The sequence below is a fragment of the Psychrobacillus sp. BL-248-WT-3 genome (assembly GCF_012843435.1).
Taxonomy (GTDB): domain Bacteria; phylum Bacillota; class Bacilli; order Bacillales_A; family Planococcaceae; genus Psychrobacillus.
In genome coordinates this window covers 1-53,849 of record NZ_JABAFC010000026.1, presented here as the reverse complement: position 1 = coordinate 53,849, position 53,849 = coordinate 1, and the positions used below count along the sequence as shown (strand labels likewise).

General features: G+C 37.9%; 47 protein-coding genes and 2 riboswitches. Of the genes, 36 read left to right on the top strand and 11 right to left on the bottom strand.

The window, feature by feature from the left end; all coding sequences use genetic code 11:
• Positions 1-193 (top strand): hypothetical protein (locus tag HF876_RS18775; protein ID WP_205964104.1); only part of this gene is annotated, 193 nt, incomplete at its 5' end.
• A 19-nt stretch (positions 194-212) separates the two neighbouring features.
• On the opposite strand, the gene nhaC is transcribed toward HF876_RS18775, so the two are convergent.
• Complete coding sequence (gene nhaC / locus HF876_RS13220; RefSeq protein WP_169360531.1) at positions 213-1,631, bottom strand: Na+/H+ antiporter NhaC; 1,419 nt, start codon at positions 1,629-1,631, stop codon at positions 213-215.
• A 232-nt stretch (positions 1,632-1,863) separates the two neighbouring features.
• Positions 1,864-2,691 carry a thermonuclease family protein gene (locus tag HF876_RS13215; RefSeq protein ID WP_169360530.1) on the bottom strand — a complete coding sequence of 276 codons (828 nt, stop codon included), beginning with the start codon at positions 2,689-2,691 and terminating at the stop codon, positions 1,864-1,866.
• 180 nt (positions 2,692-2,871) lie between these two features.
• On the opposite strand from HF876_RS13215, the gene HF876_RS13210 reads away from it, so the two are divergent.
• The 13 genes from HF876_RS13210 (at position 2,872) to HF876_RS13150 (ending at position 15,733) form a co-directional block, all read left to right on the top strand.
• Positions 2,872-3,372, top strand: coding sequence for a sigma-70 family RNA polymerase sigma factor (locus tag HF876_RS13210; RefSeq protein WP_169360529.1), 501 nt, complete (start codon positions 2,872-2,874; stop codon positions 3,370-3,372).
• Entirely contained in the window at positions 3,372-4,667 is a 1,296-nt protein-coding gene (locus HF876_RS13205; RefSeq protein ID WP_169360528.1) for a DUF4179 domain-containing protein, read from the top strand. Before HF876_RS13210 ends, HF876_RS13205 begins: the two co-directional genes overlap by 1 nt.
• Before the next feature lie 128 nt (positions 4,668-4,795).
• Entirely contained in the window at positions 4,796-5,329 is a 534-nt protein-coding gene (locus tag HF876_RS13200; RefSeq protein ID WP_169360489.1) for a hypothetical protein, read from the top strand.
• 68 nt (positions 5,330-5,397) lie between these two features.
• Positions 5,398-6,114 (top strand): 3-ketoacyl-ACP reductase, encoded by a 717-nt coding sequence (locus tag HF876_RS13195; protein ID WP_169360527.1) that lies wholly within the window; start codon positions 5,398-5,400, stop codon positions 6,112-6,114.
• Positions 6,115-6,637: 523 nt separating this feature from the next.
• A complete protein-coding gene (locus tag HF876_RS19270; RefSeq protein ID WP_169360526.1) occupies positions 6,638-8,872 on the top strand; it encodes a YcdB/YcdC domain-containing protein in 2,235 nt (744 codons plus the stop codon).
• A gap of 70 nt (positions 8,873-8,942) precedes the next feature.
• A complete protein-coding gene (locus tag HF876_RS13185; protein ID WP_169360525.1) occupies positions 8,943-9,704 on the top strand; it encodes an HAD family hydrolase in 762 nt (253 codons plus the stop codon).
• 70 nt (positions 9,705-9,774) lie between these two features.
• Positions 9,775-10,410, top strand: a complete 636-nt coding sequence (locus HF876_RS13180) for a FusB/FusC family EF-G-binding protein (protein WP_169360524.1) — start codon at positions 9,775-9,777, stop codon at positions 10,408-10,410.
• Positions 10,411-11,022: 612 nt separating this feature from the next.
• Entirely contained in the window at positions 11,023-11,505 is a 483-nt protein-coding gene (locus HF876_RS13175; protein WP_169360523.1) for a PTS sugar transporter subunit IIA, read from the top strand.
• A 100-nt stretch (positions 11,506-11,605) separates the two neighbouring features.
• Positions 11,606-13,048 carry an N-acetylglucosamine-specific PTS transporter subunit IIBC gene (gene nagE / locus HF876_RS13170; protein WP_169360522.1) on the top strand — a complete coding sequence of 481 codons (1,443 nt, stop codon included), beginning with the start codon at positions 11,606-11,608 and terminating at the stop codon, positions 13,046-13,048.
• A gap of 92 nt (positions 13,049-13,140) precedes the next feature.
• Positions 13,141-13,416 carry an HPr family phosphocarrier protein gene (locus HF876_RS13165; protein WP_169360521.1) on the top strand — a complete coding sequence of 92 codons (276 nt, stop codon included), beginning with the start codon at positions 13,141-13,143 and terminating at the stop codon, positions 13,414-13,416.
• Complete coding sequence (gene ptsP / locus HF876_RS13160; RefSeq protein ID WP_169360520.1) at positions 13,404-15,113, top strand: phosphoenolpyruvate--protein phosphotransferase; 1,710 nt, start codon at positions 13,404-13,406, stop codon at positions 15,111-15,113. Before HF876_RS13165 ends, ptsP begins: the two co-directional genes overlap by 13 nt.
• 98 nt (positions 15,114-15,211) lie before the next feature.
• Positions 15,212-15,487, top strand: a complete 276-nt coding sequence (locus HF876_RS13155) for a DUF1292 domain-containing protein (protein WP_169360519.1) — start codon at positions 15,212-15,214, stop codon at positions 15,485-15,487.
• A gap of 99 nt (positions 15,488-15,586) precedes the next feature.
• Positions 15,587-15,733 carry a hypothetical protein gene (locus HF876_RS13150; protein WP_169360518.1) on the top strand — a complete coding sequence of 49 codons (147 nt, stop codon included), beginning with the start codon at positions 15,587-15,589 and terminating at the stop codon, positions 15,731-15,733.
• Positions 15,734-16,034: 301 nt separating this feature from the next.
• Here the strand turns inward: HF876_RS13150 and HF876_RS13145 are convergent, their stop codons facing one another.
• Together HF876_RS13145 and HF876_RS13140 are read right to left on the bottom strand one after the other, a co-directional pair.
• The gene (locus HF876_RS13145) at positions 16,035-17,384 is read right to left on the bottom strand and encodes a BclA C-terminal domain-containing protein (protein WP_169360517.1); all 1,350 of its coding nucleotides are present in this window, start codon (positions 17,382-17,384) and stop codon (positions 16,035-16,037) included.
• A 147-nt stretch (positions 17,385-17,531) separates the two neighbouring features.
• The gene (locus HF876_RS13140; protein ID WP_169360516.1) at positions 17,532-18,614 is read right to left on the bottom strand and encodes a glycosyltransferase family 2 protein; all 1,083 of its coding nucleotides are present in this window, start codon (positions 18,612-18,614) and stop codon (positions 17,532-17,534) included.
• A gap of 128 nt (positions 18,615-18,742) precedes the next feature.
• On the opposite strand from HF876_RS13140, the gene kynU reads away from it, so the two are divergent.
• The 5 genes from kynU to HF876_RS13115 all read left to right on the top strand — a co-directional run bounded on the left by kynU (position 18,743) and on the right by HF876_RS13115 (position 25,219).
• Positions 18,743-20,011, top strand: coding sequence for a kynureninase (kynU, locus tag HF876_RS13135; protein WP_169360515.1), 1,269 nt, complete (start codon positions 18,743-18,745; stop codon positions 20,009-20,011).
• A 14-nt stretch (positions 20,012-20,025) separates the two neighbouring features.
• The gene (kynA, locus tag HF876_RS13130) at positions 20,026-20,880 is read left to right on the top strand and encodes a tryptophan 2,3-dioxygenase (protein ID WP_277347115.1); all 855 of its coding nucleotides are present in this window, start codon (positions 20,026-20,028) and stop codon (positions 20,878-20,880) included.
• 12 nt (positions 20,881-20,892) lie between these two features.
• Positions 20,893-21,519 (top strand): arylformamidase, encoded by a 627-nt coding sequence (gene kynB, locus HF876_RS13125; RefSeq protein WP_169360514.1) that lies wholly within the window; start codon positions 20,893-20,895, stop codon positions 21,517-21,519.
• A gap of 520 nt (positions 21,520-22,039) precedes the next feature.
• A complete protein-coding gene (locus tag HF876_RS13120; RefSeq protein WP_169360513.1) occupies positions 22,040-23,428 on the top strand; it encodes a protoporphyrinogen oxidase in 1,389 nt (462 codons plus the stop codon).
• A 180-nt stretch (positions 23,429-23,608) separates the two neighbouring features.
• Positions 23,609-25,219, top strand: coding sequence for a glycosyltransferase family 4 protein (locus HF876_RS13115; protein ID WP_169360512.1), 1,611 nt, complete (start codon positions 23,609-23,611; stop codon positions 25,217-25,219).
• A 160-nt stretch (positions 25,220-25,379) separates the two neighbouring features.
• Here the strand turns inward: HF876_RS13115 and HF876_RS13110 are convergent, their stop codons facing one another.
• Positions 25,380-26,153: a DUF817 family protein gene (locus HF876_RS13110; RefSeq protein WP_169360533.1), complete on the bottom strand. Its 774-nt coding sequence runs from the start codon at positions 26,151-26,153 to the stop codon at positions 25,380-25,382.
• 229 nt (positions 26,154-26,382) lie between these two features.
• Here HF876_RS13110 and HF876_RS13105 point away from each other — a divergent pair, with 229 nt between their 5' ends.
• Complete coding sequence (locus tag HF876_RS13105; RefSeq protein ID WP_169360511.1) at positions 26,383-26,994, top strand: TetR/AcrR family transcriptional regulator C-terminal domain-containing protein; 612 nt, start codon at positions 26,383-26,385, stop codon at positions 26,992-26,994.
• 171 nt (positions 26,995-27,165) lie between these two features.
• Here HF876_RS13105 and HF876_RS13100 read toward each other — a convergent pair whose 3' ends face one another.
• From HF876_RS13100 to HF876_RS13085, 4 genes are all read right to left on the bottom strand, one after another.
• Positions 27,166-27,366: a twin-arginine translocase TatA/TatE family subunit gene (locus HF876_RS13100; protein WP_169360510.1), complete on the bottom strand. Its 201-nt coding sequence runs from the start codon at positions 27,364-27,366 to the stop codon at positions 27,166-27,168.
• Between the two features lie 111 nt (positions 27,367-27,477).
• Positions 27,478-29,220: a GMC family oxidoreductase gene (locus tag HF876_RS13095; protein ID WP_169360509.1), complete on the bottom strand. Its 1,743-nt coding sequence runs from the start codon at positions 29,218-29,220 to the stop codon at positions 27,478-27,480.
• 29 nt (positions 29,221-29,249) lie between these two features.
• Complete coding sequence (locus HF876_RS13090; RefSeq protein ID WP_169360508.1) at positions 29,250-29,993, bottom strand: gluconate 2-dehydrogenase subunit 3 family protein; 744 nt, start codon at positions 29,991-29,993, stop codon at positions 29,250-29,252.
• Between the two features lie 27 nt (positions 29,994-30,020).
• A complete protein-coding gene (locus HF876_RS13085) occupies positions 30,021-30,278 on the bottom strand; it encodes a hypothetical protein (RefSeq protein WP_169360507.1) in 258 nt (85 codons plus the stop codon).
• 400 nt (positions 30,279-30,678) lie between these two features.
• Here HF876_RS13085 and HF876_RS13080 point away from each other — a divergent pair, with 400 nt between their 5' ends.
• From HF876_RS13080 to HF876_RS13070, 3 genes are all read left to right on the top strand, one after another.
• Positions 30,679-31,233: a hypothetical protein gene (locus HF876_RS13080; RefSeq protein ID WP_169360506.1), complete on the top strand. Its 555-nt coding sequence runs from the start codon at positions 30,679-30,681 to the stop codon at positions 31,231-31,233.
• Between the two features lie 87 nt (positions 31,234-31,320).
• Positions 31,321-32,916, top strand: coding sequence for a catalase (locus HF876_RS13075; RefSeq protein WP_169360505.1), 1,596 nt, complete (start codon positions 31,321-31,323; stop codon positions 32,914-32,916).
• A 273-nt stretch (positions 32,917-33,189) separates the two neighbouring features.
• A complete protein-coding gene (locus HF876_RS13070; protein WP_169360504.1) occupies positions 33,190-34,137 on the top strand; it encodes an ATP-grasp domain-containing protein in 948 nt (315 codons plus the stop codon).
• A 99-nt stretch (positions 34,138-34,236) separates the two neighbouring features.
• Here HF876_RS13070 and HF876_RS13065 read toward each other — a convergent pair whose 3' ends face one another.
• Positions 34,237-34,797: a GNAT family N-acetyltransferase gene (locus HF876_RS13065; protein WP_169360503.1), complete on the bottom strand. Its 561-nt coding sequence runs from the start codon at positions 34,795-34,797 to the stop codon at positions 34,237-34,239.
• A 507-nt stretch (positions 34,798-35,304) separates the two neighbouring features.
• Here HF876_RS13065 and HF876_RS13060 point away from each other — a divergent pair.
• On the top strand, positions 35,305-35,955 hold the full coding sequence (locus HF876_RS13060; protein ID WP_169360502.1) for an HAD family hydrolase: 651 nt from the start codon (positions 35,305-35,307) through the stop codon (positions 35,953-35,955).
• A 216-nt stretch (positions 35,956-36,171) separates the two neighbouring features.
• On the opposite strand, the gene HF876_RS13055 is transcribed toward HF876_RS13060, so the two are convergent.
• Positions 36,172-36,960 carry an SDR family oxidoreductase gene (locus tag HF876_RS13055; protein ID WP_169360501.1) on the bottom strand — a complete coding sequence of 263 codons (789 nt, stop codon included), beginning with the start codon at positions 36,958-36,960 and terminating at the stop codon, positions 36,172-36,174.
• A 253-nt stretch (positions 36,961-37,213) separates the two neighbouring features.
• Here HF876_RS13055 and HF876_RS13050 point away from each other — a divergent pair, with 253 nt between their 5' ends.
• The 12 genes from HF876_RS13050 (at position 37,214) to HF876_RS12995 (ending at position 53,545) form a co-directional block, all read left to right on the top strand.
• Positions 37,214-37,978 carry an exodeoxyribonuclease III gene (locus tag HF876_RS13050; protein ID WP_169360500.1) on the top strand — a complete coding sequence of 255 codons (765 nt, stop codon included), beginning with the start codon at positions 37,214-37,216 and terminating at the stop codon, positions 37,976-37,978.
• 102 nt (positions 37,979-38,080) lie between these two features.
• Positions 38,081-39,361: an aminotransferase class I/II-fold pyridoxal phosphate-dependent enzyme gene (locus HF876_RS13045; protein WP_169360499.1), complete on the top strand. Its 1,281-nt coding sequence runs from the start codon at positions 38,081-38,083 to the stop codon at positions 39,359-39,361.
• Positions 39,362-39,628: 267 nt separating this feature from the next.
• On the top strand, positions 39,629-41,812 hold the full coding sequence (locus HF876_RS13040) for an outer membrane protein assembly factor BamB family protein (protein WP_169360498.1): 2,184 nt from the start codon (positions 39,629-39,631) through the stop codon (positions 41,810-41,812).
• A 115-nt stretch (positions 41,813-41,927) separates the two neighbouring features.
• Complete coding sequence (locus HF876_RS13035) at positions 41,928-43,409, top strand: nicotinate phosphoribosyltransferase (RefSeq protein ID WP_169360497.1); 1,482 nt, start codon at positions 41,928-41,930, stop codon at positions 43,407-43,409.
• A 1-nt stretch (position 43,410) separates the two neighbouring features.
• The gene (nadE, locus tag HF876_RS13030; RefSeq protein WP_169360496.1) at positions 43,411-44,238 is read left to right on the top strand and encodes an ammonia-dependent NAD(+) synthetase; all 828 of its coding nucleotides are present in this window, start codon (positions 43,411-43,413) and stop codon (positions 44,236-44,238) included.
• A 176-nt stretch (positions 44,239-44,414) separates the two neighbouring features.
• Complete coding sequence (locus HF876_RS13025; RefSeq protein ID WP_169360495.1) at positions 44,415-45,365, top strand: AAA family ATPase; 951 nt, start codon at positions 44,415-44,417, stop codon at positions 45,363-45,365.
• Positions 45,366-45,754: 389 nt separating this feature from the next.
• On the top strand, positions 45,755-46,567 hold the full coding sequence (locus tag HF876_RS13020; protein ID WP_240949762.1) for a DUF58 domain-containing protein: 813 nt from the start codon (positions 45,755-45,757) through the stop codon (positions 46,565-46,567).
• Positions 46,564-48,762: a transglutaminase-like domain-containing protein gene (locus HF876_RS13015; protein ID WP_169360493.1), complete on the top strand. Its 2,199-nt coding sequence runs from the start codon at positions 46,564-46,566 to the stop codon at positions 48,760-48,762. The genes HF876_RS13020 and HF876_RS13015 overlap by 4 nt, the downstream gene beginning before the upstream one ends.
• Before the next feature lie 35 nt (positions 48,763-48,797).
• Positions 48,798-48,899, top strand: a riboswitch (purine riboswitch).
• Positions 48,900-49,039: 140 nt separating this feature from the next.
• On the top strand, positions 49,040-50,593 hold the full coding sequence (guaA, locus tag HF876_RS13010) for a glutamine-hydrolyzing GMP synthase (RefSeq protein ID WP_169360492.1): 1,554 nt from the start codon (positions 49,040-49,042) through the stop codon (positions 50,591-50,593).
• Between the two features lie 337 nt (positions 50,594-50,930).
• Positions 50,931-51,083, top strand: a complete 153-nt coding sequence (locus tag HF876_RS13005) for a hypothetical protein (RefSeq protein ID WP_169360491.1) — start codon at positions 50,931-50,933, stop codon at positions 51,081-51,083.
• A 299-nt stretch (positions 51,084-51,382) separates the two neighbouring features.
• Positions 51,383-51,484: riboswitch (purine riboswitch) on the top strand.
• An 86-nt stretch (positions 51,485-51,570) separates the two neighbouring features.
• A complete protein-coding gene (locus HF876_RS13000) occupies positions 51,571-52,902 on the top strand; it encodes an NCS2 family permease (protein ID WP_169360490.1) in 1,332 nt (443 codons plus the stop codon).
• Positions 52,903-53,026: 124 nt separating this feature from the next.
• Positions 53,027-53,545: a GNAT family N-acetyltransferase gene (locus HF876_RS12995; RefSeq protein ID WP_346764081.1), complete on the top strand. Its 519-nt coding sequence runs from the start codon at positions 53,027-53,029 to the stop codon at positions 53,543-53,545.
• Positions 53,546-53,849: the final 304 nt, after the last annotated feature.

Here is a 53,849-nt window from a genome sequence, read left to right as displayed (position 1 = left end):
AAAAGCGAGGAGGCAGCTCCACAGCCACCGGAGCTTTTATCCATTTGACCCCGAGGGGCAAGGCGCAGTAGCTAGACACCAAGAAAAGCGAAAGCGCCTATCCCTGCCCCGACAGGCAAATGGGAAAATGCGAGGAGGCAGCTGCTTTTACATAGAAATCGATTCTTCTAAAAATAGAAGAATCGATTTTTAAATTTTGCGTAACCCATCTATTAGGCTGTCGGTACTTCTTTTGTAGAGTGTTTAGGCTGTTTCTTTTCTTCCTTCATGGAAAATCCTGTGAGGCCATAAAGAAAAGTAAAAAGTGGGGTGAGCATAGCTAAAAAACAAAATGGTAGATACGTTAATGTCGGTACTCCTAGCGTAGTTGCAGTGAAGACACCACTTGCTGTCCAAGGCAGCAAAGCACAGCCCTGTGTTGCGGTATCTTCCATAGCCCTTGAAAGATTTTCAGGCCGTAAATTAAACTTATCAAACAGTGGTTTCATGAATGTTCCAGTCATAACTCCTGCAAACGAGAAGCTTCCCCCAAGACCGAGTGTAAAATAGGACATGATCATCGTTACAAAAACGAGTAATGCTCTACTCTTGATCATTTTAATTATAGAATCAATGATGGTTACTAGCACTCCCGAGATATTCAATAAACCCCCTAAGCCAAGGGCGAAAATAAAGATTGCTACCATTGGCAGCATGCTTACTAATCCCCCTCGCTGTAGTAAGGAATCAATCGCTTCAATACCTGATTCTACAAAAAAGCCATTATAAGCTACTCCCAAAATACTTGTCATATCTATACCTTGGTAAAAAATAGCGACAAGGGCACCTGCGACTCCTCCTAAAAAAACTGAGATAATAGCAGGTTGTTTCGTAATTAGTAGTACAAAGAGGAAAAGGGCTGGAAGCATGGAGATTATTCCTAGATTAAAATTAGCTGCTAAATATCCAGTCAAGCTATTAACTTCAGCTGAATTAACAGCTGCCACTTCGGTATTTAAACCAATAAGGGTAAATATAATTGCTGATAAAACGTAGGCGGGAACAGTTGTCCAAAGCATATGCTTTACATGGGTAAATACATCTATACCAACGACTGCTGCAGCGAGATTTGTTGTATCGGATAAGGGAGAAAGCTTATCCCCAAAGTAAGCTCCACTTACTATTGCTCCAGCTGTCATCGCCAGAGAAACATCTAAGCTTTGACCTACCCCAATCATAGCAATCCCTGCTGTTCCTAAAGTTGCCCAAGAAGAGCCTGTAGCCATTGAGACCACAGAACAAAATAAAAGAGTAGTTACCAAGAAAAATTGAGGAGAAATAGATTGAATTCCATAATAGATTAAAGTAGGAACTGTACCAGATGCTATCCATGTACCGATTAATATCCCTACTGCCATCAATATTAGGGAAGGCTTAAGGGCTTTAAGCATGGAAGCGAACATTGCTTTTTCAATTTCTTCATAAGAATAGCCAAGACGCAAAACAAAAGGAATGAGAACAACGATCGCAGTGAACAGCATAATTTGAATAGGGGCTTCCAATAGTATTAATCCAGTGGATATAACCGCAACCATTAAAATGAGGATGAATAATGAATAGGATAAAGATGGTTTTTTTATTGTTTTTTCCATTTAATCACTCCTTTTATTAGATATAAAATCAAGAATTGAAGCAAATACTATGTTGTTATATTATTCAGGAAATATATTAATGGTAACTAGATACCCTCTTTTTGTGTATTATTAACATTTTTTTGAGAATTTTTTGTACATTTTTCTAAATGGAGCAGGTTGAGTGGGGGCTTTTTAATAAGTTAGAAATAAAAGAAAGCCCCATCACCGGGTGATGGAGCTGATGATATTATTATCTTTGTGTTGCTCGGAACCCTGCTGCTTCAGCTTCTTCCTTACTGCAAAACATTTCTTCGGCAACTGTCATTTCATAATATTGCTGACCAGGGACATGATAGATTTTCTCACCCTTAGAATTGATATTACCTTTTATTGTACAATCAGTAATACTATTCGGTTTCTTTTCCTCATTAGCTTTTTTAACTGCTTTCACTTCTACAACCGCATCTTTATCGTAGCCACTGTTCGTAACATAATTCTCCACTGACCATATCCCGATTGCTTGCTGTTGAGCTTTTTTCTGAATGGCTTCAAACCAGTCTACATGCTTAGTATTAGGTGCGTAAATGTAAGCAACTCGGGCAAGACCTTGTTTTAACAGTTCTTCTTGCAGACTCTTTCCATCAGAAGTATAGATATAAGCAAGAAGCCGGTTATATTTATCCCTATAGGAAACATCGAACTCTAAAAAGACTGTATCCTGTCCTTTCAGTAATTGTTTCGTAAAATCCTTTGCATCCTGTCCAAAAGGCTGTTCCCCCAGCTTAGGATGGTTAGTTTCGGGAGTGTCTATCAATAAAAAACGCACGTTTTCATTTGCACCATTGTATTTTATTTTGATTGTATCGCCATCGATCACGCTGACCAATGGAAATTCTTCAAGCTTAGATACGTCATGAGTAGTGCTCGACGTAGCTTCAGAGAATTCTTTTTGTGGAGCTTTCTCAGCTTTCTCTTGCTCAGTGATTGGATTTTCGTCCCCCACCACTAACTGATCTATACTGCTGCATGCTCCTAGTAAGATGGTTAAGGATAAAATATACATAATCCATTTTTTCATGTTTCATACCTCTCTCTTTCAATCGGTCACTATCTTAACATACAAGTAAAAGAGAGTGAAAGAGAAATAGAAGAATTCAGTACGTAAGACGTAGTCATTTTCCATTTAAATATTTTTTATTTACATTGAACGTTTTTATATAAATTAACGTCTAACAGTTACAAAAGAGGGGGAACAAAAATGGAGCACCTAGTTAGGAAAGCAATCACAGGAGATGACGATGCTTTCTTACAGCTAATGCAAATACATCGTGATGTTTTATATAAAACTGCCTTTATATATTTAAAAAATGAACATGATGTGTTGGAGGCTCTTCAGGAAGTGACGTTTCGAGCCTATACCAAGCGTCACCAAGTAAAGGAGCCGTCCTTCTTTCAAACATGGCTAGTGAGAATCCTGTTGAATTATTGTATGGACACATTGAAGAAGCAGGGCAATTTATTTTCGTTAAATGAAGATGTAGAAAAAGAACAACAGTCCTCTAACCAGGATCTTATGCTTGCACTTAGAGAGTTGCCGAGTGCACAACGAGAGCTCATTCATTTAAAATACTTTAATGATTTAAAGGTGAGCGAAATCGCAAGAAGGCTACAAATTCCAGAGGGGACAGTTAAGTCAAGATTACATCATACGCTAAAGAAAATTCGTGTTTTTATGGGAGAGAGAGGGGGCGATGTTTAATGACCAACGTAAAACAAATTAAGCATTTAGTAAATGAACAAATGGAAGCTATCCAGGTTAGTTCAGCTACTGGAGACGCCATATTAAACGGTATTAAGATAGCACAAAGAAAAAAACAGCGCAGGTCTAAGATAGGATTTAGCCTCTCAGCTATAGCCGTGCTTTTCCTTGGCTTCGCCTTTATGACACGCATTTCTCCAGCCTTTGCCCAGATTTTTGAGGATGTACCGGGCTTGGGGGCTATTGTAGCAATCGTAGAATATGATAGAGGGGTAGAAGATAGTGTCAGAAACAACTATTTTGAGGCAATCGGTGTTTCTGCAAAAGAAAATGATGTTACTTTTACGTTGGATGGGGTGATAGCAGATGATACTGGTATGCTACTTTCCTATACCCTCGAGTCTCCTAATACCGTAAATGGTTATCATCTCGGAGACACAGTCCTGCTCCAAAATGAGGAAAAGCTTGGTCTTGCTTATGTAACTTCTGAGCATGCCCAAAAAGAAGTGGTCCAAAAAGTGGAGAGCACCATTAGGATTTCTGACCCTAGTGGCGCAATCGATTATAATAATCCAGCCTTTACATTAAAGTTTTCAATACGTGGAGAAGAGGATTTAACATTTGTCATACCATTTGAGTTAAAAAATAAAATTGCAAAGCCAAAGCATTACAAGCTAAATCGTGAGGTGGTAGTAGAAGGACAAAAATTTACTGTAGAACAGGTGAAAATATCTCCTTTGCATGCTGCGATTGATATAATAACGGATCCACAAAATGATATGGTTATTTTTGATTTTTCTTCTATTAAGTTGCAGAATGAAAGTGGAAACGTATGGGGAAGTGGATCCACATCTATTAGTGGCTTTGGAAGTGCTGACACTACGAAAAGAACAATTTATTTAGAAAGCAATTATTTTCAGGAATCAGAAGAATTATATTTAATTATCGGTGATATTTTGGCTATGCCAAGGGATGAGCGAGAGATCGTTATAGACTTTGATAAAAAAGAAGTGGCTTCTATATCTAAACAATATCCTTTGCAGCTAGAAATAATAGATGAGTCTAGTTTTAAGGTAGTTTTTGATAAGCATTTAGGTTTTAATCAAACAATTTTCACTAACGGCGAGGATAGAAATGGCCGTAAAGTTCCGCTAGCTATATCTCATCGAATTTCTGACACAACCAATTCTCAAGTGTTTACTTTAGAGCAAGGAGCCAAGAATAATCCAGTAACCTTTGTACTGCAGGGATATCCTAACTATTTGGAGAACGATACACGCATTAAGGTTAAATAGGGAGTGCTTAAAACACAGTCATTAAAAAAAGAAATTTAATACCATTTAGGGCGCATTGATTAAAATAATAAAATAAATACCATTTAGTTTCTTGTTGTGGGATAATTAGGTAAAACATGGGAGGTACTATGGCACTTTTTCTAGGAGTATTATCTATGTTGTTTGGTTCTCTTTTTATGTCATTGACAGTTGATGAGCTAGGTTCGATTGGTAACTTATTTTTATTGATCTATGGGATAGGTTTATTTTTGCTTGGTGCATTGGTGCTTGGCTCGAGAAAAACGAAACGAGTAAGAAAGCCTATGAACATCAAACGAACAGGTATTTCCTTAGCTGTTTTAGGGCTCATTTTATTATTTGGAAGTTACATTCAGAAGAATATACCTCTAGTCTACCTTGGCTCTATCCTATTAATAGCTGGTGTTATTTTTATGCTAACTAAGCTTGAAGAAGTTCAGTTAAAAGTAAAGCCAATAGTAATATGCATATATATGATTACATTTGGAATGGTGATGGTTATCACTACATTTTTGGGATTACCAAATGAAGATTTAAGAACCTTCGGATTTGTCCAGTTAATGCTGGGGATTATTTTTGCCGTGCTTGAAAGCGTGAAGGAAATAAAACCTCCAGCTAAGCAAATGTCCTTTAAAGCAAAATAATATATTTTTTCTCCAAATGAGGGTACTCTAAATGTGTGAGAAAAACTTATACATAAGGAGAGATTTGCATGCAAGCAATTACAGGGAAAACAGCATTAATCACTGGTGCAGGTCGAGGCATTGGTCGCGCAACAGCTATAGCCTTTGCTAAAGAGGGTATTAACCTAGGACTTTTAGGAAGAACAATCGAAAACTTAGAGGCAGTTGCAAGTGAGCTACAAACATATGGTGTAAAAGTTTCCATAGCTGCTGCTGATGTATCCAACATGGAATCTGTGAACAGTGCAGTTGAAAAAATTCGTGGGGAGCTTGGCCCAATCGAAATCTTGGTAAACAATGCCGGCATCTCTAAATTCGGTAAATTCCTTGAAGTAGATCCAGAGGACTGGGCTAAGATCATTCAAGTAAATGTGATGGGCGTGTACTACGTAACTAGAGCAGTACTACCAGACATGATCGAGAAAAATGCAGGGGACATTATTAATATCTCTTCTACTGCTGGACAAAAGGGAGCTCCAGTTACAAGTGCTTATAGTGCATCTAAAGCTGCGGTAATCGCACTGAGTGAATCTCTAATGCTAGAAGTAAGAAAGCAAAATATCCGTGTTGTTACATTAACACCAAGCACTATTGCTACAGACATGGCAATCGAATTAAACCTGACAGACGGAAATCCAGAAAAAGTAATGCAACCAGAAGACATCGCTGACTTTATGGTAGCTCAGCTGAAAATGAACCCAAGAATTCTGCTTAAATCTGCAGGACTATGGTCAACTAATCCATAATAATTATAAAATGGTCGCGATGAAAATCGCGGCCATTTTTTGTTTTTAATCATGTCAGCTCGGACTCCTACAATGTCTGGCTAGATTACTACAATCAACTCAAACTTTACGACAATCGAGCAATGGATTACGACAATGCCACCACGAATTACTACAATCCAAATGGACTACGATAATGACCGGAGAGATTACTACAATCAACTCAAACTTTACGACAATCGAGCAATGGATTACGACAATGCCCACATAATTTACTACAATCCCTTTTTCACTTCACGACACTCTCCCAAATAGTTCTTTGTCACCCACTCTAAATACTCTTTTACCTCTCAAGTCAAAAAAACTTATTTTAATTGGAATATTCTAATTTTATGGAGCATATATATAAATAAGTTTGTGTTTAAAAGGGAGGAGAGTTAGGAAACAGATTATGTTCAAGCAACCTATTCCATAGATAAGTTAATAGACAAGCATAGGAAGATATAGATATGAAAATATAGTAATAAATTGGGGGACTATTTAGGTGAGATTAAATAAGCTTGGGATTATTTTAACTTCATCGGCATTGACCGTTGGGTTATTTTCTACTACTGTAAGCGCTGCTCCAAATGGGACGAATCAGACTAGTAAACCGATTGTACAGGTAGCTGCTTCAAACGTTGTTTATACAAAGGACGATTTAATTAAAAAGTTTCGCTCGTATTTTCCAAAGCAGTTTGATTCATTGAAAAGCAGTGATTTTCAGATGAGTAGTGGCAATTATTATACTCCAGAGGATGAGACATCCCGGTATAGTCTTAGCTTTACCCAGACAATAGAAGGTAAACGAGTTTATGGAAGTGTTGGGTTTGTTGGAGATAATTTAGATATTGAGCATTTTTCATATTCTCCACCAATTGGATCAGATGCCTTATTCCCGGCAAAGGTATCTAAGGACGAAGCTAGAAAATTAGCCGTAGACTTTGTGAAAACCTTGTTGAAGGAGGATTCCTATCAGCTCGAAAGCGATAATAATTACTATTATCCAACAAGAATTTTAACAGAACCAATTAACTACTCTTTTTCATTCACTAAAACTAAAAATGATATATCTATATCCGATAACCGTGTAGATATAAATGTTCTTGGAAACGGTCAAATTACTAGTTTTTATAAATATCCCTCTACACAAGAAAAGAATACATTTGATGAAGTAAAAAATATTAAGTCTGAAAAAGATATATTAAACAAATTAAAAGAGAATCTAGAGGTAGAGCTTCAATACCAGGTAAATATTGACTATCAATCGGGAGAACGTACGGTTAAGCTAGTCTATCAACCGACAGGTAATTTTCTTGGATTGAGTGCTGCTACAGGTAAGTGGTTAACTCCAAATGGATATACGGATCAATTTCCATCCAAAACAAAGCTTAAAAAGATTGTAGAGAAGCCTCTGCCTGCAAAGCAGAAGGGGATCACTATGGAACAAGCGAAGAAAGCAGCTGAGAAGCTGTTAGAAAATAAATCTGACAAGCTTAAATTAAGCATTCAATCTATTGATGAGATTGAGAACTATAATGGTCAGACGGTTTACAGTATTCAGTATATGTATAACCATAGAAACGGTGGTAGCGGTGCTAGTATTGAAATTAACAAGGCTACTGGGGAAGTCATTCAATATCACAATATGTTAGGGTATTTAATGAATGAACTTGGAGAGAAACAGGAAGTTGCCAAGCCAATTTCTCAGAAGGATGCTTTAGCGAAAGCAACAAGCTATATTAAAGAATGGATTCCTTCTTACTTACACAACTTTAGTATGCCTGTCGATGAGCCTTATTATGAGGAAAATATGGGCGCATATAACTTCTCCTTCCCACGAGTTGTTAATGGCATAATAGTAAGTGGAGATTCCATAAACGTTGGAGTTTCAGCAGATGGTTCCTTGAGCAGCTTATATGTAAATGAACAAAAGGTGGAAGAGTGGCCTTCTCTTAAGGAAGTGATTTCCGCAAAAGAGGCAAAGACACTTTTAAATAATTCTTTAAAAGTTAAACTGAATTATTCAAAGCAAATGCAAAAGAAAGATAATAAACACTATGACTTACTGTATGTGCCTGTATATAACGACAGCTCTTATAGTACTCTAGATGCTACGACTGGTAAATGGAGCAGTCTGTTTGGTGGAGAGCAAAGCTCTGTGGTTGTTTCTCATCCAACTGCACAGGAAGAGCTAAACTATCTAATAAGCACAAAAATTTTAGATGTAAAAGATGCTAAGGCTTTTAATGGAGATGCAGCTATTACGAAGGGCGAGGCCTTAAAAATATTAATGAATTCCTTAACCTACTTCTATGAGGGAAGGTATTATTATGGCAATGAAACGGTGGAGCAAACATTCGATAATATAGATCCAAAACATCCATTATTTCAGTTGATTGAACGTGCTGTAAGTGCTGAAATTATAAAAGCGGGGGATAAGAAGTTTGCTGTTGATTCACCAGTAACAAGAGAAGAACTTTCTGCTTGGTATATCCGTGTGCTAGGGCTAGAGCATGCGGCTAAGCATTATGATATATACAAGGTTAACTTTGAGGATACAAATAAAATTAAATCCGACTACATTGGTTATGTAGCGTTAGCGAATAAGTATGGTTTATTTGCTACTGAAAAAAATCAATTTAATCCGCAACAGGAAGTTACTTATGCGGAAATGTCGGTTTCTACTATACGCTTAGCCCATGAAATTGCTAAAAAGGGAAGATACAATAATTATTAATCATTAAGCTAGGAGCCCTCGTTGAAGCGAGGGCTTTTCTACTTCTATCATTTGGTTAGTGGGGTGTAAAATGGTAAACAGATGGATCACTTTTGATTTAGATGGAACGATTATGCAAAATCCTTTTATTGATTATGTATTTCCTGAAATACGCAATGCCATTTGCGAGGAGAATAGGAACTTAACAAATTGTGTAGAATCATTTGTTGCTGAGCATAGAAATCGCCTGAATCAACGACAATATGTGGAGGCATATGATTGGGAAGAAATCATTACTTCCTATACCCAGTTACATGAGTTAAATTTGTTGATTAACGTGGAAGAGATAGTAAAAAAACACTGTGTTCCAGGTTCCATCTATCTTTTAGAAGAGGGGATTTTAGGGGTACTGCAGGAGCTAAAGCTAAGGGGCTATACTCTTGCGATTATAACAAATGGCTACTCTAAATTTCAGATGCCAGTAATGAATGCTTTAGGACTGACCCCGTATTTTGATAGAATAATTACACCTGACATGATTGGCTATGCAAAGCCAGATGAGGGAGTATTTATGGAGTTAGGCGAAGTTGTAGCTCATATAGGAGACCGAATTGATCACGATATTATACCTGCAAATACTTGGGGTGCTAAGGCAATCTGGATTAACAGAAGCTTACCGGAGCAACTTAAGTCTATCAAGCTAGAGTTAAGAGCCCGACATGAAATGCTAAGGGATATTATCCTAGCTAAACTGAGTAGAGAATCACAGGTTAATTTAAGAGCTATTCCAAGAGAAGCTATACCTTATTCTGTAATTTATAAATTGGAGGAGCTATTGGATATTTTTTTGTAACTTCACTTGCACTTACTTACAAAGGTTGGTAATTTAAGTAGTATCAAAGTTAAAGTAGGGAGTAAGAGCAATGGAGCAGTTCATGGTACCAATTCAATATAATATATTAAAGGAACAAGCCAAAAAGTTAGTAAAAGGTCTCGGTGTTACTAGGGATAGATCCGTTATAAAAGCATTAAAAGAACTTGTTCAGGAAAAAAGTGCTGAGGTTTTTATAGGTTTAAATGAAGAACAGCAAATGTTAATCGATAGAGTGTTGGAGCTAGAAAATAAAGAGCAACTCGAAGTGTATTTGGCAGAAGCTAAGAACTACGTTATTCCTTTCCCAGAGATTACGGGACAAACCATTAAAAAGTTTTTTCCAAAAGATAAGAAACTCAAGGCACCTAAGCTAACAGTTGAAGAAAGAAGCAGCATAGTATATTTTTGTATAACTGACATAGGTACTAACCGTAAATATATTATTTATGAAAATGCTGGTGAGCTTTTTGGAAGACGGGGAACATACGGAAACCAAGTGAAAAAAGGCATTTGCGCCATCTGTAACCACTTAGAAGAAGTAACCTTGTTTATGATGAATTCCAAAAAAGGTAGTGAGGGGACATTCACAAAGCAAGGAAATACGATCTGCATGGATAGCATAAAATGCAATGAAAATATAACAGATTCTACTAAGCTGACAGAGTTTTTTAGCAATGTAAAATAATTCATAAATGCTCATTGATAGAAGCAAGTCAATCAATGAGCATTTTTTATATAGCTTAGTTAAAGTATTTTGACTAAAAATTCTATTTTATAGTGACTGTAGACATTATAAAAGTGACTCTCAAATGACTATTATGATTATAAATAAATTATGAAATTGGGGTTGGTGACAGTTTTTTTGCTTTGTTTATGCGAGTAAATTGATTAGCGCTTTACCGATGCTAAAGCTGTTCCCATTTATTGATTGGAACGCCAGACGGCGACTCCTACGGGATGAGTGAGACAGATAAGACATCACAACCACGCGCGTAAGCGATGGGTGATGGCTTATCGCTCACCCCGAGGAAAGCGTCCGGCTGGGGCGAAAATCAATTCTACTCTCATTTTAAGATTTCTTTTTCTATGATCATAAATCAACCCTACTCTTTAACATAGCCTTTTATATACACCCCTTTGAAGATTCCTAAAATAGTTCAATCAAACAACTTATTAAAGAAGCAGGCATTAATTTTATGCCTGCTTCTTTTTCTGTTCTTTAATGTGGGACTAGACAATATATTGGTGTATAGGGATATGTAAGCGTGTTAAAAGACGGATAAAGGGGACCAAAAGTATGCTTTCTAAATTCTTCTCTAAGCAAAAGCTGAATATCTACGCACCGGTTAGCGGCAGGGTAATCCCCCTAGATCAAGTTCCAGATCCAGTATTTAGTGAAAGGATGCTAGGTGAGGGGGTAGCTATCCTGCCAGTTAGCGGAGATGTTTTCGCTCCTTGTGATGGTTCTATTATTCATCTTGCGACCACAAAGCATGCGATCGGTCTTCGAGCAGGAGATGGGACGGAGATACTCATTCATATCGGTTTAGAGACCGTGTCCTTGGGTGGACAAGGCTTTACTGCATGTGTAGAACAAGGCGACATAGTAAAAAAAGGACAATTACTAATCCAGGTAGATTGGGATTTTTTACGTGAAAAAGCCATAAATCTAGTAACTCCTATTGTAGTGACTAATAGTAACGAGAAGAAGGTCAATTTAATAGACACTCCACAAGCTGAAGAAGGAAAAACAATTCTTATGACGGTTTCTTCGAAATAAACGAATAGAGGTGAAAGTAGTATAAGAGTTTGTGGAATTAGTTAAGGCAATCATTATCTTTTATCCCATGAATCTATGAAAAGAATAGGAGATGCAAACAATGAAGAGCTATATTCAAAGGCTTGGTCGTTCATTAATGCTTCCAGTTGCAGTACTACCTGCTGCAGCAATATTGCTGGGAGTGGGGTATTGGCTCGACCCGACAGGCTGGGGAACTGACAATGTAGTTGCCGCTTTTCTTATTAAAGCAGGCGGGGCAATATTAGATAATCTAGCGGTCCTTTTTGCGGTTGGTGTGGCGATTGGACTTTCGAAGGAAAGAGATGGTGCGGCAGCACTTAGTGGGCTAGTTGCATTTTTAGTCGTAACTACTATGCTTTCTCCAGCTACCGTTTCCTTGCTTCAAGGAATTGATGTGGGCGAGGTAGATGCAGCATTTGGAAAAGTAAATAATGCCTTTGTCGGAATCCTTTCAGGAATGATAGCGGCTGCAATGTTCAATCGCTTCAGTCATGTAAAGCTTCCAGACTTCCTTGCTTTTTTCAGTGGAAAACGAATGGTACCAATTGTTACTTCTTTTGTAATGCTGGCTATTTCCGTAGCCCTATTCTTCATTTGGCCGATTGTTTACGGAGGGTTGGTTTCATTTGGAGAAACAATCAGTGGGCTAGGAGCAGCGGGAGCAGGGCTTTATGGCTTCTTCAACCGTCTTTTAATCCCAACAGGTCTTCATCATGCTTTAAACGCAGTTTTTTGGTTTGATACGATCGGAATCAGTGATATTAAGAATTTTTGGTCAAGCACAGGGGAAAAAGGGATAACAGGTATGTATCAAGCAGGTTTTTTCCCAATCATGATGTTTGGTTTACCAGCAGCAGCGTTAGCTATGTACCATACAGCTAAAACGAAGCGGAAAAAACAAGCGGCATCCTTAATGCTTGCGGCTGGTTTTGCATCCTTCTTCACTGGTGTAACAGAGCCTCTTGAATTTGCCTTCATGTTCTTAGCACCTGCTTTATATGTGGTTCACGCTGCTCTAACAGGTCTATCCTTATTTATTGCTGCATCCTTTCAGTGGACAGCCGGATTTGGTTTTAGTGCAGGTTTTATAGATTATTTCTTAAGCTTGAGTATTCCAATCGCCAACCAGCCTTATATGCTCATAGTGCAAGGATTGGTATTTGCAGTTATTTACTATTTCTTATTCCGTTTCCTAATTATAAAATTCAATTTAAAAACACCTGGAAGAGAAGATGAGGATGAGGTAGAGGTAGTAACAGAGGCAACTTCTGCTGATAATAAGTTTGCAGTAATGGCTGCTAAAATTTTTGCTGGACTTGGTGGCAAGGAAAATGTAACATCTGCAGAGCATTGTGCTACTCGTTTACGTGTAGAAGTTAAAAATATGGATCTAGTAGACCAAATGAAAATCAAATTATCCGGGATTCATGGCATTAATGTAGTAGGGCCTAAAAGTATTCAAGTCATTGTTGGCACAAACGTTCAATTTGTTGCTGATGAGGTAGATAAATTGAGAAAGTAAAAGATTATATGAGTAATTAAACTAACTTAACATAGGCCGACTCTGGGAGGAGTCTGCCTCTTTTTTCTATTAAGGATTATGGAGGAGAAGCGATGGAAAGACATTTTAAAGTTACCGCTACAGAGGGTATACATGCAAGACCAGCAGCTATACTAGTTTCAGCGATAAAACCATTTATTTCAGCGGTTGAGCTGAAATATAATGGCCAATCTGCAAACTTACGATCCATACTTTCTGTGATGACTCTTTGCGTTCCAGTACACGCAATGATTACGATTGTCGCCGAGGGAGACGATTCCAAAGAGCTGTTGGATAAATTATCTGAAGTGATATTTTCACAAGGAATTGGTGAAGGATGCGAGAACTAGAGGGAATTGGCGCTTCAAGTGGATTGGCTATTGCTCCTGCATATTGTTTAATTGAGCCCAATCTCATCTTTGACCCAAAGGGAGTCCAGGATACTGAGGTTGAAATGGAACGATTGAAACAGAGCATCTCTAATACTAAGAAACAGTTAAAGCTTATTTATGATTCTACCAAGCAATATATGGGGGAACAGAAGGCAACCATTATTGCTGCTCAGGAATTAGTGTTAGAAGATCCTGCCTGGTTAACTGCAATTTGGGATCAAATCAAACTAGGCAACAATGCGGAGATGGCCCTAACTAAAGTTGCCGATGTATATGCAACGACATTCGCTGAAATGGAAAATGACTATATGAAAGAGCGGGTAGCTGACATTCGAGATGTGGCCAAACGTATGCTGTCCAATTTGTTAGGCGTAAATTTACCCGACCTTAGTTTAATTCAATCAGAGGTAATACTAGTTGCAGATGATTTAGTTCCCTCTCTTACAATCCAATTGAATAAGCAATATATAAAAGGAATTGTCACGAACATTGGAGGAAAAACCTCTCATTCGGCTATATTGGCGCGTTCACTTGATATTCCAGCGGTAGTCGGTACAAAAAAGGGAACATTAGATATAAAGCATGGTATCCCTCTCATAGTAGATGGAGAAATGGGAAGAGTAATTATTGATCCTGTAGATGATATAAAAAGGTTTTATTTGAATAAACAAAAGGTATTAGTAGAAGGAGGCAAGTCTTTAAGTCATTACCTTTCTGTTCCTAGCACTACTGCCGATGGTCATACCGTTCATATCGTTGGAAATATCGGTAATACTCATGATATAGATGCCGTACTCGCTCATGGAGGAGAGGGTATTGGTTTATTTCGTACAGAATTTCTCTATATGAACAGAAGTGAGCTGCCAACTGAAGAGGAACAATTTGATGTCTACCGAACAGTGTTTTTAAAAATGCAGAATAAGCCTACTGTTGTTCGTACAATGGATATTGGTGGAGATAAGGGTTTATCATATTTAGGTCTTCCTAAAGAGAGTAACCCGTTTCTAGGGTATCGGGCAATTCGTATCAGTCTTGATAGACAGCACATTTTTCGGACACAGCTACGTGCGCTATTAAAGGCTAGTATTCACGGTAATTTAAAAATTATGTTTCCGATGATTTCAATACTTGAGGAGTTTCGACTTGCCAAATCTATTCTGTTAGAAGAAAAACAAAAGCTTTTAAATGCAGGAATTCCTGTCTCAGAGAAAATTGAGATAGGCATGATGGTGGAAACGCCTGCTGCTGCAATGATTGCCGACTTTTTTGTACAGGAAGCTGATTTTTTTTCCATTGGCACAAATGATTTAATACAGTATATGTTTGCAGCTGATCGCATGAACGAGCAGGTTTCCTATCTATATCAGCCCTACCATCCTGCTATTTTAAGAGCAATTCAGATTGTGGTAGAAGCAGCACATAAGAATGGCAAATGGGTTGGGATTTGTGGAGAGATGGCAGGAGACCAAATAGCTATCCCGCTTTTATTAGGACTTGGAATAGATGAGTTCTCGATGAATCCTTCTGCTATTTTAAGGGCTAGATCTCAAATTACTAAATTAAACAAAGAAGAATTAAGCGAACACCTTAAGCACATATTAACGTTGGCTACCGACAAAGAAGTATCACAATATGTAAAAGAATATCTTCTGTGATCTTACTTCTTTCTTTTTGCTAGTAAATGTGTAATGATGAAATATCAAGTGAAAGTAAAAAGGGTACTTGAATAGAACTTTGTTAGGAGGAGATTGGAATGGAAGAAAATACTGGAAAAGTAGAAATTGGCGACATTTTTACTGTAATTGATGAAAACGATGAAGAACAGGATATTGAGGTTTTAGGTTTACTAGAAGTCGAAGGTGAAATCTATGCAGCTGTTGGCTTTGCTGATGAAATTCAAAAAGAAACAGAGGAAGATTTCGATGTGTTCTTTTTACGTATAGAAGGCGAAGATGAACTAGCTAATATCGAAAGTGATGAAGAATTTGATAAAGTATCTGCTGCATTCATGGCTGCAGAAGCTGAATAAAGATATTGGCCCCCACGTAATTTGTGGGGGTCATTTTTATTTATGTATATATTGAATGGTAACGGAGATGATAATTAGGTAGAGAAAGGGTGATCCAATATGGAAGATTACAAATTTGCAGAGTTAGATAGCGAGCAGTTAATGGAATTGCATGAATTAGAAGAAAAGCTAGGTGTAACATTAATAGCCTATAATGCTTACTTTAGTGATCCAAGTATTACCACAGATCATTCGGCGACTATTTAAATAGGAAAACCAAAATGACAATCTCTCTTATAGATGGTTGTCATTTTGGTATTAAGGTTTCATAATTCCTATTTTCAGGTGAAAATGAATAGAAAGTAGTGATTGTTTTATAAGGGTAAGTTAGGGATGATTTGACATACGCTTTAGGGTGCGGTTGCGGTGTTTTATTTCTCTCACTAATCTCAAAGTATGTCTCTGCCTGCCGAGTCAATTAAAAAATAAGTATTAAAGGAGCAATCCCTTTATAGGGAATTGCTCCTATCTCTAGGTTTTTGTAGAAAAATAGAATCTCTTTTTAAAACTAAGTCAATCTTTGCAAAATAAGCGATGCATTTACGTTTGTTTCATTACCACCGTCTTCGATTGATAGGAAAATTGGAAGATCAGATGAATGGTTTCTTACAGTAATAACATTTCCTGCATTTAAGAACACGATTGCTTGCCCATTATTTTGTTGAGTACCAGCACGTGTACCGTAAAGTGTTTCCGGTAGTGGAGTTTCATTAACGAATATTGCAAATTGGTTATTCTCGATTCCTGTAACGGAATAGGTGATTAGATAATATCCTGTATTACCTATAGTCACAGTTGCTGTACCTGGTGCATGAGTAATGTCACCAACTATAGGTCCATTAGTATCGAAAGTTACTGAACCTCCAACAGGTACTGTTTGTGTAGATCTATTGTATACATGTGCAAATTCAGTAATAGCTGGTGTTCCATCTGCACCAGTAGCGCCCGTAGCCCCGGTAGGTCCAGTAGCGCCCGTAGCTCCAGTAGCTCCGGTAGCCCCAGTAGCCCCAGTAGCCCCAGTAGCCCCGGTAGCACCCGTAGCACCCGTAGCCCCGGTAGCCCCGGTAGCCCCGGTAGCCCCGGTAGCCCCGGTAGCCCCGGTAGCCCCAGTAGGTCCAGTAGCGCCCGTAGCTCCAGTAGCCCCAGTAGCACCCGTAGCTCCAGTAGCTCCAGTAGCGCCGGTAGGTCCAGTAGCCCCAGTAGCACCCGTAGCTCCAGTAGCTCCAGTAGCGCCGGTAGGTCCAGTAGCCCCAGTTACACCCGTAGCTCCAGTAGCCCCAGTAGCACCCGTAGCCCCAGTTGTTCCAGTAGCTCCAGTAGCGCCGGTAGGACCAGTTGTTCCAGTAGCTCCAGTAGCGCCGGTAGGACCAGTAGCCCCAGTTACTCCGGTAGCTCCAGATACTCCAGTAGCCCCAGTAGCTCCAGATACCCCGGTAGCGCCAGTAGCTCCAGTAGCTCCAGTAGCTCCAGTAGCTCCAGTAGCCCCAGTTACACCAGTAGCTCCAGATACCCCGGTAGCGCCGGTAGCCCCAGTAGCGCCAGTAGCGCCAGTAGCGCCAGTAGCTCCAGATACCCCGGTAGCGCCGGTAGCTCCAGTAGCCCCAGTTACACCCGTAGCTCCAGATACCCCGGTAGCGCCGGTAGCCCCAGTAGCCCCAGTAGGTCCAGTAGCTCCAGATACCCCGGTAGCCCCAGTAGCTCCAGTAGCGCCGGTAGGTCCAGTAGCCCCAGTTACACCCGTAGCCCCAGTAGGTCCAACAGGTCCTCCTGCAGGTCCCGTAGGCCCAGTAGGTCCAGTAGGACAATTTCTACATTTATTACAATCATCATTTCTGCTAAAGTAATTATTTAAATCCATTGTTTCACCTCCTCTCTGTCACATCCTATTCGTTGAAAATAGATTGGAGGAGGTCAAAGGACTACTTGTCTAATTAAATTTCAAAAAAAAGCCACTTTTTTTGAGAAAAGTGGCTTTAAATAGGTAAAATGGTTAATATACTAGGTTCTATTCTTCTAGGCTATCTTTTAATATTTGATCAAAGTATTTTTTATTTCCTATTATTCTTTCATCGGTCGGTCTATATTTTCTTGCTTCCTCGTTATGAGAGTGAGCAATTCTATGTTCTTGAATTCGATCATAAAGAACGCAAAGTTGCAGGTGAGGTAACCAGGTAGAGAAATTAGTATTTTGGAAACTGAGTAACTCTTTATTCTTATAGTTAAGAGCTTCCTTATACCAATAAATAGCCTCATGATTTTTATTTTGTTCCATAAAATGGTATCCTATTCTGCAACAAGCCTCTGGGCGTGGTATATCATAGGAAAGAGTTCTTAGCGTTGATAATAATGTTTGATGATGGTTGCCTAATTCATAGTAGCAGTCAGCAAGCTTGAAGCATGCTCTTATATTATCTTCAATCCATCCCTGATTGGACTGTAGAAATAATTCATAGTAAGTAATTGCATCATCATACTTAGCATGATCCATTAATTCGTTTGCAAAATAAAACGTATCACGTGGAGTTAGTTGTTTGCCGTCATCTATCATTTTTTGGTAGATACTTAAATTTCTATTGGAATCATGACTCAAAGGCAGATGACTCACTGCAACATCACTATCTAAAAGGTTACCTTCTACTGCTAAATATTCGTGGACCTGACCTATCCATTTAAATTGTTTTTTTCTATTAACAAGTCTATACCTACGTAATAGATAGGTTACATTCCCATTTTCATCGAAGGCTAAATGGTACTTCATAGAAATAGCGTCATAGGAATGATCAAGAGACGTTTTTAGTTGTTTTAGCTTATTTCGATCGTCCTCTGTAAAAACATCATCTGCATCGAGCCACAATATATATTCTTTGGTTGCTTGCTCAAAAGAATAATTTCGAGCCGCAGCAAAATCATCTATCCACTTAAAATCAAATATGCGATTTGTATATTGTTTAACTATTTCTTTTGTTTGATCAGTTGAGCCAGTATCGACTATATTAATTTCATCAACTATGTCTTTAACTGATGCAAGACATCTCCCAATAACTTCTTCTTCATTTTTTACTATCATACATAAACTTATAGTAATCATATTCAATCCCCCTTTGCTCCTTATATTTATATGTAAAATGTAAGGAGCCGGTTCTTTTATATCGCATACATATGTATGCCTGTTTTTGGTATAATAGAAAGAAAATTCGGTAAAAGGATGATACTTGAATGGAATGTACTATCGAATTCGCTAGAAAGCTTGATCAAGAGGATGATATAAATCATTATCGTCAAGAGTTCTATATCCCAGCAAATACTATATACATGGACGGCAATTCGCTAGGACTTTTATCTAGACGAGCTGAATTAGCCGTTTTAAATTTATTGGATTCATGGAAAAATTTTGGAATTGATGGTTGGACAAAAGGTGAGCATCCCTGGTTTCATCTTTCTGAAAAGCTTGGGGAAATGTGTGCCCCATTGATAGGAGCTATGCCAGAGGAAGTAATAATTACGGGTTCCACGACAACTAATCTACATCAGTTAATCGCTACCTTTTATAAGCCTCAAGGCAAGAAAACGAAAATTGTAGTAGATGAACTGAACTTCCCATCTGATCTGTATGCTGTTAGCAGTCAGCTATCCTTACATGGGAAATCACCAGAAGAGGATATTGTAATGGTGAAGGGGAAGGATGGGCTTTTACTCGAGGAAGACATAATAGAAGCAATGACTGAAGAAGTAGCCATGATTGTATTACCTAGTGTTCTATATAGAAGTGGCCAAATTTTAAATATAAAAAAGCTGACAGATGAAGCACATAAAAGAGATATTTTAATTGGCTTTGACCTATGCCACTCGATTGGGGCAATTCCTCATTCTTTAGATGAATGGGGAGTAGATTTTGCGTTTTGGTGTACTTATAAGCATTTAAATGGAGGTCCGGGATCTGTAGGTGGTCTTTATACAAATCAAAAGCATCTTGGCAAGAGTCCAGGACTTGCAGGCTGGTTTGGCTCTCGAAAAGAGAAGCAATTTGATTTAGAAATCTTCATGACACCTGCTGGCCAAGCTGGTTCTTTTCAAATAGGAACCCCTCATATATTAAGTGCAGCCCCTTTGTTAGGCTCTCTCGAAATATTTGGGGAGGTGGGCATACACAAAATAAGGTCAAAGTCAGAGCAACTAACAGAATTTATGAGAATTCTAATAGAGAACGAGCTAAGTAACTTTGAATTTACAATTATTACACCAAGTGAAAGAGAACAAAGAGGTGGTCATCTGTTTCTAATGCATAAGGAGGCAGCAAGAATATGCAAAGCGTTAAAATCTAGGAATATAATTCCTGATTACCGACCTCCTAATGGTATACGCTTGGCACCTGTAGCTCTATATAACACGTTTGAAGAGGTTTGGAAAACTGTAAATATATTAAAAGAAATTATGGAAAAGAAGGAATACTCCCAATATGATAATGAAAGAGAAGTAATAGCCTAGAAAGGGGAAAGCTTTTGTCTAATCCAATTGCTAATTCTGAAGAGAGAGAATCTAACGAAAACGGGATTCATACAAATTTTGTACAGGATATGACTTATGGAGATTACCTTAAACTGGATACCATTTTAGCTAGTCAAAATACGTTATCTACTCATCACGATGAGATGCTTTTTATAATTATTCATCAAGTGAATGAATTATGGATGAAGCTTATTCTTCACGAATTGACTAGTGCTATTCAAGCTATTCAAGAGGATCACTTACAAACAGCCTTTAAAATGTTAGCGAGAGTAACAAAAATACAATCACAGTTAATTCAAGCCTGGGATGTATTGTCTACTTTAACTCCTGCAGAATATTTAGAGTTTAGAGATCATTTAGGGAAGTCATCCGGTTTTCAGTCTTATCAATATCGTAAAATTGAGTTTGCTCTAGGGTACAAAACAGCACACATATTAAAAATTTACGAAAAGGATAAGTCGTTACATTATGAGCTAGGAATAGCATTTAAATCACCAAGTATTTATGATGTGTCCATTGACTGTTTGGCTAGAAGAGGATTTCCTATTAATCCGGATTTATTGAAAAGGGATTACTCCATCACGTATTCCGGTGACGACAGTGTCGCTGAGGCATGGAAGACAGTATACAAAAATGTTGATCAGCATTGGGAGCTTTATCAGTTGGCAGAAAAGTTAATAGACATTGAGGATTGGCTGCAGCAGTGGAGATTCCGACACATGAAAACAGTAGAACGAATTATTGGTTTTAAAGTAGGGACAGGGGGCTCTTCTGGAGTAAATTATTTACGAAAGGTACTAGATCATCGTTTTTTTCCAGAGTTATGGGATTTGCGAACTAATCTATAGGGGTGAGGGAATATGTCTAATAAGTGGATAGATATTACGCTACCATTGTCTAAAGAAATTGCGGTTTGGCCAGGAGACACACCATTTAGCTTTGAAGTGGTGCATACTAAGCAACAAACAGGTTCAGTCAATATTGGCCAGATTACTGCAAGTGTGCATACCGGGACTCATGCGGATGCACCATTTCACTTTAATAATAGCGCCGATACGATAGATAAGTTAAATATTAATAATTATATTGGAACAGCTAAAGTCGTTGATGTAACAGGCTTAGACTTGATTGGTCGTGAGGAATTAGAAGGCTTTCATTTAGATGGTACAAAACGGTTATTATTGAAAACGAAAAAAGTGACCAATGTGGAACAGTTTCCTAGTTCCATACCTTTGTTAAGAGAGGATATAGGTAAGTTTTTACAAGAAAAGGGGATATTTTTATTGGGCTTGGATATTCCTTCTGTAGATGATATTGAAAGTAAGGAGCTTCCGATACACCATACTTTATATCAGCATGGAGTAAATATTATCGAAAACCTATACTTGCAAGATGTTGCGGAAGGGGAGTATGAGTTAATCGCGTTGCCCTTAAAAATAGTTGGAGCAGATGGAAGTCCGGTCAGAGCTGTTCTAAGAGCACTTTAAATCTTAGATCAGAGAGTAGAATTGATTTCCGCCCCAGCCGGACGCTTTCCTCGGGGTGAGTGATAAGCCATCACCCATCGCTTACGCGCGTGGTAGTGATGTCTTATCTGTCTCACTCATCCCGTAGGAGTCGCCGTCTGGAGCTCCAATCAATAAATAGGAACCTCTTTGATGCATCGATAAATTGGTTATAAATTTACTCGCTTAAACAAAGCCGAAAAACTGTCACCAACCCCAATTTCATAATTTATTTGTCATTTGAAGGTCACTTATATAATGTTTACAGTCTATATATAAAAAGAATTGTTAGTCAAAATCAACCTATAACTTTAACAAAGCTTTTTAAAATAACACCAAAAAGTATGTATAGCGACTGCCTCCTATTAGATTAAATTTGACAATCCTGTAAACGTTCCTTCAAAATCATCCTGGAGAGTGAGAGAAATCATACTATATCCTTTTATACATGTTTATACTTAAGATAACATGGTATGTATGAAGCACAGGAGGAGTGATTACTTTGAAAAAGGTAGTTGTCGTAGGTGGGGGAATAACGGGACTTTCAGTCATGCATTATTTGCACCAGCTTAAAAATGAAAAATCCTTACAATTTGAAATGACCTTGATCGAATCAAATGAATACTTAGGAGGCAAGATTCATTCCGTACATAAGGATGACTTTATTATGGAGGTGGGCGCAGATTCTATAGTCGCGCGTCATGAATCAGTATTACCTTTAGTGGAGGAACTGGGATTAGAGGATGAGCTAGTATATAATGCAACAGGAATTTCTTATTTATATACGAATAATGAACTGCATGCCATTCCGGCTGATTCTGTGTTTGGGATTCCTACAAGTGTAGAATCGCTTGAAAGTAGTACCCTTGTGTCAGATGAAGGGAAAGAGGAAGCCTTAAAGGATTTAGATATGCCGAACGAAGGGTTTACGAAGGAAAGCTCTATTGGCTCTTTTTTAAAGCATTTTTTAGGGGAGGAGCTTGTGGAGAAACAGGTTGCTCCTGTTCTTTCTGGCGTATATTCTGGGGACTTGGACAAGCTGACTATGGAAACAACGTTGCCCTATTTGGTCGATTATAAAAATCAATACGGTAGTATTATCAAAGGACTCGGGGCTAACAAGGAGCAATTTCAAAAGTCTGCTAATAAGAAGTTTATTTCCTTTAAGGATGGCTTGTCTACACTAATTAACGGTATAGAAAAAGAGCTTATAGACTCTACTATTATTAAAGGCGCTTATGTCACTAATATAGAGCAAAAGGATAGTATGTATTATGTGTCATTATCGGATCATCAAGTAGTAGAAGCAGATTATGTTATTTTAGCAACACCGCATGACGTAGCACAAAAAGTATTAAATCATAAGGAATTAGATACTGATTTCCATAAACTTAAAAACTCGTCTCTCATCAGTATTTATCTTGGTTTTGATATACCTGATGAGCAGCTACCTGCAGAGGGTACTGGTTATATTGTATCGGAAAACTCAGACGTGAAATGTAATGCTTGTACATGGACTAGCCGTAAATGGAAGCATACATCAAAAAATAGTAAGTTATTGGTTCGTATGTTTTATAAGAGCACGAACCCAGAATTTACACAGATGAAGCATATGACTGAGGAAGAACTAATTGAGGTTGCAATGAAGGATATAAGAAATAGTCTTAAGCTAGATGGTATTCCTCAGGTAGTAGAGGTAACAAAATGGAACGATATGATGCCAAATTATCATTTGCAACATGCAGAAGCGATCAAATCCCTTGAGAAAAAAATGAAGGAGCTATTCCCTCAAGTATTATTGGCTGGTTGCTCATATTATGGAGTAGGAATTGGCCCTTGTATCAAAAATGGTAAAGAAACAGCGGAACAAATTGTAGAAAAGATGAAGTAATGCAAGACAAGATTACAGAGGACATCCCAAAGAAGAAATTCTTTGGGATGTCCTCTTCTGTTTTTCTGCTCAAATGAATGGTTCTTTATTGTAAAAAGAGTAACTAAGAGTGCAAATAAATCATACATATAGAAAGTATGAGGTTAGGTTTGTTATAAAAAACAGTAAGGAGCACAAATTATGCCTACAAGCTGGTATCAAGCAATCCCTGAAATTGTAGACTTAGTAGTAAAAGACGCCCCAAGGTCAATTTTAGATATAGGTGTTGGATTTGGAAAATATGGATTATTATTAAGGGAAGTTTTTGATATCCCCTATGAACGGTATGAAAAGGAATCCTGGCATCTTCAAATGGACGGTATAGAAGGCTTCAAGGAATATAATAATCCAGTACATGACTATGTATATAATAATATTTATTATGGGAATATTTTCGAGGTGCTTCCTACTTTAACGAAGAGATACGATACTCTCTTATTGATAGATGTACTGGAGCATTTCGATAAAAAAGATGGATTGCAACTAATAGACGACTTATTAAAAATCACGAATAAATCTATTATTATATCAACCCCGCTATATCCAGCAGTGCAAGGGGAGTACTTAGGGAATGATCTAGAAACCCATAAAAGTCGGTGGAACATCATTGACTTCATTGATTATGATTTCAGATATAGTCAGGTAAAAATTCATGATAACGGGGCAAGTTTATTTAAAATATATCCGTCCCCTCAGAAGAAGCCTTCTTCTCCAAAAAATCATTTAAAGATTGGCTACCTTTTACCTCACCAGGGCTTAACCGGAGGAGTGAAGATGCTGTTATCGCAAATGGAAATGCTTCGCAAAAAAGGGCACCATATAACCGCATTTTTAAGAGGTAATTTGGAACAGGAGAAGGTCATTCCTTCTTGGTCAGATCTTGAAGTGGATAAGGAGGTTATTATCCCTTACGGTGCACCGACAAATAGCTATGTAGAAGAGTGTGACATAGTCGTCGTAGGTTGGGTATACCAAATGGCGGAGCTAAAGGATGTAAAGCCTGCAGTTTTCTATTGGGAGCAAGGGCATGAAAGATTATTTGGAGACATTCCTGAAGTAAACTATGAAGAAGTAAGGAATACATTAAAAAACTATTATAAAACGGGGATCCCTGTTGTAAGTGTATCTAACTGTATCGCTCATATATTGAAAACTAAATATGGCCTGGATACCGAGATTATTCCTAATGGGATAGATACTGAAGTTTATAGACCTATAAGCAAGATAGATGTTAGTGAAATACCAACTATTCTACTGGTGGGCAACCCAAGTCATGAATTTAAAGCATTTGGGGATGCTATGATTACTTTGAATTTATTATGGATTAAGGGTTATAAGTTTAAGGTGAAATGGGTGTGTCAATCGCATCCTGGTTACACTACGAATTTTCCTATGGAATTAATTGTCCATCCCCCTCAAGACGTTTTAGTGCAAAGCTACCAAGAAGCTGATCTCTTTTTATTTACCTCGCTTTACGAAGGCTTTGGAATGCCTCCTTTAGAAGCAATGGCTTGTGGGTTGCCTGTAGTAACAACAGATTGTGGAGGAGTAAGGGAGTTTGTGATTGATGGCTATAATTGCTTACTGGCGGATCCTGGAGATACTCATCAATTATCAGGGCATTTGGAGAAGCTTCTGAATGATATGGAACTAAGGAAAATGTTAGGCGAAAATGGAAGGCAAACTGCATTAAGCTTTCGATACGAGCATGTAGTAGATCAAATAGAGGAATATATGAAGAAAATTATATAGGATATAAACTAATTTATTTAAACTAATCTTCTTACATCTTCTAAACATTTATTCTTAACTGAAGTGCCCAAAATAAAAGATTAAAAAACGAGGATGATTGTGATTTTTCATAATCACCCTCGGATTTACAGAGGTCAATATTGATTTAGAGAAAATAGATTTAACGTACAACTTCTGTGCCATTCTTCACTCTTTTTAGCTGGACTACTATTATTATGCTGATAATTACGAGAAGAAACCAAGAACTAATCTTTCCAATATGAACGATGGACCATACTTGCTCTTGGTTAGGATATTGCCAAGCACCTAAAAAAGTAGTTATGTTCTCAGCAACCCAAATAAAGAAACCAATTAACAAGAACGATAGAATAATAGGCATTTTATATACCTTTTCATTTACACGAAAACTGACGACAGTCCGAAAGAATATGAGGAATAATAGGGCCTTTAAAATCCAACGTATATCGTAAAAGTAATGATGTATAAAAAAGTTCAAATAAATTAAAGCGCCTATCAGCACTGCAAAGATGGAAGCTGGCCATCGATAAATATGAAGGTCAAATCTTCGCCATGCCTGACAAATGTAGCTTGCTACACTTGCATACATAAATCCGCTGTAAAGCGGGACACCAAAAATTTTACTGTGTGCATCCTCTGGATAAGCCCATGAACCCATATGAACTTTAAAAAGTTCTAATGCTAAGCCAATAACATGAAATAGACAAATGACCTTAAATTCATCCCAAGTTTCTAATTTAGATGCTAGCATAAAGACCTGGCCAATAATACAAATAATGAGTATGAAATCATAGCGAGGCAAATACGGTATAGAAAATATCTTGGAGAGCGCTAGAGCTCCAAAAATAATTACAGGAAATAGGCATGAAATGGCTTGTAGATAACCAAAATATATAAAGTTCTTCACGTCATGGATTACCTCCTAACTGATGGTCTTTTTTGGTTTAAACAAACACATATAAAAGGGGACGAATAAAAAAAGAAGAAGTTTCTGAACTTTGATAGTCTATAAGGACTAACGCTTTCGAGAAATATTTAGAAAATATTCCTACCTTAATGACGCTTAATAGGATATAATATTCTCGTGAATCAGAGATATATTAAATGTCCGTAATAAGGGGTAATTTTAACAAAGGAGAATGTATGTGAGCGCTGAAAATAGTTCGGTTGATAGAAGAGTGAGAAGGACAAAGAAAATATTCAAGTCTCATTTTATAGAATTAGTGAAAGAAAAAGGCTATAAAAACGTTACCATTACGGATGTAGTAGAAAGAGCAGACTACAATCGAAGTACGTTTTATATATATTATAAGGATAAAGAGGATCTTGCGGAGGAGCTAGTGCTAGAAACTTTAAAGGATTTAGAATATGCTTTTCACAGCCCGTTCTTAGGAACTGCTGTTGTAGATTATCACAAAATTATTTCTACATCAAATGCTTTCTTCAAACATTTATATGATCATAGAAGCGTTTATGGTCTTTTATATGTAAAAGATTCAATCCCTGGATTTCAAGAGTGCTTTTTAAATAAATTCAAGGAAATATTCTACGGAATAACCTATCTAGATGAGTCTAATGAGGTCATTGGGATTAAACACTTCAATACTTATAAAATGTATGGGTCATACGGAGTGATTATAGAATGGCTACAAGAGGGCTGTATAGAAACGCCAGAAGAAATTGCAGATACACTTTTACAAATCTTTAAAACTTCAGAAAGTGCCTTTAAACTAGAGAAACCTTCTAATAGAAATTGAGATGCTAGGAAAACAAAACTTCCCATAGGCAATTTATAAGAAAAAGCACTTCTGTTCTCCTTGAACAGAAAGTGCCTTTTTTTATTGGTTTTTAACTTCATACTTAATAAATCTTACAAAAAGAGTGGACCAGTATTTACTGCTACTAGCCCACTTTCTTGGAAATATATATTATATTTGCTTTTCTTTTTCAGAGTCCACAAGTTTTTTATCATCTTTTTCTTCATCATTGATAATATCTCTCGTAGAAGTTTTAAATTCTTTTAAGGTTTGACCAACCGCTTTACCTAGTTGAGGTAGTTTGGAAGGACCAAAGATTACTAGAGCAATAATTAAAACTAGTATTAGACCCGGGATACCTATATTTGGCATATTGTTTCCTCCTTGTCTGTAATTTGAATGACGGTGCACGTTTACTATAACATATCATTACAGAAAAATGGTCTTTCCTAGCTTAGATTCGTTGACTAAGCTATATAGAGATTACACTAATTCTTTTTCTTTTTTCGCAGAAACTAATTGTCCGCCACCGTTTTTCAGATACTTTATCATACCTTCTGTTGCTCTATACGTAAGGGCAGCAGCAGTTGGTGTTGGATTAGTAGGTCCAAAGTGAGGGAAAGCAGATGCTCCACATACAAATAGATTTTCTGCATCCCACATTTGAAGATAATTATTTACTGCAGACGTTTCTGGATTCTCACCCATAATTGCTCCACCAGCATCATGCTGGAATGTGAATCTGCCACCGAAATGTTCTGCCATTGGGATAACGTCTATTATATCAGCACCCATTTCTTTTACTACCTCAGCACATTTTTCTACAAGGAATTCGTTACGCTTGTGGTCTTCTGCTGTATAGTCGAATGTAACACGGATCAATGGATCTCCATTATCATCTTTATATACAGGATCTAAGTCTAAATAATGTTCCTTATGCGGTAAAATAGCTCTTTGTGAAACAACCGATACATTTCTATGGTAGTAATGTAATGAGTTTTTCTTGAATTCTTTACCCCAAGTTGGTGTTCCAAAAGGAGCTGGATTGTTCGCAATTGGTTCGTTTCCAAATAAGTGCATCTCTACTTGACCACCATGGATAAAATCGACATCACTATGGTCAAAGTTATCGGCATTGAAATCATTAAATGCTGAACCTAATGAACCTGTTCCAATGAAACTATTGAATTTCTCTTCTTCAAAGTAACCAATTGCTCCGGTAATTGTATGATGATCTGTATAGTTTTTTCCGATTACTCCAGTACCTGTTTTAGGATTATAAGGTTGTCCTATTCCAGATAAAAGAAGTAGACGAACATTATTAAATGTATAGCTTGTTAAAGCAACGATATCAGCTGGTTGCTCAAATACTTCACCAGTTCTAATATCTTTGTACAACACGCCTGTTGCTTTTCCATTTTCATATAGTACACGAGTAACTAAAGAATGAGTGCGTAATTCAAAGTTACCTGTCTTCTTAGCGGTTGGGATAACCGTTACAATCGGATCTGCTTTAGCCCCGTATTCACAACCATAGTTACCACAGAATGCGCAATATTGACAAGCGTTTAGTTGTTCTCCATCTGGATTTACATATGTTTCTGATACATTTGCAGTAGGAACTACAAACGGATGGCAACCAAGCTTTTCTGCTGCTTCATGGAACATTTTCATTTGTTTGAGTTTCTTTAAAGGTGGAGTAGGGTAGTCAATAGATCGTGGACCTGCCATAGGATCCACTTCCCCAGAAATACCAGCCATTTGTTCAAACTTAGAGTAGTATGGCTCTATTTCATCGTAAGTAAGACCCCAATCTTGGATAGTTACATCTTTCCCGATTTTACCTTCGCCGTACTTTTCAATTGTCTTACTGCGAATTTCAAAGTCATATGGGAAGTAACGATACGTTTGACCGCCCCAGTGAGCACCGCCGCCGCCAGTACCTGTACCTACAACTAGCGCATTTTCACTGCGGACTGGAGTTGCCTCATCATTTAATGTGTTTCTGAAAGTAATTGTATCTTTATTTAGTTTTTGCATTAGTTCTTTACGTACATTGTATTTTAGCTCATCGTGTCCATGAAGATAATCTTCAATAGATCTTTCAACTCCACGTTCAAGACCAACTACTTGATAACCAGCTTTAGTCAGCTCAGCAGCAACTATTCCGCCAGTCCAACCCATACCAGTTGTTACAACGTCTACTTTTGGTAATTTTGTAACCATAACCTTAGTAACCTCCATTTTTAAATTGCTTAGTGTTGATGTCCACCTAGACTAACAGGTGCTATTGAAACGAATTCTTCTTCATCTAAATAGGCAGTGTAAGACATTTGAGCTCCAGGGAATTCTTTCATCTTCCAGCCAGCCATGTCTTTGTTTCCACCATATAGTGGGTCAGCAAAGCACCCTTGAAGTGTTAGAGTTCTTAAATTAGTGAAGAATACTGCAGAGTTCATGAATTGCATTTCTACCTCACCCATTTGGAATGCAGTTAAAATCGCAATTTGTTGTTCCTCTGATAAATCTTTAAATAAAGTTCCATCGTGCTGTTTCTCAGAAACCTCGTTTAGCTTACGGACACCTTGAAGTAAAATTTCACTGTTGTCCAAAGGAATCTCACCAGCCTTAAATGGTCCCTTGCGGTAATCATCCGCATTAGTTCCCCATGGGCTAGCTAATGCCTTGTCGATAAAATATGGTACTCCTAAAGCAATAGCTCCTGGACCATGCTCATCCTCTGGATAGATTAGCTCAGTGGCAGCAGCTAATGCATCAAAGTCCTTTTGACGAACAAAAAACTGACGAGTCTCACTATAGTCTACGGCCTTATGAGTAGCGTCTACAGCAGTTTGAGTATTTTCTGACTTTCCGGCTACTAGGCTTCCAAGCGCTCCACCTAGTACGATACCTCCGACAGTAAGCCCGGAGTTTTTAATAAATTTACGTCTCGAAGAACGTTTATCTAAAAAAGTTTGTTTATTTTCTTGTTCTGACATTTTGGTAAACCTCCTATTATGATTTGCTTAATGGAATAAAGAATGCCAATTGTATATTAGTAAAAAGAAGCCTGTAAAAACTAGCAAACTGGCAATGAAATAAATCTGTACTTTTTCTGCCCAGCAAAGAACAATAATAGCTAAACCAATGCCTGCACCAAGTAATGCAAACCAAGGGAAAGAACTGTGAGAGAAATGAAGAAAAAGTGCAAAATCCGCTACTAGAAAGAGAGCAAGCAATATTTGATTCAATAACACTAGTTCTTCTCTATTATAATTAGACATTATTATCCTCCTTTATAAGTTGAAATTTTCTTAAGATGCTATTTCTGTAGAACTATGTAACGAAAGAATTTTATCAGTTAAAAGTATTATCTTCAATCATTAATAAAGGGACAATCGACTACTCACACAACATATTCATTGAAAGTGTCCATTTTTGCAAAATAATTAAGTTAGTTTCATAAATAAAATATTTCCTAATAGATACGAACAAATTTTCTTAAAGGGTGAAACTATCTGCAGTGCCCATAGGTGATATGAAATGAAAAAAGAATAATCAACGATGATTATTTAAAAGAATACGTCTTAGGTCTTAGTGGCTTTCCATCTGCAGTCTCTTCATAGAGTTTTCTCTTTAAGAGATGATAAAGAAATAAAGAAGTATTGTTCGTGGGGTGGGAAGATGGAAAAGGCGGTTTATATTGTATTAAGTGACACAGGCACCTGGTTTTCTAGGTTGATAGGAATGTATACAGGGAAAAGTAAAAATCATGCATCGATTGCTTTTGATGAGGAATTGAATGAAGTATATAGCTTTGGAAGAAAGCAACGATACAATCCTATTAACGGAGGATTTGTGCAGGAAGATGCTCGTGGTGGATTACTGTATCATGCTAATTGTTCCATTTTAAAATACAAAGTATCTTTGGACGAATATGATCGGATGCGTGACAAGGTGCTTACTTTTAAAGCAGAGCAAAAGAAGTATAAGTATAACTTGCTTGGTTTGTTTGGAATTGCTCTTCAGTTAAATATTCAAAGGGAGAATGCCTTCTTTTGTTCGCAGTTTGTTGCTACTATATTGAACGAGTCAACTATAGATATAGCTAAACCATCTTCTGTTCAGCCGCATCAATTTGCTGAATATCCTGACATTGAACTAATTTATGAAGGTAAGCTAATGCACTTTTTAGTGGAAGAATCGATTATTTTAATAGGAAAAGAGTTCGTATTATAACTACTTCCTTTTTCCTATGCTGGAATATTTACTTATACATTTGGACAGAATGGAATAGAAGTAAAGTTAAAGCTAGGAGGATAAAAATTGGAAAAAGATCATTCTAACAACGAGACTAATCGTGAGACCGAGGATACGCTGACAAATAGACAGGGACATCCAATTACGAACAACCAAAATATAAGAACAGTTGGAAACCGTGGTCCAGCAACGCTTGAAAATTATGACTTCATAGAAAAAATAAGTCATTTTGACAGAGAGCGGATTCCAGAACGTGTAGTTCATGCACGCGGGGCTGGAGCACATGGGTATTTTGAAGCGTACGGAGCAGTTGGTAATGAAAGTATATCGAAATATACTAGGGCTAAGCTATTCCAGGAAAAAGGAAAAAGAACACCGGTTTTTGCTCGTTTTTCTTCCGTTATTCATGGAGGACATTCACCTGAAACGCTACGTGATCCTAGAGGATTTGCAGTGAAATTTTATACGGAGGATGGCAACTGGGATTTAGTAGGAAACAACTTGAAGATTTTCTTTATTCGTGATGCGATGAAATTTCCTGATATGATTCATGCATTTAAGCCAGATCCTGTTACAAATATTCAAGATGCAGAACGATTTTTTGATTTTTGTGCAAGCTCTCCGGAATCCTTTCATATGGTTACATTCATTTATTCGCCTTGGGGAATTCCAGCGAATTATCGCATGATGCAAGGCTCAGGAGTAAATACGTATAAATGGGTAAATAAAGATGGTGAGGGAGTCCTGATCAAGTATCATTGGGAGCCTAAACAAGGAATTCGTAATTTAACTCAATCAGAAGCTGAAGAAATTCAAGCGAAAAATTTCAATCATGCTACTCAAGACTTATATGATGCTATTGAAAAAGGAGATTTCCCTGAGTGGGAGTTAAATGTTCAAATTATGAGTGATGGTGAACACCCTGAGTTAGATTTCGATCCGTTAGACGATACAAAGTTATGGCCGAATGATCAATTTCCATGGATGCCAGTTGGGAAAATGGTGTTAAATCGTAATCCTCAGGATTATTTCATGGAAGTGGAGCAAGCAGCATTTGGTACAGGGGTATTAGTAGATGGATTAGATTTCTCAGATGACAAAATGCTTCAGGGACGGACCTTCTCCTATTCTGATACTCAACGTCATCGAGTAGGAGCTAACTACTTACAGCTGCCTATTAATGCACCGAAAAAGCGTGTGGCAACCAATCAAACAGGAGGCCAAATGGCATACCGATTAGATAGAGGCCCTTTCCAAAACCCTCATATTAACTACGAGCCATCTATTTTAGATGGATTACATGAGGCTGAACAAACTGGCAAGGAATACACCCCAATGATTAAAGGAAACTTAGTTAGAGAATCGATAGATCGCCAAAGTAATACGAAGCAAGCAGGGGAAACCTATCGTAATTTTGAACAGTGGGAGAAGACAGAGCTACTGTCTAACCTAGTGAATGATCTCTCTAAGTGTGACCCAAGAATTCAGGATAAGATGATTGCTCTAGCAGAGGAAGCGGATGAAGAGTACGGAAGACTTCTTAAGGAAGGCTTAAAAAATGCACCTAAAGGTGGCTCTAGTCAACATCCACTTGGGGACGTAAATGGAGAAAAAGCTCCACAGCAAGCGGTAGAAAATAGTCATGAAGCTGATCCTTATTGATATAAAAATTTAATACTCTAATATAAACAAACGTGAAATCGTTCCTTGATTTCACGTTTTTATTTTTTCTCAGTTGGTAACTATAGAGCTACGGGGGGAAATGACAGGGCCTAAGGAGATTAAGGATTTAAAAATTCAGAGAGCTTTTCTTATTTTTCTTACTTTTAAAACCTATTGTTGTACTAGGGAATAGAGTTCCTATATACTAATGATAATATAATAAATCTGTTTTTCTTAGACTTTAAATAGATTAATAATGAGGAGATGTAGGATATGTCAAAAATTTATATTATTCATGAAAATGATGAGTGGACAATTCATTTAACTAAAAGATTAGAGGAACTTAATCTGCCTTATGAAAGCTGGCATTTAGACCAAGGAATTGTAGATTTAACGGTCGAACCACCAAACGGTGTATTTTATAACCGCATGAGCGCATCTTCTCATACTAGGGGGCATAGGTATGCACCAGAATTGGCTGGAGGTATGCTTACATGGTTAGAACATCATGGAAGAACAGTGTTTAATGGAACAAAAGCATTAAGCTTGGAACTAAGTAAAATCAATCAGTATGCAGCATTAGAAGCAAGCGGTATTCGAACACCTAAAACAATAGCTGCCGTTGGTAAGGAACACATCGTTTCTGCTGCCGAGAAATTAGGGGTTGTCCCTTTTATAACCAAACATAATAGAGCAGGGAAAGGACTAGGGGTTCAATTATTCCAAACAGTCGATGCATTAAAGGAATATATTTATGGCCCAATGTTTGATGAACCTGTGGATGGCATTACATTAATTCAAGAGTATATTCAATCTCCAGAATCGTATATTACAAGAGCAGAGTTTGTCGGAGGAAAATACTTATATGCTGTTAGAGTCGATACCTCTGAGGGATTTGAACTTTGCCCGGCTGACTCGTGTCAAATTGGTGATGCCTTCTGTCCAGTGGGAGAGGAGCCAACTGTTAAACCAAAGTTTGAGATCCAAGAGGATTTAGAGGAAGGATGGATTGCAAAATATGAAGCCTTCCTTCAACAAAACAAAATAGATGTTGCAGGTATTGAATTCATACGGGATAGTAATGGTGAAGTCTACACCTATGATGTAAACACGAATACGAATTATAATGCGGACGCTGAGGAAAAGGCTGGAAAATATGGCATGCTAGAGCTTGCTAAGTTTCTAGGAGCAACACTAGAAAGCTTAAAAGCATTTAACTAAGGATATGGTTAATTTGTGAGCAACCAACATAGCTATAACAAATAAATAAAGGAGAGGTACCGTAATTTCATGCCTCTCCTTTAATAGTTATGTGATATCTTAAGAGAAATCCTCTTTTAAAATGGAGTAAATTTTCAAATCTACATGTTTCCCTTTTACTTTCATCCCTTTTCTCATAGTACCCTCATAGGACATCCCCACTTTTTCCATTACACGCGAGGAGCCGACATTCTCGACAAAGCATCTAGCCTGTATGCGTATTAAGTCCATGTGGTTAAAGCCAAAATGGATTAATTCTTCGGCAGCCTCAGTAGTTAACCCTTGTCCCCAGTATTCCTGGGAAAGAACGTATCCGATTTCAGCACTATCATGTTTAATTTGCCATTGGACGAAGTCGATAGTTCCGATAAACTGACCTGTTTCCTTATATTCAATCCCCCACGGTGCAATATCTTTTTTCTCGTACTGCTTTAGGATAAAATGAATGAATTCTTTCGTGTCCTCTATTGTATTATGCTGATCCCAAGTAACATACTTAGATACTTCTGGATTGGATCCATATGTATACATATCCTCTGCATCACCTAACGTAATTTTCCGCAGTAGGAGTCTTTCTGTTTCCAATTGTGGCAAGTCCCCGTAAATCGTTTGAATTTCCATTCCATAATATCCTCCTTTTGGTTAGTTCTTTCCATTATAATTTATTTAGCTTTGTTAAAGATATGGGTTTATTTTGACTAACAATTCTTTTTTATAGTGACTGTAAACATAAACAAAGGTACTTTCAAATGTCTGCTAAATATAAATAGATGATGAAATTGGGGTTGGTGACCATTTTGAAGCTTTGTTTATGCTAGTAAATTTTTAGCGATTAATCGATGATAAAGCTGTTCCATTTATTGATTGGAGTGCCAGACGGCGACTCCTACGGGATGAGTGAGACAGATAAGACATCACAACCACGCGCGTAAGCGATGGGTGATGGCTTATCGCTCACCCCGAGGAAAGCGTCCGGCTGGTGTGAACAATCAATTCTACTCTCTGATCTAAAATTTCTTTGCATCATAAATCAACCCTAACCTTTAACATAGCCATTTATTTTTAAAAAAGAAAGACTATTTAGATATAATGGTAGTAAGCTAATTAAAAGAGAAAAGAGGGGGAAGTATGAGGAAATATGAGATTATCTTATTCGATTTGGACGGAACGTTGTCAGATCCTAAAATAGGAATTACAACCTCTATCCAATATGGGTTAGAAAAAATGGGGATTTTGGAGAAGGATCTTGAAAAGTTAGAGTGCTTTATCGGACCACCATTACAGATTTCTTTTGCAGATCATTATGGCTTTAATGAAAAGCAATGCCACCAAGCCATTGCTTTTTATAGAGAGAGATTTATAGAAACTGGCATGTATGAGAATGAACTTTACGAGGGTATTATCCCGTTGCTGGAAAAGTTAAAAGCGGCAGGGAAAAAGCTTGCAGTTGCGACCTCTAAGCCTACGGTATTTGCTATCGAAATTTTAAAGTATTTCCAAATTGAAGATTACTTTGATGTAGTGGCTGGTAGTGAATTAGATGGAACTAGGTCAGCTAAGGCAGAAATCATACAATATGTTCTAGACGAGTTTCAGGATAAAACGAAGGATAGTTTTGTCATGATTGGAGATAGAAAGCATGATATGATTGGAGCTAATTTAACGGGCATAGATTCCATAGGGGTAACGTATGGATTTGGATCGTCTGAAGAGTTGGAGCATGCGAGTGCTACTTACATTGTTGATAATATAGAGGAGCTAGAGAAAATAATTGCTTAAAGAAAAAATAGATTAAGCGAAGCTATTCTAAATGGTGATATAAAAGGAGTTGTGACAATGAGCTTTGTAGCTTTATTGATCAGTCTATTAGTAGTTGTTTTTGGTGTAGCTATTTTAACAGGAATCATCTATTTGTTGATGAAAGCATCTAAGAAGTAAAAGGATTTTAGATGAAAGTAAAAAGACCGATTGCTAAGTAGCGTTCGGTCTTTCCTTTTAATATTTATAGGATTGTCCACCATCGATTGTAATAACGCACGCATTTACAAACTTAGATTCATCAGATAACAAGAATGCAACAACGTTTGCTACCTCTTGAGGTCTACCGAAACGTTTCATAGGGTTAACGGAAACAAATGCTTTTCCAGCCTCTTCCCAGCCTTCTTCTCCACCAATTTGCTTTAAAGAAGCTTCTACCATAGGAGTCATGATGGCACCAGGAGCAATTGCATTAATATTAATACCGAATTGACCATATTCAATACCAGAGTTTCTAGTAAGGCCGACTACACCGTGTTTACTAGCAGAGTAACCCGACTGATTGCCGACACCACGAATACCGCCGACAGATGCAGTGTTTACTACAGAACCAGCTCCATTTTTTTTCATCTCAGCTAGTACATATTTTAAGCCATAAAATACTCCGTTTAGATTAACATTCACGACCTTGTGAAACTCTTCGATGCCGAAATCCTCTGTCAGGTTTTGCTTGCCCTCTATTCCAGCATTGTTGAAAAATCCATCTATACGTCCAAACTTGTTAACTGTTTCATCCACATAGTTTTTAACTGCTGCCTCTTCTGCAACGTTTGCTGTAACTAGGAGTAATTCAGTATTTGGTGCCACTTCTAGGATACGACTTTTAGTTTCCTCTAGGCCATTGCTATTTAAATCTACCAGTGTCAGTTTAGCTCCATCCTTCGCCAAGGTTATGGCAGTGACCTGTCCTAGACCTGAACCAGCTCCAGTTATAATAATTACCTTTTCATTAAAACGTTTAGTCATAAACAGTTCCTCCATTTGTTAGTCTTTACTATATCTCGCATGCTATTAAATAGTACAAGTTAGGTTGCCACGAAAATGGCTTACTATACATTGGTTTCCTTGTTAATTTACAGACCTTTTAGTTTCCCTCTATAATAAAAGAGTTATATAGTGTGCTTAGTTTTTGAGTCGTATGTGTGAAGCTCTTTATAATAGATGTCTCAGCTACCTCTCATTATGTATTTAAGCGCTTTCTTATTTAGGAGGTACTAAAGTGAAGTTCGTTTCGTGGAATGTCAATGGGCTGAGAGCCTGTGTAAATAAAGGATTTTTAGATTACTTTCAGAAGGTAGATGCTGATGTTGTATGCCTTCAGGAAACCAAGCTGCAAGAAGGTCAAATCTCACTTGCTTTAGATGGTTATGAGCAGTATTGGAACTATGCATTGAAAAAAGGGTACTCGGGAACTGCTATCTTTACAAAGATTAAACCTATTTCAGTTAAATATGGAGTAGGAGATTTAGAAACCGAAGATGAAGGACGCATTATTACAATGGAGTTCGAGGATTTCTATTTAGTGAATGTTTACACTCCAAATGCCAAACGTGATTTAACAAGACTTGCTTATCGATTAGAGTGGGAAGACGACATGCGTACATATTTAACGCAGTTAGATACTATAAAGCCTGTACTCATGTGTGGAGATTTAAACGTGGCTCACGCTGAAATAGATTTGAAAAATGCTAAGTCCAATAAAGGTAATTCAGGATTTACGACAGAGGAAAGAGGGAAGATGACCTCGTTATTGGCAGAAGGGTTTGTCGATACCTACCGATACTTCCATCCAGACCAAGAGGGCGCGTACACGTGGTGGTCATACATGAGTAAGGTGAGGGAGCGCAATATCGGGTGGCGCATTGATTATTTTATAGCATCCGAAAGGTTAATCCCTCGACTGATCAGTGCTTCGATTGACGCAGATGTGTTAGGTAGCGATCATTGTCCCATTTTATTAGAAATAAAGGACGAAATGTCATGAATAGCTTATAAAATATTCAATATATTAAGGGAAAGGATACTATCCCTTAATAAAATAGAGTACAATGTGTTTAAAATAGAAAAATTCTGGAGGTACCAATAGATGAATGCTTTAGCTATCCAATTAAATGAGAAAATGCAAAAAGAAAATCCTGCAATTTTTAATATGTTATCCGATTTAGGCAAAAATCTATACTATCCAAAAGGAATATTAAGTCAAAGTGCAGAAGCTGGAAAAAAAGCACATCGCTTTAATGCTACTATTGGGATTGCTATTGAAAATGGAGAGCCTATGCATTTTCGTCATATCCAAGATAAATTAGATTATAGTCCTAGCGACATTTATCCATATGCTCCACCCCAAGGGAAGGAGGCACTTCGTTCTGCTTGGAAGGAAAAACTACTGATCGACAACCCCTCTTTACAAGGGAAAAACTTTGGATTACCGATAGTTACTAATGCATTAACTCATGGACTAAGTATTGTTGCCGATTTATTTATGAATCCTGGTGATGTAGTAATTACCCCCGATCAATACTGGGGTAATTACAATACAGTCTTTCAAATAAGAAGAGGAGGAAAGGTGGAAACTTTCCCTCTATTTAATGAAAATGGCGGCTTTGACGTAGAAGGCTTCCGAGCTACACTTTTAAAGCAGACAGGAAAAGCTATTGTATTATTAAACTTCCCTAACAATCCTACTGGCTTTACTCCATCTGTTCAAGAAGGAGAAGCAATTGTCGAGGCCTTGAAGGAAGCGGCTGATGGCGGTTTAGATATAGTAGTGGTATTAGATGATGCCTATTTCGGTCTTTTTTATGAGGATTCTATGAAGGAATCACTATTTGCCCTACTAGCGGGTGCCCATTCTAATATATTACCTATTAAAGTAGATGGGGCAACGAAAGAAAATTACGTTTGGGGTCTCCGGGTTGGTTTTATCGCCTATGCTGCTACTCCAGACATATTAGACGCACTAGAGCAAAAGACAAAGGGTATTATTCGAGGTACCATCTCAAGTGGTTCCCATATTTCCCAAACGATGATTTTAGAGTCGCTTAAATCAGATGACTTCCAAAAGGAAAAACAAGAGAAGTTCAATATTATGCTAGGAAGAGCAACTAAAACAAAAGAAGTACTTGCAGATGCAAGATTTGATACTTACTGGACGTACTATCCATTTAACTCTGGCTACTTCATGTGCTTAAAACTTCATGATTTAGATGCAGAAACGCTTCGTTTACATTTACTAGATCAATATGGTGTTGGTGTTATTGCTAGTAATACAACTGATATTCGTGTAGCCTTCTCTTGTGTAGAAGAAGAGGATATTGAAGAGCTATTTAACCTAATCTATAAGGGCTGCCAAGATCTAACTAAATAATTTTGACCTGTTAAAACTACCTAAGAAAAACTTAGGTAGTTTTTTGCGGTATTAAGGAGTTTAGCAATTAAACTTAAAGATAGCATATTTTATCTTATAGAGAGATTTGAATAGGATAGGAAACTTATCGGCCGTTCTATTACTTATATTTATTAAATATGTGATTGTATTTCTGTCCGAGAGAATTAATCCCAATTGGTACGCATATTTTATAGAGTATTAAATCTATTTTCTTTAGTGGTTCGAAAGAAAGAAGGGGGGATTGAAATGCGGAGAAGAAGAGAGTCATCGGTCATATTTCAAATATTTATAGGTAGTTGTATTGCTATGGTTGTTTTGTTTGGCTTGTACCTTATCGCTGACAAAGACAAGGAAGAACGGTCTGGAGAGCCAGAGAACGTTGACACAGTTACGGAAATTGAAAAAGAAGAGCCACAGGTAGAAGGAAAGACGACTCCGAGTCCTTCAAATCCTAATGTTAAAGTAGAATACTCTTCTAAAGAATGGGTGACTCACGGTGGAGATTACTATAATAGGAGATATTCGGTACTCGATCAAATTACATCAGAGAACATTGGAGATTTAAAGCCGACCTGGGTAACTAGTTTAGGTTCTGGAGCAGAGCCTAAGTATTCAGGAGAGGCAACTCCATTAGTCGTGGATGGAATTATGTATGTGGCAACGGGTGCTAATGATATATTTGCTTTAGATGCCAAAACTGGTGAATTGATATGGGCGTATGAGCCAGATATTAATCAAGAGATGGATACTGTATGCTGTGGTTGGACAACGCGAGGTCTAGCTGTAGGAGATGGGAAAGTATATGCAGGTCTACTAGATGCACGTCTTATCGCTTTGGATCAAAAAACGGGAGAATTGCAATGGGAGACAAAGGTTGCAGAATGGGAGGAGGGCTATACCGTCACTAGTGCCCCTCTTTATTATAATGGTAAGGTCTACACCGGAGTGGCAGGAGGTGAATATGGAATTCGTGGTCGCGTAATGGCGTATGATGCGGATTTAGGATACGAAGTATGGAGATTCTATACCATACCAGGTCCAGGTGATATAAATGGCGATACTTGGCCAGACAATGATTCTTGGTTGACTGGCGGAGGACCTGTTTGGAATACTCCAGCTGTAGATCCTGAGCTTGGATATATTTACTTTGCTACTGGCAATACAGCACCTGACTTAGATGGAAGCAACCGAGAGGGTGATAATTTATATGCTAACTCGGTTGTTGCTGTTAATGCAGAAAATGGAGACTATGTTTGGCACTTCCAAGAGGTGCATCATGATATATGGGATATGGATCCAGCCAATCCTGTTGTTTTGTTTGACGTAGAAAAAGATGGTGTGATGAGAAAGGGACTTGGGCAGGCAGGGAAAACTGGCTGGGTGTATTTCTTAGATCGAACCGACGGGACACCGCTTATTGGTATTGAAGAAAAGCCCGTTCCACAATTGGCAGAACAAAAAACCTCTCCTACCCAACCTTTCCCGGTTGGGGATGCATTCGTACCTCAAGGAGTTTTCCAGGATGACGTTGATAAGGATTTAGGAGATACATTTGAAGGGCAAATAGGAGACATATTTACTCCTTTCTGGGAGGAGCCAATCACACTTAAGCCGGGTCCAGCAGGCGGAGCAAATTGGCCACCTTCTGCATATAATCCGGATACTGAGTTGTTCTATGTGCTAGGGAATGATAATTATTTTTCCTTTGCAAGACAAGAAGATGAAGCGTTCGAAGAGGGTTCTATGTATATAGGAAGCATAATGCAGCCAGTTTCTAATGCACCTGTAAGAGGTACAGTAACTGCATTAGATGTGAAAACAAATAAAATAGTTTGGCAGCAAAATTGGGATGCACAAGCATACAGTGGAGTATTAACAACTAAAGGGAATCTAGTTTTTGTAGGTCACAACGATGGAAGGCTCATAGCCTTTGATGCAAAAACAGGTAACCAATTATGGGAGTATATGATGGATGCGGGGGCCAATGCTCCTTCTATCACATATGAAATAGACGGAGAGCAGTATATTTCTATTTATGCGGCAGGCAATGCTTTAGCGGGATCGAAGCATGGAGATAAAATATATACCTTCAAGCTTGGAGGTAGCTTACCTGAAGGGCAAGTGATTGATGGCTCTGTTAAAGAAAAGGTAAGTGTGAATGAAGAAACGGAAGGAGCAACCGTTAGTTCTGACTTTGGTCTTTCTGTTTATACAAACAGCTGCATAGCTTGTCATGGAGATCAAGGTGCCAATGGACACAATGGGCCAAATCTTCAAGATAGTAAATTTGCAGAAAACAGAGAAAACGTAATAGATCGAATAACTAATGGAGGAACTACTATGCCTTCGTTTAATGAGACATTAACCCAAGAGGAAATAGATGCAGTTGCGGATTATGTCTTGACGGCCATCTCTCCTTTAGGTAAATAATAAGATAGGCAGTTTAGCCAGTCCTGTGAGGGGGCTGGCTTTGTTGTGGTTAATTTTCCATGCGAAAGGGTAAATAGTGTATACTAAGTTCAATAGTTATTAGAAGGAGATCATCATGAAAAAAATTTATGCCGATGACAGTTTAGCATTACATACTGATTTATATCAGATAAATATGGTGGAGGCCTACTGGGCTGATAATATGCATGAGAGAAAAGCAGTGTTTGAATTATTTTTCCGAAAGCTACCTTTTGGGAATGGTTATGGCATTTTTGCTGGTCTAGAAAGATGTCTGGATTACTTAAGAGATTTTCATTTTTCGGAAAGCGATTTAGAGTACTTGCAAAATGGACTAGGGTATCGTGATGATTTTATAGATTACTTAAAAACGGTTCGTTTTACTGGTGATGTTTATTCGATGAAAGAAGGGGAATTAGTATTTCCTAATGAGCCAATTATTCGAGTGGAATCTACTCTAGCAGAAGCACAATTAGTAGAGACCGCTTTGCTTAACATCGTGAATTATCAAACGTTAATTGCTACTAAGGGATCTCGTATTAAACAGGTGGTCAAAGACGAAGTGGCAATGGAATTTGGCTCTCGACGTGCTCAAGAAATGGATGCTGCAATTTGGGGAACTCGTGCAGCCTTTATCGGAGGGATTGAGGCGACTAGTAATGTTCGCGCTGGCAAAATGTTTGGTATCCCTGTCTCTGGAACACATGCACATTCCATGGTGCAAGCATATAAAAGTGAGTATGATGCCTTTCACTCATACGCAAAAAGACACAAGGACTGTGTTTTCCTCGTAGATACATATAATACCTTGAAAACAGGTGTGCCAACTGCTATTAAAGTAGCTAAAGAGCTAGGGGATAAGATAAATTTCATAGGTATTCGCTTAGATTCAGGAGATATCTCGTTCTTATCGAAGGAAGCTAGAAAAATGCTAGATGCAGCAGGGTTTCCAAATGCTAAAATAATCGTTTCTAATGATTTAGACGAGTATACTATTTTGAACTTAAAGGCTCAGGGAGCAAAGGTAGACAGCTGGGGGATTGGCACTAAGCTGATTACAGGATATGACCAGCCTGCACTTGGTGCTGTATATAAAATTGTATCTATTGAAAGTGAAGCAGGTGTGATGGAGGATACTATCAAAATCTCCTCTACTACTGAAAAAGTTACTACTCCTGGGCAGAAAAAGCTCTTCCGTATTATAGATAAGGAAAACGGTAAGGCTGAGGGTGATTACATTGCTATGCATGATGAAGACCCTGCTCATGAGGAACGTCTAAAAATGTTCCACCCTGTCCATACCTTCGTTTCAAAATTTGTCACGAACTTTGAGGCTAAGGATTTACATGTAAAGGTAATCGAAAACGGGACAGTAATTTATAATAACCCAGATCTTGCGGAAATTCGGAATTATGCTCATGATAATTTGGATTTGCTTTGGGAGGAATATAAGCGTTCTCTTAATCCAGAGGAATATCCTGTTGATTTAAGCCAGAAGTGCTGGGACAATAAAATGCGTAACATTCAAGAAGTGAAGGAAATGGAGCAAAATCTTATTTCAAACAATGGAGGGATTTAAGATGTCTGACAAACAAAGAGAAATTATCGAAGCCTTAAAAGTAAAGCCGGAGATTGATCCAAAAGAGGAAGCTCGTATAAGTATCGATTTTATGAAAGACTATTTAAAGAAGCATCCATTTTTAAAAAGTATGGTTTTAGGTATTTCAGGTGGCCAAGACTCCACTTTAGTGGGCAAGCTTGCCCAAATGGCAGTGGATGAGTTGAATGACGAAATGGGAGCAGGTACGTATTCATTTATCGCGGTTAGTTTGCCATACGGGGTGCAATTTGATGAATCTGATCGTCAGGATGCACTGAACTTTATTCAGCCAAGCAAACGTGTAACCATTAATATTAAAGAAGCTGTAGACGCAAGTGACCGTGCGTTGAAGGAAGCAGGCATAACCCTTAGTGATTTTGCAAAAGGAAATGAAAAAGCGAGAGAACGAATGAAGGCTCAGTATTCTATAGCTGCGACATATAACGGTGTAGTGCTAGGTACAGATCATGCGGCCGAAGCGGTCACTGGTTTTTATACTAAATATGGTGATGGTGGAGTAGACTTAACCCCAATTTTCCGTCTCAATAAAAGACAAGGGAAGCAATTGCTAAAGCATCTCGGTGCACCACAGCATCTCTACACTAAAGTTCCGACAGCCGACCTAGAGGAAAATCGTCCAGCTCTACCGGATGAGGTTGCACTTGGAGTGAGCTACGATGATATTGATGATTACCTAGAAGGTAAGAATGTATCTCCAGAAATAGAAGAGAAAATCGTTGGCTTCTATGATCGTTCTGAACACAAACGACAATTACCAATAACAATTTTTGATGACTTCTGGAAATAAATAAAAGCATGGAATCTCTTATCGTAGAGACTCCATGCTTTTTGGTTGGATTAGATATTTTGAAGGCTGCTGAAAAAATAATTTAAATTGTTTTATCTTCCTTTTTTGGTTATGCTTATACTGTATTATAAAAATTTTCTAACTAATCATTTAATGATAATTTTGGGGGAAAACAGATGAATGAAAAATTACAGATAGAAGCAATTATTTCTAATATAGAAAAAGTAATGATAGGGAAGAAAGACATTGCAGAATTAGCAGTTGTATCTCTTTTGGCAGATGGACATGTTTTGCTCGAGGATGTTCCTGGAGTGGGAAAAACCATGATGGTTCGTGCGCTCGCTAAATCTATCGGGGCCGATTTTAAAAGAATTCAATTTACTCCTGACTTATTACCATCCGACGTATTAGGAGTCTCCATATATAACCCCAAAGAAATGGAATTTGAGTTTCGACCAGGACCTATTCTTGGGAACATTGTGTTAGCAGACGAGATCAACCGTACATCCCCGAAAACACAATCAGCATTACTAGAAGGAATGGAAGAAGCTTCCGTTACAATTGACGGCATTACGATGCCACTTCCAAAGCCATTTTTTGTTATGGCTACCCAAAATCCAATTGAGCATGAGGGTACATACCCTTTACCTGAGGCTCAGTTAGACAGATTTTTGTTGAGATTAAAAATGGGTTACCCTAATCAACATGAAGAGATTGAAGTATTAAATAGATTAGAGCATGCATCTCCTATTGATAGCCTCCAGCCAGTAGTTTCTCTTGAAGAGCTTATTCACCTCCAGAAACAAGTAAAAAATGTTAGCGTAGATTTGACAATGAAGGGATATATTGTGGATTTAGCTAATAGAACACGAGTAGATACTTATGTTTATCTTGGAGTGAGCCCTCGAGCATCCATTGCGTTGATGCGTGCCTCTCAGGCCTATGCCTTACTACAGGGAAGAGATTACGTGATTCCAGATGATATTCAATATTTATTGCCATTTGTTTTTGGGCACCGTGTTATTCTTCGTCCTGAGGCAAGGTATGATGGTATTTCTTCTGAGGAAGTACTTTCCCGTATTGTTAAACGAACTCCTGTCCCTATCAAGAGGAAGGTACACGGATGATTGAGCGGACAGAAGGATTAAAGAAGTATAAAGGTTTTATTGGTATCCTTCTTCTCTTGGTGGTGGCATTTGTGTATGCAATGTTTCAGGGGGGCTTCGTCAGTTGGTTTCTTTTTTACCTCATTGTTCCTCTCTCTATATACTCAATTCTACTTTTTTTTTACCCACTCTCTAAGATAGAAGCAGAGAGGATAATTGAAACACGAAAAGTGTATAGCGGGGGAAGATTTTCTGCCACGGTCAGGGTGACAAGAAATAATCGTTTTCCTCTGTTGTTTGTGTGGTTTGAGGAAAGGGTCGGTCCTTCTCTTAGGCACACAGGGTCAAGAAGGCAGCTTGTTTTTTGGGGAATAAAAAAAGAGTTTACCTGGACGTATGAAATAGAACATATGCCACGCGGTGAGCATGTATTAGAGGGGACAACAATTGAAGTGAGCGATCTGTTTGGATGGATGAAAAAAAGTATTTTTATTTCGAATCCAAAAACCTTACTAGTCTTTCCGAATCTAACGGATATGATTTATATTCCAATGGAAACTAGGTATGATCAGGGAGCAGCTGCATCAAGAATTCAAGTGATGAAGGATACGACTATGGCGACAGGGGTACGTTCCTATCAGCCTGGTGATCGAGTTTCTTGGATACATTGGAAGTCATTTGCCCGTACCCAAACTCTTAAAACTAAGGAATTTGAAGATCGTCAATCTCAGGATTTGTTCATCTTAATCGATCGAACGTTGACTCCTATGTTTGAGGACGTCGTAGATTTATCTGCCTCTATTATGCAGGCCATTGTTCGCCATCAAGCCAGCAGTGCTTTTTTATCTCTTGGAGAAGACCGTTTCTTCTTGCCAAATGTAGAGAATGAGACCCAGCTACATCAAGTCTTATATCATTTAACGAAAGTGCAGCCTGATTTAAACAAGCCTATTGAACAAGTCATATCCCAGGAGCCAGCATTAGCTCAAGCAACTTCGTTATTATATATAACAAGTGAGCTAACACATGAGTGGATTGATGGGATAAACCGTAACGCAGGAAACTTACGGTTATGTAGGTGCTTTGTCGTAAAAAACAAAAACGAGAAACCAAATAAAAATGAGAATGCACTGTACCAATACGCGAAAAGTAGAGGGGTAGACGCTCATAATATTACAAAGGACCGTTTTGCCCAAGCGTTTATGGAGGTGAATCGTTCATGAAAGATAACTACCTGCTAGGAATCATTTCCTTCCTAATTTATACGTTTACCTGTTTTTTAATAGTAGAATGGTTGAAGCCAGTTATGGAATTGACTAATACCGACCACTTATCATTGTTTGTCATATATCTGTCTGTATCCTTCTTTTTTTACTTTATAAAGCTTAACTGGAAGGTTACTATACCGATCAAGCTAGTGTTTATCAGTTGGACTATTGTTCATATCTACACGGATTATTCTTTTTTATCTAGAGACGCATTGAATTATTTAAGTGAAGCACTTCAACACAACTTTGCCTCTATTTTTAGTCAGGAATGGGGAGCGATAACGGATCCGTTTCGGACCTTTTTGTTTTTTGCTCTACTTTGGATGACTACCTATTTACTAAACTATTGGATCACCATTAGAAAGACAATTTTATTGTTTTTCATACTTACCGTTTTATTTATCACTATTTTGGATACATTCAGTCCTTACAATGCTAAGAATTCTATAGTCATTACATTAATTTCTGGGTTTATCATTATGGGATTACTCTATATCCAAAAATTAATAAAAGAAAATCAAGTCTCTATTAGAGGAACCTTTGTCACAGCTTCTATTACTAGTTTAATCGTATTAGTTATGATCAGTGGTATAACGGCATATGCAATGCCAAAAGCAGGTCCGATATGGCCCGATCCCGTCCCTTTTTTCACTACCTCTACACTTGAAGTAGATGAGCGTGAAGGGAATGGAGCTAGTGTAAATGGTGTGAAGAGGGTTGGCTACGGAGAAAACGATGAGCAATTAGGAGGCGCCTTCCAAAGTGATGATACGCCTGTTTTTTGGGCAAAGACTGATACCCCGCAATACTGGAAGGTTGAAACCAAAGATACTTATACCTCTAAAGGTTGGGTACAATCCGAGGAAGAGACACCTTTACTAAGCTTTGGGAGTGGAGAACTATTTGAAACGGATTTCCCACCCGGAGCAGAAGAATATACGGAGGAAGCTAATATAATGTTGGCGCAAGAATTTCCATTAATTCTTCAGCCTTATGGTATGAAAAGCATACAAACGAATGAAGAAGCTTTGTTTACAAGTAATCCACTAACCCAAAAAATTTCTGTTCTTAATAGCAGTAATTCTGCTCTATGGGATTACAATGTGACATTTAGTGAGCCTAGTTATAGTCTTAAAGCGATGCGGGAAACCTCTGTAGAAGATTTAAGTTTGGTGCCTGCTGAATTGCAGCGATATTTACAGTTGCCTGACACACTACCAGAGAGAGTAAAAGAGCTTGCCGTCAGCATTACGGAAGATCGGATAAGTCTCTATGATAAGGCACTTAATATTGAACGCTACTTCAGAGGGAATAACTTTAGCTACAATCAAACGATGGCTGCGGTCCCAAAGGGCGACACCGATTATGTAGATCAGTTTTTATTTGAAACAAAGGTGGGCTACTGTGACAACTTTTCAACTTCAATGGTCGTCCTTCTACGCTCCCTTGATATCCCTGCACGATGGGTTAAAGGGTTTGCTCCTGGAGAACGAGCGAATGTAGAAGGTCTTGGAAGTGTTTATGAGGTTACGAATAATAATGCACACTCGTGGGTAGAGGCTTATTTTCCAAACGTAGGGTGGATAACATTTGAGCCGACTATTGGCTTTTCCTCAAGTGCCAATGTTATATACGACATAGAGTCACAGACTGATGAACCTCAGACTCCAGAACAACAGGAGGAGAAACAAGAGGAGCAAGCTGCAACAGGAAAAAAAGATGATGATGTTTCCTTTAGCTTAACGACCTTCCTTCAAGATACTTTAGAATGGATGACGGAAAGAAAGGCAGCTATCATTTGGGGTCTTATAATTCTTGGGATCATAAGCCTGTTTGCTTATAGCCGTCGCGGAAAGTGGTTACCTAAGGTATTAATACCAGTAGGTAGAATGCGTAAAAATGATTGGAACTCTTTCGAGAAAATGTACCATCAGCTTCTACAGCAGCTAAGTCTCCATGGAATGCGAAGAGAGCAAGGACAAACCTTATTGGACTTTGCTAAAAAAGTGGACAAGGATATCGGTACCAACCATATGACTGATCTAACCAAGGTGTATCAACAGGGCTTTTATGGGAACAATAAAACGGAACTTAATTATGCGTCGATTAGAGAAAGTTGGGAATATTTAATCAATCGTATAAGCGGTTGATTTTACCCTCAACAACCTGTAAACTGAAGTCAAATTAAATTTGACCAAGTTGCCCTCGTATATGTCCGATAATATGGTTCGGATGTTTCTACCAAGTTACCGTTAATAACTTGACTATGAAGGTGAATGCAGTCATGTCTTTTTTAAGGACATCTGCATTCACCTTTTAATGTAGAAAGCAAAAACGCGTAGAAAGAGGAACTTTCGCACGCGTTTTTTTAATACGTATTGGGTTTAACGGATTGGGATAAATATATATAGAAGAGGTGGAATGCATATGTCTTCAACTCCATTGTTGAAAGAACAAGAAAAAATTGTCGTTCTAGATTTCGGTAGTCAGTATAATCAGTTAATCACTCGTCGGATTCGTGAGTTTGGAGTGTATAGTGAATTACATCCCCATACTGTAACTGCCGAGGATATTAAAAAAATGAACGCCACTGGTATCATTTTTTCAGGTGGACCTAACTCTGTATATGATACGAATGCTTTTCATATCGATGAGGCAATCTATGATTTGAATATACCTATTCTAGGAATTTGCTATGGTATGCAGTTAATGGCTTATCAATTTGGCGGAAAAGTAGAAAAGGCTTTTTCAAGAGAATACGGTAGAGCAGAGATTGACATTAAGAATCCGACAGCATTATTTGGCGACCTTCCTTCTAAGCATGTAGTTTGGATGAGTCACGGAGATCATGTAACTGCTGCACCAGAAGGCTTTGATGTGATTGCGACAAGCCCATCTTGTGATGTTGCTGCAATGGCAAATGTTGAAAAAGGCTTATATGCGGTACAATTCCACCCAGAAGTACGTCACTCTATTTACGGTCTAGAGCTACTTCGCCAATTCGTATTTGACGTTTGTAAGGCAAAAGGCGATTGGTCAATGGAAAGTTTCATTGAAATGGAAATCGAAAAAATTCGTGAAACAGTTGGGGACAAGAAAGTTCTATGTGCGCTAAGTGGAGGAGTAGATTCCTCAGTAGTTGCAGTCCTTATCCATAAAGCAATTGGTGACCAGCTTACTTGTATGTTCGTAGACCATAATCTACTTCGTAAGGATGAAGCGGAAGGTGTAATGAAAACCTTCTCTGAGGGCTTCAATATGAATGTTATAAAAATTGATGCGCGTGAGCGTTTTATGAATAAATTAGCTGGAGTTTCTGATCCAGAGAAAAAACGTAAAATTATTGGTAATGAGTTTATTTATGTGTTCGATGATGAAGCGTCTAAATTAGAAGGTATGGATTTCCTTGCGCAAGGAACACTGTACACAGATATCATTGAAAGTGGAACAGCTACTGCTCAAACAATCAAATCTCATCATAACGTTGGTGGACTTCCAGAGGACATGCAGTTCAAATTAATTGAGCCTTTGAAAACTTTATTCAAAGATGAGGTTCGTGCATTAGGCTCAGAGCTAGGCTTAGCTGATGAAATCGTATGGCGCCAACCATTCCCTGGTCCTGGACTAGCTATCCGAGTTCTAGGAGAAGTAACAGAAGAAAAACTAGCAATCGTACGTGAATCGGATGCAATCCTACGCGAAGAAATAGCTAAGGCAGGCTTAGACCGCGATATCTGGCAATACTTCACTGTACTTCCTGATATCCGTAGCGTTGGTGTAATGGGTGACGCAAGAACCTACGATTACGCAATCGGTATCCGTGCAGTTACCTCTATCGACGGTATGACATCTGACTGGGCACGTATCCCATGGGACGTTCTAGAAAAGGTATCTGTTCGATTAGTAAATGAAGTACCACACATCAACCGAGTGCTGTATGACATTACGAGTAAACCACCAGCAACGATTGAGTGGGAATAGGACTGTATTTAATTATAAACACAGTCATACCTTGTGATTAACATATCTCAAATATTAAATCCTCTTTTAGTTATTGATAACAGATAACTAAAAGGGGATTTTTATTTGGTTAAAAAATAGTTGAAAGATGATGTTTAATTGAATAATCTTATTTAAGATTGTAAAGGTAAGTATATGAATACCTTTTGGCGATGAACTGTTATACTAAGTTTTTAATGTTTTTACTGATATATGGAACGTTAGCGGGGAATATAAAGTATAAGGTTAACTTCAGTAAGATAAATATTATATTTGTTGAACAGATTCTCTATAAGGGTTAAGAAAAGTAGGTGAACAAATGGGAAAATATCAATTGGATACAAAAGGTAAGGCGGCCGTGGCCAAGTATCATGAAAAACAAAAGCCAGCTAAATTTGATAAAAAGCAGCAACTTGAAAAAATACGTACAGAGTATTTGAAGAACAAGCAAAAACAAGCAGATAAAGAATAGGAATGTAAATATAGGAAGACCATGTCCATCTTGTTTAAGGGTTTTAAAGTGATGAGTAGTTCAGGTAATTTCAAGGATTCATCCTACTGTAGAATTCCCCTAAGATGACGTTAAATGACAACTAGTGGTAGAGCTTGGAAACTGATTTATTGGTTTTCAAGTTTTTTTATTTGTATTAATAGGCCTATTTTCCTTTAAAAAATGCTTTACCTATAAGCAGAAAACGAACTATTATTTGGTTAATGAAAAAAATGTTCGGTTTTTCTATTGATTTCGTCATAATTCGATGTTATATTTACTACATAATTTAATTATGTCGTCGTATAACGTTGGGAATAAGGCCCAAAAGTCTCTACCGGATCACCGTAAATGATCCGACTACGATGAGTGATGCTTATTTATATTCACTTATTGGGGATAGTAGAGGTATACGACCAGAACTGGTTGTATACTTTTTTTCGTTGTCGCGATAAAAATGGAGGAACTTATGAAAAAGTATTTTCGTTTTGAGGAATTAGGAACAAACTATCGCCGTGAGATTATAGGTGGTTTGACAACATTTTTGGCAATGGCTTATATCTTAGTGGTTAACCCGATGACTTTATCTCTTGAAACAATCGAAGGGTTACCAGAGTTTATGTACATGGATAAAGGATCTGTGTTTACTGCAACAGCTATTGCTGCAGCAATCGGATCTATATTAATGGGTGTGCTGGCTAGATACCCAATCGCACTTGCACCAGGTATGGGATTAAATGCATTCTTTGCTTACACAGTTGTACTTGAGTTCGAAATTCCATGGCAAATCGCTTTAACAGGCGTCCTGTTCTCTGGTCTCATCTTTATCTGCTTATCTCTCTCGGGAATAAGAGAAACGATTATTAATGCTATACCATCTGAGTTGAAATACGCAGTAGGAGCAGGTATCGGTTTATTTATCACATTTGTCGGCCTACAAAACTCTAAGATTATCGTTTCCAATCCAAATACAGTAGCTGGCTTAGGTGATTTAACAGACCCTAACATTCTATTGACAATCTTTGGACTTGTGATTACTGTAATTATGATGGTTAAAGGAGTTAAAGGCGGTATTTTCTACGGTATGTTAATTACTGCAATCGTAGGGATGGTTTTAAGCTTAGTACCAATCCCTGGTGCTGTAGTAGGCAGTGTTCCTTCAATGGCTCCAACTTTCGGTGCTGCATTTGACGTATTTTTTGAAGACCCAGCCGCACTACTGACAGCTCAATTTTTAATTGTTGTGTTAACATTCTTGTTCGTAGATTTCTTTGATACTGCAGGTACTTTAATCTCGGTAGCAAATCAGGCGGGATTAATGAAGGGTGAAAAATTACCTCGTGCTGGTAAAGCATTATTAGCGGATTCTATTGCTACAGTAGCGGGAGCTGTTTCCGGAACATCCACTACTACTTCTTATGTAGAGTCAACAGCTGGTGTAGCTGCGGGAGCAAGAACTGGGTTCGCCTCAGTCGTAACAGGGGTTCTGTTCTTACTTTCTTTATTCTTTTTCCCACTGTTAGATGTCATTACTTCTTATGTAACAGCACCAGCATTAATTATTGTTGGGGTACTAATGGTTTCTTCTATTGGTCAAATAGACTGGAAACGTTTTGAGATTGCAGTACCAGCCTTCTTTGTAATTATAGCAATGCCGTTAACCTATTCTATAGCAACTGGTATCGCTATTGGATTTATCTTCTATCCAATTACTATGATCGTTGCAGGTCGCATAAAAGAAATTCATCCAATCATGTATGGCATGTGGGTAGTATTTGTAGGCTATTTCATATTCTTATAGAATAGAATGATATAAAGAGGGGCTCATGCCTCTCTTTTTTTGGTTTTTAAGAGGGATATAGATTATAGAGATAGAAATATACTCTAATAGAAGAAACTCACTTTAAGTTTGGAGGAAGTTGAGAGTGATACATATAAGAAAAGCAGTACCCTCAGATGCAAAAGGAATTGCCAAAGTTCATGTGGAAAGCTGGAAGACTACTTATATCAATATTGTACCGGAGGACTTTTTAAATAACCTGTCTTTTGAAAAGAGAGCGGATTACTGGTTTTCTGCTATTCCGAACGGGGGAGTTTATGTAGCTGAAGCTGAAAACAATCAAATCGTGGGCTTTGTTTCTGGCGGGAAGGAACGGAGCGGGAACTATTCTAATTATAATGGGGAAATTTATGCGATCTACAATTTAAAAGAATATCAGGGAATAGGTATCGGTAAGTTATTAATCGAACCTATGGTAAAAGAGTTAACGAACCAGGGGGTCTTTACTATGTTAGTGCTAGTTCTAGAAGACAACCCTTCAAAATACTTTTATGAAAAGCTTGGTGCAAAGAAGATAGATAGGATAATAGTAGAAATAGGAGGAGTGCACCTAAATGAGTTGGTATACGTTTGGGACGATATTGCACCCTTAGCTGTTAAATAGCACGCATAGTATATAGGTCTATAAAGTTATAATAGACTTATCAGAATAAATTGTTATTATTTTTGAGGGTATTTTATTAAAAATAGTGTTGACGAATAGTTTAAAAGGGTGGTATAGTAATCAAGTTGTTACTTTTACTTCTGATTTCGAAAAACAAATTTTAAAAAGTTGTTGACATTGATAATCAGATTTGATAAGATAATAAAGTCGTCAAAACAAACGACGCAATGAACATTGAAAACTGAACATGCAAAACGTTAAGACATACAGCATCAACAAGCTTCGGCTTGATTGACGCAAAACA

Coding starts and splice junctions, on each gene's coding strand:
- nhaC (WP_169360531.1), bottom strand. CDS start 1,631: ATGGAAAAAACAATAAAAAAACCATCTTTATCCTATTCATTATTCATC.
- HF876_RS13215 (WP_169360530.1), bottom strand. CDS start 2,691: ATGAAAAAATGGATTATGTATATTTTATCCTTAACCATCTTACTAGGA.
- HF876_RS13210 (WP_169360529.1), top strand. CDS start 2,872: ATGGAGCACCTAGTTAGGAAAGCAATCACAGGAGATGACGATGCTTTC.
- HF876_RS13205 (WP_169360528.1), top strand. CDS start 3,372: ATGACCAACGTAAAACAAATTAAGCATTTAGTAAATGAACAAATGGAA.
- HF876_RS13200 (WP_169360489.1), top strand. CDS start 4,796: ATGGCACTTTTTCTAGGAGTATTATCTATGTTGTTTGGTTCTCTTTTT.
- HF876_RS13195 (WP_169360527.1), top strand. CDS start 5,398: ATGCAAGCAATTACAGGGAAAACAGCATTAATCACTGGTGCAGGTCGA.
- HF876_RS13185 (WP_169360525.1), top strand. CDS start 8,943: ATGGTAAACAGATGGATCACTTTTGATTTAGATGGAACGATTATGCAA.
- HF876_RS13180 (WP_169360524.1), top strand. CDS start 9,775: ATGGAGCAGTTCATGGTACCAATTCAATATAATATATTAAAGGAACAA.
- HF876_RS13175 (WP_169360523.1), top strand. CDS start 11,023: ATGCTTTCTAAATTCTTCTCTAAGCAAAAGCTGAATATCTACGCACCG.
- nagE (WP_169360522.1), top strand. CDS start 11,606: ATGAAGAGCTATATTCAAAGGCTTGGTCGTTCATTAATGCTTCCAGTT.
- HF876_RS13165 (WP_169360521.1), top strand. CDS start 13,141: ATGGAAAGACATTTTAAAGTTACCGCTACAGAGGGTATACATGCAAGA.
- ptsP (WP_169360520.1), top strand. CDS start 13,404: ATGCGAGAACTAGAGGGAATTGGCGCTTCAAGTGGATTGGCTATTGCT.
- HF876_RS13155 (WP_169360519.1), top strand. CDS start 15,212: ATGGAAGAAAATACTGGAAAAGTAGAAATTGGCGACATTTTTACTGTA.
- HF876_RS13150 (WP_169360518.1), top strand. CDS start 15,587: ATGGAAGATTACAAATTTGCAGAGTTAGATAGCGAGCAGTTAATGGAA.
- HF876_RS13145 (WP_169360517.1), bottom strand. CDS start 17,384: ATGGATTTAAATAATTACTTTAGCAGAAATGATGATTGTAATAAATGT.
- HF876_RS13140 (WP_169360516.1), bottom strand. CDS start 18,614: ATGATTACTATAAGTTTATGTATGATAGTAAAAAATGAAGAAGAAGTT.
- kynU (WP_169360515.1), top strand. CDS start 18,743: ATGGAATGTACTATCGAATTCGCTAGAAAGCTTGATCAAGAGGATGAT.
- kynB (WP_169360514.1), top strand. CDS start 20,893: ATGTCTAATAAGTGGATAGATATTACGCTACCATTGTCTAAAGAAATT.
- HF876_RS13115 (WP_169360512.1), top strand. CDS start 23,609: ATGCCTACAAGCTGGTATCAAGCAATCCCTGAAATTGTAGACTTAGTA.
- HF876_RS13100 (WP_169360510.1), bottom strand. CDS start 27,366: ATGCCAAATATAGGTATCCCGGGTCTAATACTAGTTTTAATTATTGCT.
- HF876_RS13095 (WP_169360509.1), bottom strand. CDS start 29,220: ATGGTTACAAAATTACCAAAAGTAGACGTTGTAACAACTGGTATGGGT.
- HF876_RS13090 (WP_169360508.1), bottom strand. CDS start 29,993: ATGTCAGAACAAGAAAATAAACAAACTTTTTTAGATAAACGTTCTTCG.
- HF876_RS13085 (WP_169360507.1), bottom strand. CDS start 30,278: ATGTCTAATTATAATAGAGAAGAACTAGTGTTATTGAATCAAATATTG.
- HF876_RS13080 (WP_169360506.1), top strand. CDS start 30,679: ATGGAAAAGGCGGTTTATATTGTATTAAGTGACACAGGCACCTGGTTT.
- HF876_RS13070 (WP_169360504.1), top strand. CDS start 33,190: ATGTCAAAAATTTATATTATTCATGAAAATGATGAGTGGACAATTCAT.
- HF876_RS13065 (WP_169360503.1), bottom strand. CDS start 34,797: ATGGAAATTCAAACGATTTACGGGGACTTGCCACAATTGGAAACAGAA.
- HF876_RS13060 (WP_169360502.1), top strand. CDS start 35,305: ATGAGGAAATATGAGATTATCTTATTCGATTTGGACGGAACGTTGTCA.
- HF876_RS13055 (WP_169360501.1), bottom strand. CDS start 36,960: ATGACTAAACGTTTTAATGAAAAGGTAATTATTATAACTGGAGCTGGT.
- HF876_RS13045 (WP_169360499.1), top strand. CDS start 38,081: ATGAATGCTTTAGCTATCCAATTAAATGAGAAAATGCAAAAAGAAAAT.
- HF876_RS13040 (WP_169360498.1), top strand. CDS start 39,629: ATGCGGAGAAGAAGAGAGTCATCGGTCATATTTCAAATATTTATAGGT.
- HF876_RS13035 (WP_169360497.1), top strand. CDS start 41,928: ATGAAAAAAATTTATGCCGATGACAGTTTAGCATTACATACTGATTTA.
- nadE (WP_169360496.1), top strand. CDS start 43,411: ATGTCTGACAAACAAAGAGAAATTATCGAAGCCTTAAAAGTAAAGCCG.
- HF876_RS13025 (WP_169360495.1), top strand. CDS start 44,415: ATGAATGAAAAATTACAGATAGAAGCAATTATTTCTAATATAGAAAAA.
- HF876_RS13020 (WP_240949762.1), top strand. CDS start 45,755: ATGCCACGCGGTGAGCATGTATTAGAGGGGACAACAATTGAAGTGAGC.
- HF876_RS13015 (WP_169360493.1), top strand. CDS start 46,564: ATGAAAGATAACTACCTGCTAGGAATCATTTCCTTCCTAATTTATACG.
- guaA (WP_169360492.1), top strand. CDS start 49,040: ATGTCTTCAACTCCATTGTTGAAAGAACAAGAAAAAATTGTCGTTCTA.
- HF876_RS13005 (WP_169360491.1), top strand. CDS start 50,931: ATGGGAAAATATCAATTGGATACAAAAGGTAAGGCGGCCGTGGCCAAG.
- HF876_RS13000 (WP_169360490.1), top strand. CDS start 51,571: ATGAAAAAGTATTTTCGTTTTGAGGAATTAGGAACAAACTATCGCCGT.